Here is a 56,073-nt window from a genome sequence, read left to right as displayed (position 1 = left end):
GGTCGGCCCGGCCCCCTGTGCCAACGTCCCGAATTGGGTCAATCATTACCTTCAGGGCCAACCACCCCTTAAATGGGCAGGTGCTCTGCTATCCAGACCGTCGTACGGCCCTGCGCGCCGGAGCGGCGGTCGCCGCCGGGGCCCTCACCGCCGCCTGCGGGACGGGCCGCTCCGCCGCCCCGCCCGCGGCCCCGCCCCCCGCCACCCGAGGGGCCGCCGTGCCCGCTCGGGCCCCCGCCCCCCGCCGCTTCGCCGGGCAGCCCGTCGAGATCGGCCACGGCGCCCGGGACAGCCCCAAGGTGGCGCTCACCTTCCACGGGAACGGAGAGCCCGCCATCGCCCGCGCGGTCCTCGCCGAGGCCGAGAAGGCCGGCGCGCGGGTGACCGTACTCGCCATCGGCACCTGGCTCGACGCCCACCCGGAGATGGCGCGCCGGATCCTGGACGGAGGTCACGAACTCGGCAACCACACCCAGCGCCACCTCGCGATCAACACCCTGCCCGAGGCGGAGGCCTACGCCGAGATCACCGGGTGCGCCGACCGCCTCAAGCGGCTCACCGGCTCCATCGGCACCTGGTTCCGCCCCTCCCAGACCCAGTACGCCAGCCCGCTGGTGCGCACCCTCGCAGGGCGGGCGGGCTACCCGCACGTCCTCTCCTACGACGTGGACTCCCTCGACTTCACCTCACCCGGCGCCGCGGCCGTCATCCGCAACGTCACCGGGCCGATCCTCGGCGGATCGGTGGTGAGCCTGCACTTCGGCTACGCGGACACGGTCGACGCGCTGCCACCCCTCCTCGAAGACCTCGCGCGCCGCAAACTGCGCGCGGTGACCACCACGGAGCTGCTGACCTCATGACGACCAACCGCCTTCCCCGGAAGGCCACCGTGCTGCTCGCCGGACTGGTCCTCGCCGCCCTCGCCGGCTGCGGAGCGGCCGACAAGGGCAAGCCCGAGGCGCTCGGCTCCGGCGGGCCCGCCAAGCCCGTGAAGGCCGTCCCGGCCGCGCCCCCGGGGCTGGCCGGAATGCCGCCCCTGCTCGCACCGGACGACGTGTACGCGGCCGACCGGCCGAACAAGCTCTCGCCCGTGGTCAAGAACTTCCCGTCCCGGGTCTACGTGCCGAACACCAGCTCCAACACGGTGTCCGTCATCGACCCGGCGACGTACAAGGTGATCGAGACCATCCCGGTCGGCGTCCAGCCGCAACACGTCGTGCCCTCCTGGGACATGAAGACCCTGTGGGTGAACAACAACCGGGGCCACACGCTCACCCCGATCGACCCCGCCACCGGCGAAGCGGGCAAGCCCGTCGAAGTGCACGACCCCTACAACCTCTACTTCACGCCGAACGGCAAGTACGCCATCGTCATGGCCTCCATGGACAAGGAGCTGGTCTTCCGCGACCCGCACACCATGGACCGCGTGAAAACCGTCCCGGTGACCTGTTTCGGCGTCAATCACGCCGACTTCTCCGCGGACGGCCGGTACTTCATCGTCTCCTGCGAGTTCTCCGGCGAACTCCTCAAGGTCGACACCGAGAAGATGGAGGTCATCGGGCAGCAGAAACTGCCTTTTGAGGGAGCGATGCCGCAGGACGTCAAGGTCTCCCCGGACGGAAAGACCTTCTACGTCGCGGACATGATGGCGCACGGCATGTGGGTGCTCAGCGGCGACGCCTTCGACACCCCCAAGCTGCTGCCCACCGGAAAGGGCTGCCACGGTCTGTACGTGAGCCGTGACTCCCGGGAGATGTACGTCTCCAACCGCGGCGAAGGCAGCATCTCCGTCTTCGACTTCAAGCAGAACCGGCTGACCAAGAAGTGGGACCTGCCCGACGGCGGCAGCCCCGACATGGGCGGCGTCTCGGCCGACGGCAAGGTGCTGTGGCTCTCGGGCCGCTACAACTCCGAGGTCTACGCGATCGACACGGCCAGCGGCGAGCAGCTCGCCCGCATCCCCGTGGGCAGCGGCCCGCACGGCCTCGCCGTCTACCCGCAGCCCGGCCGCTACTCGCTCGGCCACACCGGCATCTTCCGCTGACGCGCCCGCACATGACGGTGCCCCGGAGGTCCGCCGACCTCCGGGGCACCGTCATGTGCGGCGGCCGCGACTACCAGGCGACGGGGAGCCGCTCCGGGAGCCGCTTGATGAAGCCCGTGCGCCACACCAGGTTCTCGGCCGGCACCGCGAGCCGCAGCCGGGGCAGCCGGTCGACCAGCACCGACAGCGCGATCTCGGCGTGGGCGCGGCCCAGCGCCGACGCCGGGCAGAAGTGCCGCCCCGCGCCGAAGGCCAGGTTGGCGTTCGGCGCGTCGCGCTCCAGGTCCAGCTCGTCCGGGCGCTCGAAGGCCTCCGGGTCGAAGTTCGCGCCTTCGAGGAGCACGAGGACCAGCTCGCCCTCCTTGATGAGCACGTCCCCGACCTGGACGTCCGCCAGGGCGAGGCGCGGCAGCCCGTCACCGACGGACAGGTTCCAGCGCAGCAGTTCGTCCACGGCCTTGCCCATGCGCTCCGGGTGGGCGCGCAGGTAGCCGATCAGCTCGGGCCTCTGGAGCAGCGCGAGGACCGCGAGCACCAGGAAGGCCGAGGTGGAGACCGCGCCCGCGCCGAAGAGCGAGACGGCCACCGTCGCGAACATGTCGTCGCTCAGGTGCGCCGATTCGGGGTCGGCCTCCTTCAGCTCCGCGAACTTCCCGAGGAGCCCCGTACGCTCCTCGGCCGGCAGCGCCAGCTGCGCCCGCAGCGCGTCGGAGAAGTACCCGACGTCCTTGTACCAGTTGAGGGCCGAGTCGGCGAAGGGCTCGCGCGCGGTCATGAACGCGACGTCCAGCCCCGACATCAGCCGCCGCCAGTCCTCGAAGGGCACGCCCAGCACCTGGCAGTGCAGCGCCGCGGAGAAGGGGTCGGCGAACCCCGCCCGCAGGTCCGCCGGGCCGCCCTCGGCGACGATCTGGTCGATCAGCTCGCCGGCCTTGGCGGCCAGCCAGTCCTGGAGCCCCTTCTGTCGGGGGTTGAGCGCCTTCATGACGGCGTTGCGCAGTCCGGCGCTGTTGATGTTGCCCATGTTGTTGACGACCTCGGGGGGGATCGTCAACGCGTACTGGCGGGGCGCCCCGGCGTTCGCGGTGTCCTTGAGGCTGAAGCGCTCGTCCTCCAGCACCTGCTTGGCCAGCGCGTAGCTGCTCACCAGCCAGGCCGGGTCGCCCGTGAGGGTGCGGACCTTGGCCACCGGGGCCTTCTCGCGCAGCCACGCGCACTCCTCGGGCAGCACGTCGCCGCGCCGGGAGAGGGGGAAGTCGAGGACCGCCGCGTCCTCCGCGTCCTTCGTGCCCTCAAGCTGCTCGACGCTCATCGACGGTCCCTTCGGTTGGTGCGGTGTGCGCGCTGTGCGTGGTGCTCGCGAGGACCTCGGGCCGTACGACGGCGGAGGCCTGGTTGCGGGTGGCGCGAAGGCCCCCGCCGCGTGCGTAGAGGACATCGGTCAGCGGCATCTTGACGTGGTAGGCCGAGACGGAGGAGGGCACTCCGAGAATGCTTGGGGTGTCGAGGAAGAACGGCAGCTCGGCGGCCATGTAGTCGAAACAGACCTGCAACTGCTCGTCGGTGATGGATTCGCCCTCGGGGAGTTTCGAACCCACGAAGTGGAGTGCCATTTCCTCGCACCCCTTGCGGAATTCATCGTCGGTTTCCAGGAAATGCAACACGCGTCGGTGCAGGAGTTCGTACACCGGGTTGCCCTGGAATTCGGAGAGTGCCCTCACCCGGATCTCGGCGTCCTGGGGAGCTGATTCCCCGACGCCCTTCAATATCCGCCGCCGGACCGCCTTGATCTCCTTGGCGGCACGCTTCTCGGCGTGCTCCCGTGTGTAACCGAAGGCGGCGAACATCCGGTCCACGTGGAGGTCCGCGTAGACGAAGTCGACCTGCGCGAAGCGGGTCGTGGCCCACTGGGTGAGGCTGCTGATGCGCTCGGCGGTGAAGTAACTGTTACCAGGACTTACGCCAATCAGCACATGGTCGCCATCTTCCCAGATGTGGCGGCAGGTACGGGTGAAGGGCAGAACTTCGAATGATGCGTCAACTGTGATCGTCACCTGTGTGATCGCCCTTGTTGCCGCTTGTCCCTGGGAGCCCTGCGCTCCTGGTGTGGCGGCAATGTCGGTACGTTATGCCGTGATCCCGGAGCGTGACAAGTGGGGGTCCGATTTGTTGGCTGGAATTGTTGCTTCCGCCTTACCGCGGGGTAATCGAATTTCTATCGACCGCTCGATCGGGCCCCCCGGCGGGAGACGGCTCCCGGGGCCGCTACCCTGAGCCGGTCAACAAGCACCAAGAAGGGGTGGACCCATGGCGGACATCGAGAGCGCGCGGGCGACGTTCGACCGCTTCGACGCGGACGGCGACGGCTTCGTCTCGGCCGACGAGTACAGCGCGGCCATGAAGGCGATGGGCGACGCGTACGTCACCGGCGCGGTCGCGGACGCGATCGTCGCGAGCAAGGACGCCAACGGCGACGGCCAGATGAGCTTCGACGAGTTCTGGGCCTCCCTGAACAAGTAGTCCAGGTCAGGTACCGCACGCGCCTGCGCCCCCACCTGCCGGGGCCAGGCGCGTCAGCGACCCCCGGGCTCCGCCGCAGGCCCACCCGGCTCCTCGCGGGGCTCCGCGGACAGCCGGTCCACCTCGGCCACGGCCTCCTCCAGCCAGCTCAGCCAGAAGGTCTCCAGGGCCAGCCCGCCGTGCAGCACGAGCCGCCGCACCCGGTCCTCGTCGGCGTCCCGGCCCGGCGGGAAGTCCCGCTCGTCGATGGCCCGGTACTGCGCCAACTGACGCCGGTGCAGCTCCAGGTGGCGCCGCAGCTCCGGCCCCAGCCCCCGCACCCCGACGACCCCGGCCGCCCGCACCCGCAGCAGCAGCGGATCCCGGATCGGCTTGGGATCCTGGCTCTCCCCGATCCAGCGCGCCAGCTCGGCGCTCCCGGCCGCCAGCACCTCGTACTCCTTGCGCTGGCCGCGCACGGGCTGCTCGCTCGGCAGCGCGCGGATCAGCCCGGCCTCCTCCAGCCGCCCCAGCTCGCGGTAGATCTGCTGGTGCGTGGCCGACCAGAAGTACCCGATCGACTTGTCGAACCGCCGGGTCAGCTCCAGACCGGACGAGGGCTTCTCCAGGAGCGCGGTGAGGATGGCGTGCGGCAGCGACATGCGGTCATCCTAGGTTCGCCCGGACCGGGCGCCGCGCCCCCCGGCGCCGCTCAGCGCCAGGCGGCCAGGGCCTCCGGGGTCTTGGGGCCCGGGGTCTGCGGGGAGAGCAGGCCGTGGGCGCGCAGCAGCGCCGTCACCGCGGGGGACCAGGCGGCGCGCAGGCCGGCCGAGGCGAGCAGCTCGGGGTCCGCGAGCAGGGTCTGCGCCGGGCCGAGCCGAATGCCGGCCGGGGTCAGGACCGCGGCGTCGTCCGCCCACCGCACGGCGAGGTCCACGTCGTGCGTCGCCATCACCACGGTCGTCCCGGCCGCGCGCAGGCCCGCCAGGGCCTCCAGCAGCCGCTCCTGGCCGTCCGGGTCGAGTCCGGCCGTCGGCTCGTCCAGGATCAGCACCCGGGGGGCCATCGCCACGGCGCCCGCGATCGCGGCCCGCTTGCGCTGTCCGTAGGACAGCAGGTGCGTCGGCCGGTCCCGCAGCGCGGTGATGTCGAGCGCGGCCAGCGCCGCGTCGACCCGGCTCCGCACCTCCGGCTCCGCCAGCCCCAGGTTCATCGGGCCGAAGGAGACGTCCTGTTCCACGGAGGCGGCGAAGAGCTGGTCGTCCGGGTCCTGGACCACCAGCTGCACGGCCGTGCGCAGCCGGGTCAGCCCGGCGCGGCCGTACGAGACCACCTCGCCGTCCAGCCACAGCTCGCCCGCGTCGGGGCGCAGCCCCCCGCTGAGCAGGCGCATCAGCGTGGTCTTGCCGCTGCCGTTGCGCCCCAGCAGGGCCAGGGCCCGGCCGGGGGCGATCGGGAAGTCCACGCCGGACAGGACGGCGGGCCCGTCCTCGTAGGCGTAGCCCGCGCCCGTCAGCCGGACGAGCGGTTCGGGTTCCACGGGTACGTTCACGAGACGAAGTCCTTCGAGGCGAGGGTGACGGCGACCAGCGCGGCGAGCAGGGCGCCCGACGCGGCCAGGAACCGCCAGGACGGGGAGGACCGCGGTACGAGCACCCGCAGCGTGCCGTCGTAGCCGCGCCCCGCCAGCCCGCTCTGGAGCCGGGAGGCGCGGTCGAAGGCGCGGACGAAGGCGGTCGCCGCCAGCCCCGCCACGGACCGCCACGCGGCGGCCCTGCCCGCGTGGCCGAGCCGGGCCGCCTGGGCCCGGCGGACCTGGGCGAGGGAGTCCAGCAGCAGGAAGCCGATCCGGTACATCACCAGCGCCACGTCGACGACGGGCGCCGGCACCCCGGCCCGCACCAGCCGGGGCAGCACGTCCGAGACCGGGGTGGTGAAGGCGAACAGGAGCACGCCGAGCGAGGCCGCCGACGTGCGCAGCAGCAGCTCGACGGCGTGCCGCGGGCCGTCCGGGGCCAGGGAGAGCGGCCCCGCCGGGCCGCCCACCGCGAGCAGCAGGGGAGCCGCCCCGGTGAAGCAGAACCCGAGCGGGATCCGGAAGGCCCGCCACAACTGCCGCGGGGGCACCCCCGCCGGGCCGAGCAGCACGGCGAGGGTGGTGGCGGCCACCAGCGGTCCGCCGGGCCAGGGCGGCAGGCAGACCGCGGTGACGGTCAGCCCGAGCCCCAGCAGGGCCTTCTCCAGGGGGTGTCGGCGGCGCCAGCGGCTGCTGTGCGCCGCGGCGTCGATGGGCAGCACCGCCTCACGCGTCCCGGGAGTTCGGGTCGTCCCCGCGGCCCGCGCCGGCCGCGACGGCGGCCTCGCCCTGACGGCGCCCGCGGCGCACCCCGAAGTAGTAGGCGAGCACGCCCGCGCCGAGCGCCGCCTGGAGGGCGAAGAGCGCCGACTCGACCTCCCCGGAGGGGGGTTCGTACAGCGGGGAGAACCACGGCTCGTAGTCCGGCTTCAATTCCGTGATCGCCGTCTCCGCCTGCGCGTCGGCGCCGGTGAACGGCTCCTCCTTGCCCTCGCCGAGGCCCAGGGCGATCGGGAGCACCGCCAGCGCCGCCACCAGGAGTAGCAGCAGGGTGTTGATCTTCGCGTTCCTGGTCATCGGACGGCCGTCCCCTGCTCGTGCCGCGCGGCGGCGGCGCCGGTCAGCTTGGCCACGCCGAGCCGCACCAGGTCGGACTTGCTCGACTGCATCAGCAGCCGCATCACGAGCACGGTGAGCAGCCCCTCGCTGACCGCCAGCGGGATCTGGGTGACGGCGAAGATCCCGCCGAACTTCGCGAGTGAGCCCGCGAAGCCGGACGCCGGGTCGGGGAAGGCCAGCGCGAGCTGCACGCTGGTCACGCAGTAGGTGATCAGGTCGGCGAAGAAGGCGCCGCAGAAGACCGAGACCATCAGGGGCGCGTCGAACCGCTTGAGCAGGCGGTAGACGGCGTACCCGGCCCAGGGGCCCGCGATCGCCATCGAGAAGACGTTCGCGCCGAGCGTGGTCAGCCCGCCGTGGGCCAGCAGCAGGGCCTGGAACAACAGGGTGATCGTGCCCAGCACCGCCATGATCGGCGGGCGGAACAGGATCGCACCGAGCCCCGTCCCGGTCGGGTGCGAGCAACTGCCCGTCACCGAAGGGATCTTCAGGGCGGACAGGACGAAAGTGAACGCACCGGACGCCCCCAGCAGCAGGGTGCTCTCGGGATGCGCCTTGACCTCGCGGGTCAGGGCGCGCACGCCGTGGACGACGAAGGGGGCGGACGCGACGCCCCAGGCGGCCGCGTGCAAGGGGGGTAGAAACCCCTCGGCTATATGCATGTGTAGGGAGACCTCTCCAGCACCTCGTGGATGGAACAACGCACCCCGGTCGGTCTCCTGGCTCACGGGTGCTGCCGCCGCGGCGCCGCCTTCCCGGTCCGGGCGGTCTCCCGCCCGGTCCAGTGGCTCCCCGCGGGGGTGGCGCCGGACTTCCCGTTCACAGTGGCGAGGGCCGCACCGGTTTCTCACCGGTTTCCCGTACACCAAGGCCCGTTGACCCTACCTGACCAGGGGCAACGGGCCGTCGGCGGCGCCGTCGTGCGGGTGCGCGCGGTACGCCGGAGCGTCTCAGCAGACGTTCGGGTGGGCGATGTCGACCACGAAGCGCTCCGGGTTGTGGAGCGTGGAGGTGGTGAACTGCGGTGCGGTGTCGAAGGCGGCGCCGAAGGTGACGTACCCCTCGAAGTCGCCGGTGAAGGCGATGCCCTTGAGCTTGGGGAGGTAGATCTTCTGGAGCTTGGGGCCGGTGTAGACGGAGTTCCCGGCGTCGTCGTGCGCCTGGGCCGGGTGCAGGCGGATCTCCAGGAAGTACGTCCCGGCGAGCGGGACCGGCTTGCCGGAGCCGTCGTAGACGAGTTCGGACACGGGAGTGACGGTGACCCCGGGGACGTAGCCCTGGAGGTCGATGACGATCCGGTCGTAGGTGCAGTGCCCGCCCCAGCGGGCATTGGTCACGAGCGGGGTCGCCGTGGCGGCGGCGGAAGCCGGTACGGCGAGGCCGATTCCGACGGTGAGGAGCAACCCGGCGGTGACGGCCGCCAGCCGCCGCCGGTGGACGGAGCCGGGGCGCGCGCCGCGCCTCAGCGAGTGGACGGAGTTGCGGACGGAGCGTATGAGGTGGTCCAGCATGACGTCCCCCGATTCTTCGGATGTGGGGACAGTAGTGTCATCGTGGAAGACACGCCATACGGCCTCTTGGTTGCACGCGGCGCACGAACCGGGGCCCGGTCCGCCGATGCGGACCGGGCCCCGGGAGCGGTCGTGCGCGTTACGGGACCGGGTTGAAGACCACGGACTCGTGCGTGTTGGACTGCCCGATGGCGGTGAAGCCGGAACCGTTCGACTGGGCCGTGTTGTTCTGGTTCGACGCGCCGGAACCGGTGGCGACCTGCTGCGCGGTGGAGGAGTTGCCGAGGTTGGCGCCGCCCACCCCGCTGCCGAGGATGCTGGCGACGGCCGCGTTCGACGCGTTGGCCGCGCCGGCTCCGTTGTCGGCCTGCGCCACGCCCGTGCACAGGGCGGCGGCGAGGGGGAGCGCTGCGAGCGCCGCCATCACGCGGATGGTGCGGATGCTTGCCATGATCGAGTCCTCCAGTGAGCAAAAGCGTGGGAAGTCCACGACGGTTGGCCGACCGCCGGGTCCTGCGTGCGACGTCGCGGGCCCCACTTTTGCGTACCGGATCATGAAGAAACCAGCCCAGACGCGGTGGTTCCCCCTCAAGCATGATCAATCCATTTCAAACAAATGTTTCCCGCCATTTCATGCGGTCTGGATTGTCTGGAAGGGGTGCGTCCGGGCTGGTCGGTGCCGTCCGGGATCAGCTCCCGGTCAGCACTCGATGACGTTGACCGCGAGCCCGCCGCGGGCCGTCTCCTTGTACTTGACCTTCATGTCGGCGCCGGTCTCCTTCATGGTCTTGATGACCTTGTCGAGGGAGACCTTGTGGCTGCCGTCGCCGCGCATCGCCATCTTCGCCGCGGTGACGGCCTTGACGGCCGCCATGCCGTTGCGCTCGATGCACGGGATCTGCACCAGACCGCCGACCGGGTCACAGGTCAGGCCCAGGTTGTGCTCCATGCCGATCTCGGCCGCGTTCTCCACCTGCTCCGGGGTGCCGCCCAGCACCTCGGCGAGGGCGCCCGCCGCCATCGAGCAGGCCGAGCCGACCTCGCCCTGGCAGCCGACCTCGGCGCCGGAGATCGAGGCGTTCTCCTTGAACAGCATGCCGATGGCGCCCGCCGAGAGGAGGAAGCGGACCACGCCGTCCTCGTCGGCGCCGGGCACGAAGTTCATGTAGTAGTGCAGGACCGCCGGGATGATGCCCGCCGCGCCGTTGGTGGGGGCGGTGACGACCCGGCCGCCGGCCGCGTTCTCCTCGTTGACGGCCATCGCGTACAGCGTCGCCCACTCCATGGCGTGCGCCTGCGGGTCGCCCTCGGCGCGCAGCTGGCGGGCGGTGCCCGCGGCGCGGCGCTTGACCCGCAGACCGCCCGGCAGGATGCCTTCGCGGGACATGCCGCGCGCGACGCAGGCCTGCATGACGCGCCAGATCTCCAGGAGGCCCTCGCGGATCTCCTCCTCCGTGCGCCAGGCCTTCTCGTTCTCCAGCATCATCGAGGAGATCGACAGGCCGCTCTCGTTCGCGAGCCGCAGCATCTCGTCACCGGAGCGGAAGGGGTACTTCAGCACCGTGTCGTCGAGCTTGATCCGGTCCTCGCCGACCGCGTCCTCGTCCACGACGAAGCCGCCGCCGACCGAGTAGTAGGTCTTCTCCAGCAGCGGGTTGCCCGTCTCGTCGTAGGCGAAGAGGGTCATGCCGTTCGCGTGGTACGGCAGCGACCGGCGGCGGTGCAGGATCAGCTGGTTCGGCTCGTCGAAGTCGATCTCGTGGCCATCGCCTATCTCCGCGCCCAGCAGGCGCAGCCGACCGCTCTGGCGGATCCGCTCGACCTCGGCGTCGGCGGTCTCCACGTTCACGGAGCGCGGGGAGTGGCCCTCCAGGCCCAGCAGGACGGCCTTGGGGGTGCCGTGGCCGTGCCCGGTGGCGCCGAGCGAGCCGAAGAGCTCGGCCCGTACGGAGGCGGTCTGGGCGAGGACACCGTCCTTCTTCAGCCGGTTCACGAACATGCGCGCGGCGCGCATCGGACCGACGGTGTGCGAGCTGGACGGACCGATGCCGATCGAGAACAGATCGAAAACGGAGATGGCCACGTTGGCGGACTCCCGGTTCATCCCCGTGGTGTCGGGGAACGGACCGTCCAGCTGCCTTCCAAACGGTATTGACGGCGGCCGACGGTTGAGCGGACTTTGCGGATTTTGGGCAAAGTGCGCCTGTGGGGCGCCCTTGCCCTGCTAAAGCAGCGTACGTCAGTTCATGCGGGGGTCAGCTCCCGCTGCGGGACATTGCCCGACGTGATCTCGGTCGCGGCGTCCAGCACCGGGTCCGGGCCCGGGAGACCGTCCCGGTGGGCCTTGATGCCGGCCCGCACGGCCCAGTAGTAGACGGCGAGGGCCATGCCCGCGACCAGGGTGATGTCCAGGCCGTCCGGGATCCGGCCGGTGCCGCCGAAGTCGCCGCTGCCCAGGTAGGACAGCAGGGACAGGCAGCCCAGGAAGACGACGATCCACCAGGCCGGGGCGAACTGCCTGACCAGGTCCTTCTCGCCCTTGCGGGCCAGCACGACCGCCGCGATCGGGGCCGCGACCAGGGTCAGCGCGGTCACGATCCCGGTGTTCGGCCACTTCGACCAGTACAGCGCGCAGGCCGCGAAGACGAAGGTCAGCGGGCAGAGCACGGCCGCCAGGGGCAGCCGGAAGGGCCGCTTGAGGCCGGGCTTGGTGACCCGGAAGACGCCGACCGCGATGGGGCCGATCAGGTAGGAGATGACCATGGCGGCCGAGATGATCGGGGCCAGGGTCTTCCAGCTGTGGCCGACGGTGACCAGCAGCAGGACGGAGAAGCCGAGGTTCAGCCACATCGCGGGCCGGGCGGTGCCGTAGACGGGGTGGGTCTCCTTGAGCTTCTTGGGGAAGAAGCCGGTCTCGGAGAGGTTCTGCACCATGTACGCGGCCGAGGCCACGTTCGCGATGTTCGAGCCGGCGGGCGAGATGAAGGCGCCGAACTGGAGCATCACCACGACCCAGTGGATCATCAACAGCTTGGCGAGTTCGGCGAAGGGGGAGTTGAAGTTCACTCCGGCCCAGCCGCCGGCCTGCGCGAGGTGCTCGGGTGGTACGGCGCCCAGGAAGGCGGCCTGAAGGGCCAGGTAGATGACCAGGCCCAGCGAGAGCGCGCCGACGAGGGCGATCGGGATGGCGCGGCCGGGGTTCTTGGCGGCCCCGCCGAGGTTGACCACGGCCTGGAAGCCGTTGAAGGCGAAGACCACGCCGGAGGTGGTGACGGCCGTCAGGACGGCGGACCAGCCGTTCGGCGCGAAGCCGCCGTGCGCGGTGAAGTTCTCGGTGTGGAAGCCGGAGGCGACCAGCGCGATCACGGCGAGCACCGGGATGGCGAACTTGACCAGGGTCAGCCCCGCGTTGATCCGGGCCAGCAGCTGGACCGACCAGTAGCAGGACAGCCACAGCAGCACGGTCAGCCCCAGGGCGACCAGCATGCCGAAGGTGGTCAGCTGGTGGGACCCGGCGTCGACCAGCTCCTTGGCCCAGCCGAAGCTCCAGGAGGACATGTACTGGGTCGCGGCGATCGACTCGATCGGGATGAGCGAGGCGACCGCGATCCAGACCGCCCAGCCGGTGATGAAGCCCAGCACCGGACCGTGCGAGAGGTGGCCGTAGCGGGCCATGCCGCCCGGGATCGGATAGGCGGCGCCCACCTCGGCGTAGGACATGGCGATCATGCCGATGAAGACGGCGCCGATCACCCAGGCGACGAGCGCCGCCGGGCCCGCGACCTGGGCCGCCGTGCCCGCTCCGAAGAGCCAGCCGGAGCCGAAGATCGAGCCTATGCCGATCATGATCAGCGCGAAGAGACTGAGTCCCTTCCTGTTCGCTGCGCTCATGTCCATGAGAGGGGGTGTCCGTCCTGACGGGGGATGCCTGGCTGGCTGCTGCCACGCCTTTACAGGAAGCCTATTTGCCGCAATTTGGCTATTTCATAGGCACAAAGGCATGCCCGTCTGGGACCTTGGTCGTCAAAGAGGGCCCGGGCCTGTGGAAAACAGGGCCGGGCCCTCCGGGCGCGCTAGAGCGACGGGTACAGCGGGAACTTCGCGGCGAGCGCGGAGACGCGCGCCTTGAGGTCCTCGGCGTCGAACTCGGGCTTCAGTGCGGCGGCGATGATCTCGGCCACCTCGGTGAAGTCCTCGGCGCCGAAGCCGCGGGTGGCCAGGGCCGGGGTGCCGATCCGCAGGCCCGAGGTCACCATCGGCGGCCGCGGGTCGTTCGGGACGGCGTTCCGGTTGACCGTGATGCCGATCTCGTGGAGCCGGTCCTCGGCCTGCTGGCCGTCCAGCTCGGAGTCGCGCAGGTCGACCAGGACCAGGTGGACGTCCGTACCGCCGGAGAGGACGGAGACGCCGACCTTGGTGACGTCGTCCCGCACCAGGCGCTCGGCGATGATCTTCGCGCCCTCCAGGGTGCGCTCCTGGCGCTCCTTGAACTCGGGCGAGGCGGCGACCTTGAAGGAGACCGCCTTGGCCGCGATCACGTGCTCCAGCGGGCCGCCCTGCTGACCCGGGAAGACCGCGGAGTTGATCTTCTTGGCCAGCTCCTGCGTGGACAGGATCACGCCACCGCGCGGACCGCCGAGGGTCTTGTGCGTGGTGGTGGTGACGACGTGGGCGTGCGGCACCGGGTTGGGGTGCAGGCCCGCGGCGACCAGACCGGCGAAGTGCGCCATGTCGACCATCAGGTACGCGCCGACCTCGTCCGCGATGCGGCGGAAGGCGGCGAAGTCCAGCTGGCGCGGGTAGGCGGACCAGCCCGCGACGATCATCTGCGGCTTGGACTCCTTGGCGAGGCGCTCGACCTCGGCCATGTCCACCCGGCCGGTCTCGTCGACGTGGTACGGGACCACGTTGTAGAGCTTGCCGGAGAAGTTGATCTTCATGCCGTGGGTCAGGTGACCGCCGTGGGCCAGGTTCAGGCCCATGATCGTGTCGCCCGGCTTCAGCAGCGCGAACATCGCGGCCGCGTTCGCCTGCGCACCCGAGTGCGGCTGCACGTTCGCGGCCTCGGCGCCGAAGAGCGCCTTGATGCGGTCGATCGCGATCTGCTCGACCACGTCGACGTGCTCGCAGCCGCCGTAGTAACGGCGACCGGGGTAGCCCTCGGCGTACTTGTTGGTCAGGACCGAGCCCTGGGCCTCCATGACGGCGACCGGAGCGAAGTTCTCCGACGCGATCATTTCCAGGGTGGACTGCTGGCGCACGAGTTCGGCGTCGACGGCGGCGGCGACGTCCGGGTCGAGCTCGTGCAGAGGGGTGTTGAGAACAGACATCAGGATCCCCTGGGTCAGTTGTCGGAGTGGGTGAGCTCGGCGTACTGCTCCGCGCTGAGCAGGTCGTCCGGCTCGCCCGTGAGGCGCACCTTGAACAGCCAGCCACCCTCGAAGGGAGCGGTGTTGACGAGCGCCGGGTCGTCCACGACTTCCTGGTTCGCGTCGACGACCTCGCCCGAGACCGGGGAGTACAGGTCGCTGACCGACTTGGTCGACTCCAGCTCGCCGCAGGTCTCGCCCGCGGTCACGATGTCGCCCACGGCGGGCAGCTGTGCGTAGACGACGTCACCGAGCGCGTTGGCCGCGAACTCCGTGATGCCGACCGTCGCGACGCCGTCCACGGCGTCCGACAGCCACTCGTGCTCCTTGCTGTAACGCAGCTGCTGGGGGTTGCTCATGACCTGATTCTCCTGGATGCGGGGGAGTGCTGATGGACAGGGGTCTGACGAGGTGAAGCGGGCTTCCCGATGGGGGGAAGCGTCACTTCTGACGCTTGTAGAACGGCAGGGCGACGACCTCGTACGGCTCATGCGTACCGCGAATGTCCACGCCGACGCCGGAGGTGCCCGGTGCGGCGTGCGCCGCGTCGACGTACGCCATCGCGATCGGCTTGCCCAGCGTCGGGGACGGGGCGCCCGAGGTGACCTCGCCGATGACCTGGCCGTCGGCCACGACGGGGAAGCCGGCGCGCGGGACGCGGCGGCCCTCGGCGATCAGGCCGACGAGCTTGCGCGGGGCCGCGGAGGCGGCGCGCTCGGCGGCGGCCTCCAGGGCGGCGCGGCCGACGAAGTCGCCCTCCTTCTCGAACTTCACGACCCGGCCCAGACCCGCGTCGAAGGGGGTCAGCGCGGTCGTCAGCTCGTGCCCGTACAGCGGCATGCCCGCCTCCAGGCGCAGCGTGTCGCGGCAGGACAGGCCGCAGGGGATCAGGCCGACGCCCTCGCCCGCCTTGGTCAGCGCCTGCCACAGCTCCACGGCGTGCTCGGGGGCGACGAACAGCTCGAAGCCGTCCTCGCCGGTGTAGCCGGTGCGCGCGATCAGCGCGGGCACCCCGGCGACCGTGCCGGGCAGACCGGCGTAGTACTTCAGCCCGTCGAGGTCGGCGTCGGTGAGCGACTTCAGGATGTCGGGGGACTCCGGCCCCTGGACCGCGAGCAGGGCGTACGCGTCGCGGTCGTCGCGGACCTCGGCGTCGAAGCCGGCGGCGCGCTCGGTGATCGCGTCCAGGACGACCTGCGCGTTGGAGGCGTTGGCGACGACCATGAACTCCGTCTCGCCGAGGCGGTAGACGATCAGGTCGTCGAGGATGCCGCCGTCCTCGCGACAGATGTGCGTGTAGCGGGCGCGGCCGACGCCGACGGTGGAGATGTTGCCGACCAGGGCGAAGTCGAGGACCTTGACGGCCTCGGGGCCGGTCAGGGTGATCTCGCCCATGTGGGACAGGTCGAAGAGACCGGCCCGGGTGCGCACGGCGTTGTGCTCGTCGCGCTCGCTGCCGTAGCGCAGCGGCATGTCCCAGCCCGCGAAGTCGGTCATCGTCGCACCGAGGGAACGGTGCAGCGCGTCAAGGGCGGTCAGGCGGGGGGCAGTGCTCATGGGTGTGGCTCCCAGGTCCCGGGGCATCGACAGGGCATCGACATGACATGACGAGGATGATCCTCCCCATCTGTCATCGGAACCTGAGAGGTTCGCCGAGAGTTCCTCGATTGGCACCGAGTTCCTCGACTTGCACCTTGGGTGGAGCGCACCGGCCGGAAGGCGGTACGGCTCGCTTTTCAGATCTGCCTCATCCACGCGGTACGGGGCCTGAGAGATTCAAGGGAGGGTCTTGCTCCTTCGGCGCCCGGGGTGCGGAGCAACTCCCGGGACTCTCCCGCGCGGATTCAAGCGGCCTTTATGCAGTTGGGTCCAGATGGCGCACATCATTGCACGGCCCGGCCACGAATGGGCGTGCGGGCCCCCGGAAGGGGCCGCCGCCCGCCCCGGGTCCGACGAACCGACCGGAACCATGTCCGCCGCATTACCGTCTCTTTACACTCAGGGGGCAAGGGTCCTGGTGACCCGATCCGGGGGAGGCGATCACTGTGCGCAGATTCGGCGCGACGGCGGGGACGACGGCAGGAGCGGCGGCCGGGACGGTGGCGGGAGCGGGTGCGCCGGTGGGTGCGCCGGTGGGCGCCGTACCGGTCCAGCCGGGGCGCCGGCCACGCGGCGCGGCCGCCGCCGCAGCGGGCCCCGCGGCCGCCGTGCGGGACCTGCGCGGCCGGGGGAGCGCGAGCCGCGGCCCGGCCCGCCTCGGCTTCGCCGAAGGAGACATCGTCGTCGTGTCCGGCCTGCCCGGCGGCGGCAAGAGCACCCTCATCAAGCGGGCCGTCGCGGGCGGCGGGATCGACTCCCAGGACGCCCGCGAGCGCTGGGAGCACCGGATGCCCCGGGCCCTGCCGTACGCCGCCTACCGCCCGCTGGTGCGCGCCGCGCACTACTGGGGGCTGTGGCGGGTGCTGCGCTCGGGGGACTCCGCCGTCGTCCACGACTGCGGCACGCAGACCTGGGTACGGGCGCTGCTGGCCGGGGCCGCCCGCCGGCGCGGCCGGGCGCTGCACCTGGTGCTGCTCGACGCCACCGCCGAGGAGGCGCTGGCCGGGCAGGCGGCCCGGGGGCGCGGGGTGTCGGCCTACGCCTTCGCCCGGCACCGCGGCGCGGTCACCCGGCTGCTGCGCGAGGCCGAGGCGGGCCGGCTGCCGGCGGGCTGCGCCTCCGCCGTCCTGCTCGACCGGGCGGCGGCGGCCCGGGTGACCCGGATCGGCTTCGGTCCCGGGCCCGGGACGCATTAGCCTCACCGGTGACAGGGCCCACGGGCCGCCGGTCCGCGGACCGGCGCCGCGGCGGCCTTCGCGACCGTACGCACACGGGGAGACACGGGCATGCAGGGCAGTGGCTGGCCGGCCAACGAACTCGAAGCGGTCCTGGGCACGGCGATGGGGGACCCGCAGGCCGGACCGCGGATCCTGGAGACGCTGGCCCGCAGCCACGTCTGGGTACCGCTGCCCGCCGGCGGCGGCCCCGACGCGGGGAGCCTGACCCTGGCGACCATGGACATCGGCGGCGAGGCCTACGCGCCCGTCTACAGCTCCGAGGCGCAGTTCCTGGCCTGTGTGGGCACGGGCATGGACTTCGCCGTCGCGCCCGCCGTCGAGTTCGCCCGCGGCCTGCCCCCGCAGCTCGGCATCGCGGTGAACCCGGAGGGCGCCGTCGGCGTCCCGCTGCCGCCGCCCGCCGTGGCGCTGCTCTGCCGGGCCGGCCGCAGCGAGCTCGACGGCATGGCCACCGGCGGCCGGGTCCGGCTGTACGAGCCGGACTGGCAGGAGGACCCCGTGGACTTCCTGGCCGCCGCCGCCGAGGAGTTCCGGGCCAGCGGGGTGGTCGCCGCCGCCCACCGCTGCCTGGCCAGCGTCGAGGGCGCGGCCCCGCAGCTGTACGTCGGTGTCCGCCTGCTGGGATGGGAGCCGGAGCACCGCAACGCCCCGATGGACGCCCTGGGGCGGGCCCTGGGACGGGTCCAGCCGCCCTGGCCGGTGCAGTTGATCCTGCTCGACGCGGTCGAGGACCCGGTGGCCGATTGGATCCGTGAGCGCGTGCGCCCGTTCTACCTGCCGTAGTCGCGCTTAAGCTGTTCGCATTGCCCGGCCACGCGTGGCCCGGGGGTACGCGTGGACGACGGGCGGACGAAGAGGGGTACCGGGTGAGTGCGTCAGGCACGGCCGCGGCCGGGCAGGTCGAGCACATGCTGCGCCAGGTGACACCCGGGCGCTACGACAGCTACGAGCAGCTGCTCCACGGGCTGGCCGAGGGTCGGCTGTGGATGTTGCTGTGGCAGGGGCAGTCCGGCTCGCCGGACGCCCAGTACGGGGGCATGGAGGTGGAGGGGCTCGGGTACGCGCCCTGCGTGACCTCCCCGCAGGAGCTGGCCGCCAGCGGCTGGAACCGCGGCTACGAGGTGGTGACCGGGCGCGACGTGGCCCGCGCCCTCTACCCGGACCGCTGGGGTCTGTGGCTCAATCCGCACGCCCAGGGCGGCGGCCTCGGCATTCCCTGGGCCGACCTGCGCCGGATCGCCACGGGCCTGGACCGGATGCCCGCCGGGCCGCTGCGGCTGTCCGAGCCCTCGATCGAGCTCCCGCAGTTCTACGGGCTGCTCACCCAGCACGCCCACCGCACGCCCGCCGTGCGCTCGTTGCGGCGCGCCTGGGTCCAGCCGGTGCTCGGCTCGCCCTACCTCGCCGTGGGCCTCGACCTCTACGACGCCTCCGTGCCCGCGCTGGAGTCGGTGCGCGAGATGATGCGCCAGTCCGTGGGGGCCGTGCCCGAGGGCGTGCCGGTGTGCACGGTCGCGCTCGCGGACGAGCACGATCCCGTCGCGATGTGGCTGCGCGCCCAGGCGCGGCCGTTCTACGACCGCGAGGGTCAGGCGCCGGCGTACTGACCACCTGCTGAGACCGCCGTATCAGGCCGCACGGAACCACTTCCGTGCGGCCTTTGCGTTGTCCGGATTTGCCCCGTCGCCCGTGTCCAAATAGCACACGAGAAGCGAGAGTTGGCCCGGATGTCCGATTCCGTACCGAACGGACGGTCTTGCTCCGCTGAGGGGCCAGCGAAGTCCGGATAGCGGGTCACGGCTCCGCACATCACGGTTGCGCATCCATTCATCTGCGGGTCTGGCGGGTGATCGAGGGCCCCATGAAGACTCCCCACCCAAGAGCCGATCAGTCCTGCTGTTACCCGGCTCGGCATCTGCATTTCACTCTGCACTTCACCTTGCACTTCCAGCGGTTCCTGCACCTCACGCACCACGCAGCACGCCCCACCGAAGACAACGCACTGAAGCAAACGCAGTCCCCGTAGTACGCGCAGTCCCCGCAGTTCCGTGCACTCCCGTGTGCCGTACGGCCACACCCGGGCGCACCGTCCCACGCACTCCGAGCGCCACTCCGCACCAACGCCGCCACAGCGGCGGGCATGGGCCGACCCACCCGTCGGCCGAGAGGGGTCCCCACCACGATGACGGCACCACTGCATGACACGAGCGCGGAAACGCCCGCTCTCGTGTCCGTAGCCGACGTCCCAGCCAAGGCCATCGAAGGCCGCTCACCCGGCCGCATCGCCTGGATGCGGCTCAAGCGCGACAAGGTCGCGCTCACGGGCGGAATCGTTGTGCTCCTCCTGATCCTGGTGGCGGTGTTCGCGCCGCAGATCGTGAGCCTGCTGGGCCACCCGCCCAACGAGTTCCACGAGGACCTGATCGACCCGAACCTGGGCACACCGATCGGCTCCTACGGCGGAATGAGTTCCGACTTCCTGCTCGGCGTCGAACCCACCAACGGTCGCGACGTGTTCAGCCGGATCGTCTACGGCGCCCGCATCTCCCTGACCGTCGCCTTCCTGGCCGCCATCGTCTCCGTGGTCATCGGCAGCCTGCTGGGCACGCTGGCGGGCTTCCTCGGTGGCTGGGTCGACGGAGTCATCAGCCGCGTCATGGACCTGCTGCTGGCCTTCCCGCAGCTGCTGTTCACCATCGCCCTGGTATCCGTGGTCCCCAACTCCCTCTGGGGGTTCGAGGGTTCGGGCGTCAGGATGGGCGTCCTGGTCCTGGTGATCGGCTTCTTCGGCTGGCCGTACATCGGCCGGATCGTGCGCGGCCAGACGATCTCGCTGCGCGAGCGCGAGTACGTGGAGGCCGCCCGCAGCCTCGGCGCGGGCCGGGCGTACATCCTGTTCAAGGAGCTGCTGCCGAACCTGGTCGCGCCGATCCTCGTCTACTCGACGCTGATCATCCCGACCAACATCCTGACGGAAGCGGCCCTGAGCTTCCTCGGCGCGGGCGTCAAACCGCCCACCGCGTCCTGGGGAAAGATGCTCTCCGACGCCGTCCCCATCTACCAGTTCGACCCCATGTACATGGTGGTCCCCGGTGTGACGATCTTCATCACCGTCCTGGCGTTCAACCTCTTCGGGGACGGTCTGCGCGACGCGCTCGACCCCAAGGGCAACTGATCCGAGTCCTCGACTCATCCACTCATGTCATCCACTCATGGAGGTTGGACAAACGTGATCCGCAGAAAGCAGGCAATCGCGATCACCGCCGTGGTCGCAGCCCTGTCGCTGACCGCCGCGTGCGGTGGCAAGGGCGATGACGGCGCGAAGGACGGCAAGGCCTCCACCGGAGCAGCCTTCGACGCCGCGACCAAGGGCGTCGTCAACGCGTCCGACAAGAAGGGCGGCGAGCTCAAGCTCTGGTCGCCCCAGGACGTCGACTACCTCGACCCGGCGCGCGCCTACTACGGCTTCGTCTGGAACATCCAGCGCCTGTACATCCGCCAGCTGCTGGCCTACGACAGCAAGCCGGGCAAGGACGGCACCAAGCTGGTCCCGGACCTCGCCGAGGCCCTGCCGGTGCTCAGCAACGACGGCAAGACCTACACGCTGAAGCTCAAGGACGGCGTGAAGTTCGAGGACGGCACGCCGATCACCTCGAAGGACATCAAGTACGGCGTCGAGCGCGTCTTCGCGCAGGACGTCCTCTCCGGTGGTCCGACGTACCTGATCGACCAGCTGGACCAGGGCCAGAAGTACCCCGGCCCGTACAAGGACACCGACCCGAACAAGATGGGTCTCAAGTCCGTCCAGACGCCGGACGACAAGACGATCGTCTTCAACCTGGCGAGCGCCAACTCGGACTTCAGCTACCTGCTGGCCATGCCGTCCTCCTCGCCGGTCCCGGTCGCCAAGGACGAGGGCGCCAAGTACACCAACAAGCCCGTCTCCACGGGCCCGTACAAGGTCGAGTCCTTCACCGCGGGCAAGGGCGCCACCTTCGTCCGCAACGAGAACTGGGACCCGAAGACCGACACGGTCCGCAAGGCGCTGCCGGACAAGGTCTCCTTCACGGTCACCACCAACCCGGACGACATGGACCAGCGTCTGCTCAGCGGCGACATCGACCTCGCCGTCGACGGCACCGGCGTCCAGCAGGCCGCGAAGAACAAGATCCTGCAGACCCCGGACCTGAAGAAGAACGCGGACAACCCCTTCACGGGCTACATCCGCTACATGGCCTTCCCGCAGACGGTCGCGCCGTTCGACAACATCGAGTGCCGCAAGGCCGTCATCTACGCGGCCGACCCGAAGTCGCTGCAGACCGCCCGCGGCGGCCCGACCAGCGGTGACCTCGGCGCGAACATGCTGCCGCCCGGCATCCCCGGCTCCGACAAGTCCTACGACCCGTGGGGCCTGACCGCCGGCGCGCCGCAGGTCGACAAGGCCAAGGCCGCGCTCGCCGCTTGTGGCCTGCCCAACGGCTTCAAGACCACCATCGCGGTGCGCAACAACCGCGCCCCCGAGGTCAAGACCGCCGAGTCGCTCCAGGCCGCGCTCAAGGCCGTCAACATCGAAGCCTCGATCGACCAGTACGACGGCAAGCTCTCCTCCTCCACGATCGGTTCGCCCGAGAACGTGAAGAAGAAGAACTACGGCATCATCGTCATGGGCTGGGGTGCCGACTTCAACAGCGGCGCCGGCTTCCTGCAGCCGCTGGTGGACGGCTCGTTCATCCTGCCGAACGGCAACAACAACTACACGATGCTGAACGACCCCGAGGTCAACGGGCTGTTCAAGAAGGCCGCCTCCGCCGCCACGCCGGAAGAGGCCGCGCCCTTCTACACCGACATCAACAAGAAGGTCATGGAGAAGGCGCTCTACCTTCCCATCAACTTCGACAAGGCCCTCGTCTACCACAACCCGCGGCTGACGAACGTCTACTTCAACGACTCCATGGGCCGCATCGACCTCGCCACCCTCGGCGTCGTCAAGTAACAGTCGGCACGTGCCTTCACCGCACATGCGCTAGTCCGAAGGGCAGGTGAAGGCCGTTAGGCGGTGGCTGCCGTCCCCACGAGGGGCGGCGGCCACCCGCCGGAGCGGCCGACTGCAGTGCTCGTCTACCTCATCAGGCGGCTGTTCAATGTCGTCGCCACTCTGCTGGTGGTCTCCGTGGTCACCTTTGGCATCTTCTTCGCGGTGCCGAAGATCACCGGGTCCGACCCGGCGCTCATGTACGCCGGCCGCGAGACCAACGAAACCGCCTTGGCGGGCATCCGCGTGAAGATGGGCTTCGACAAGCCCATTTCCGAGCAGTACTTGCTCTTCCTCAAGGGAGTCGTGGCCGGTCGCGACTACGACTCCGGCGTCGAGCAGACGCACTGCCCCGCCCCCTGCTTCGGCTACTCCTTCAAGAGCGAGGCCCCCGTCTGGGAGCTGATGACCAGCCGCATGCCGGTCACCCTCTCGCTCGCCTCGGGAGCCGCCGTCATCTGGGTGCTCGCGGGCGTGGCCACCGGCGTCATCTCGGCGCTCAAACGCCGAACGGCCATCGACCGAACGGTCATGGTCGGTGCGCTCGCCGGCGTCTCGCTCCCCATCTTCTTCACCGGCATGGTCGCCCCGGCCGTCCTCGTCTACGGCCTCGGCTGGCTGGACGTCTCCAACTACCGCCCCATCACCGAGGATCCGGCGGCCTGGCTCAACAGCATGATCCTGCCCTGGATCACCCTGGCCTTCCTCTTCGCCGCCACCTACGCCCGCATCACCCGCGCCACGATGCTGGAGGTGATGGGCGAGGACTACATCCGTACCGCCCGGGCCAAGGGCCTCACCGAGCGCGTGGTCATCCGCAAGCACGCCCTGCGCTCCACGCTCACCCCGATCGTCACGATGTTCGGCCTCGACCTCGGCGGACTCCTCGGTGGCGCGGTACTGACCGAGACGACCTTCAACTTCCAGGGTCTGGGAACGGCGGCCGTCGCCGCCATCGGCCAGGGCGACCTCCCCGTGATCATGGGGATCACCCTGCTCGCCGCGCTCTTCGTGGTGATGGCCAACCTGATCGTGGACATGCTGTACGCCGTCATCGACCCGCGCGTGAGGCTGACGTGACCGAGACCCCTTCGACCCCTTCCCTCGTGCCCGAGCAGGCGGGTCCCTCGGATCCCGCCCGTGCCTTCCTCTCGGTGCGCGACCTCAAGGTCCACTTCCCGACCGACGACGGCCTGGTCAAGTCCGTCGACGGACTCTCCTTCGATCTGGAGCGCGGCAAGACGCTCGGCATCGTCGGCGAGTCCGGCTCGGGCAAGTCGGTGACCTCGCTGGCCATCATGGGCCTGCACCGCACCGGCAACGCCCGCAGCCGCCCGCACATCTCCGGCGAGGTGCTGCTGGACGGCGAGGACCTGGTCCGCGCGGACGCCGACGACGTGCGCAAGCTCCGCGGGCAGAAGATGGCGATGGTCTTCCAGGACCCGCTGTCCGCGATGCACCCGTACTACTCGGTCGGCAAGCAGATCATCGAGGCCTACCGGACCCACCAGAACGTCGACAAGAAGGCGGCCCGCACGCGGGCCATCGAGATGCTCGACCGGGTCGGGATCCCCGAGCCGCACCAGCGGGTGGACTCCTACCCGCACGAGTTCTCCGGCGGCATGCGCCAGCGCGCGATGATCGCGATGGCCCTGGTCAACAACCCCGAACTGCTCATCGCGGACGAGCCGACGACCGCCCTCGACGTCACCGTCCAGGCGCAGATCCTCGACCTGATCCGCGACCTGCAGAAGGAGTTCGGCTCGGCCGTCATCATGATCACGCACGACCTGGGCGTGGTCGCCGAGATGGCCGACGAGATCCTCGTGATGTACGGCGGCCGCTGCGTCGAGCGCGGCAGCGCGGAGCAGGTCTTCTACGAGCCCCGGCACCCGTACACCTGGGGCCTGCTCGGCTCCATGCCGCGCATCGACCGCGACCAGACCGAGCGGCTGATCCCGGTCAAGGGCTCGCCGCCCAGCCTGATCAACATCCCGAGCGGCTGCGCCTTCCACCCGCGCTGCCCGTTCGCCGACGTGCCCAAGGGCGGCGTCACCCGCACCCAGCGGCCCGAGCTGGCCCTGACCAGTGCCGGACACTGGTCCGCCTGCCACATGTCGCAGGAGGACCGGACCCGGATCTGGACCGAAGAGATTGCGCCGAAGCTGTGACCGATACGACGGACGTGAAGAAGACGGCGGAGCAGGCGGCGGACCGGACCGCCGACGGCGCCGGCACCGCCGAGGAGCCCCTGCTCAAGGTCACCGGCCTCGTCAAGCACTTCCCCATCCACAAGGGGCTGCTGCGCCGCCAGGCCGGGGCCGTGAAGGCCGTCGACGGCATCGACTTCGACGTCCGCCGCGGTGAGACCCTCGGCATCGTCGGCGAGTCCGGCTGCGGCAAGTCGACCATGGGCCGACTGATCACCCGGCTGCTCGAACCGACCGGTGGCACGGTGGAGTTCGAGGGCAAGGACATCACCCACCTCGGCGTGGGGGCGATGCGGCCGCTGCGCCGTGACGTCCAGATGATCTTCCAGGACCCGTACGGCTCGCTGAACCCGCGCCACACGGTCGGCACCATCGTCGGCGCCCCCTTCAAGCTCCAGGGCGTGCATCCCGAGGGCGGACTCAAGGCGGAGGTCCAGCGGCTGCTGTCGCTGGTGGGCCTGAACCCCGAGCACTACAACCGCTACCCGCACGAGTTCTCCGGCGGCCAGCGCCAGCGCATCGGCATCGCGCGGGCCCTGGCGCTGAAGCCGAAGCTCGTCGTCGCGGACGAGCCGGTGTCGGCGCTGGACGTCTCGATCCAGGCCCAGGTGGTGAACCTGCTGGACGACCTCCAGGAGGAGCTGGGCCTCACCTACGTGATCATCGCCCACGACCTGTCGGTCATCCGGCACGTCTCGGACCGGATCGCGGTGATGTACCTCGGCAAGATCGTCGAGTTGACGGACCGGGACTCCCTGTACGCGAGCCCCATGCACCCGTACACCAAGGCGCTCCTGTCGGCCGTGCCCGTCCCCGACCCGCGCCGCCGGGGCGTCAAGAGCGGGCGCATCCTGCTCAAGGGCGACGTCCCCTCGCCGATCTCCCCGCCGAGCGGCTGCCGCTTCCACACGCGGTGCTGGAAGGCGACCGAGATCTGCGGCAAGCAGGAACCGCCGCTGGTGGCCCTGAAGCCGGGCCACGAGGTGGCCTGCCACCACCCGGAGAACGCGGACACCCCGGCGACGGCCGAGGCTTCCGCCGTATAGCCCGGAGCGCGCCCGGGCGCCGGCGAGCCTCGCCGGCCCCCGGGCGCGCGTTCGTATTTCAGCCTCTCCGGCGTTTGAGGAGCGGGGTCCGGGGCGGAGCCCCGACAGTGACCCGCACCCACGATGGCGCGGCCCGCCGCCAGGCGCCCGGCACAATGACCCGGTGCCCCACGATCTCTTCCCGCCCGGCGTCCAGCATGCCCTGGACCTCGCGGGCATCTTCGTCTTCGCCACCGCGGGCGCGCTGCTCGCGGTCCGCAAGAACTTCGACGTCTTCGGCATCGCCGTCCTCGCGCTCGTCACCGCCCTCGGCGGCGGACTCCTGCGCGACCTGGTCATCGGCGCCGTCCCCCCGGCCGCCTTCGGCGAGCTGAGCTTCTTCGTCACCCCGCTGGTCGCCGCGGCCCTGGTGTTCTTCCTGCACCCCGAGGTGCAGCGGATCAACCGCGCCATCAACGTCTTCGACGCGGCGGGCCTCGGCCTGTTCTGCGTGACGGGCACGACCAAGGCCTACGAGTACGGCCTCGGCCTGACCGCTTCGGCCGCCCTCGGCCTGGCCACGGCGGTCGGCGGGGGCGTCCTGCGCGACGTACTCGTCAACGAGGTGCCCTCGCTGCTGCGCGACCGCGAGATGTACGCCGTGCCCGCGATCATCGGGGCCGCGATGGTGGCCGTCTTCATCTCCCTCGGCATGCTCAACGCCGTGACCAGTGGCATCGCGATCGTGACCACCTTCGTGCTGCGGCTGCTGGCGATGCGCTACCACTGGCGGGCGCCGCTGGCCTGGAACCGTCGCTCGTCGGTCCCGGAGGAGCCGTAAAAGAAAAGCTACCGCTTAGTAGGGGTCGGGGTTACCCTCGTTCCATGTCTCAAGCAGCAGCGGCAGCAGCGGCGTCGGCCGCCATCGGCGACAGCGAATTCGACCGCGACACCGCCGTCATCGAGCGCGCGGACGAGCCCGGTGTGTACGACGCCGAACTCTCCGGTGGATGGACGATCATCACCGCCGTCAACGGCGGGTACCTGCTCGCCCTGGTCGGCCGGGCCCTGTCGGCGGCCCTGCCGCACCCGGACCCCTTCACGGTGTCCGCCCACTACCTGACCTCGTCGGTTCCCGGCCCCGCCGTGATCCGCACCCAGGTGGTCCGGGCGGGGCGCGCGCTGTCCACGGGCCAGGCCTCGCTGTTCCAGTACGACGAGAACGGCGTCGAGGTCGAGCGCATCCGCGTCCTCGCGTCCTACGGCGACCTCGCCGCGCTGCCCGAGGACGTCCGTACGACGGCCACGCCGCCGGTGATGCCGGCCTACGCCGACTGCCTGGGCGCCGAGGCGGGCCCGGCCCCGATCCCCGGCAGCTCGGCCATCGTCGACCGCCTCCGGTTGCGGCTGGATCCGGCCACCGCGGGCTGGGCGGTGGGCGCGCCGTCCGGCAAGGGCGAGATGCGGGCCTGGTTCGAACTGGCCGACGGCCGGGACGCCGACCCGCTGTCCCTCCTCCTCGTCGTGGACGCGCTCCCGCCGACCTCCTTCGACCTCGGCCTCATCGGCTGGACCCCGACCCTGGAACTCACCACCCACGTCCGTCGCCGGCCCGCGCCGGGCCCGCTGCGGGTCTCGATCACGACGCGCAACCTCGCCGGCGGCATGCTGGAGGAGGACGCGGAGGTATGGGACTCCACGAACCACCTGGTGGCCCAATCCCGCCAACTGGCCCGAGCCCCCCGCCCCACCCCCTAACCCGTTCCAGCCCGTCGGGGGGGGGGGGCGCCCCCCCCCCCCCCCCCCCCCCCTGGCGGACCCCCCCCCCCCCCCCCCCCCCGCCCCCCACCCCCCCCCCCCCCCCCCCCCCCCCCCCCCCCCCCTGGGGGCCCCCCCCCCCCCCGCTCCAGCCCGTCCGGCGTTCGAGGACCCGCCTCTCCTCTTACGCCGGGCCCCGCGCTGCCGACGCCGGACCCGTTCCAGCCCGTCCGGCGTTTGAGGACCCGCCGGAGGCCCAGCCGACGGGCACCCGCGCACCACCCCGGGACCCCACCGACCGGCCCGGTCCTCCGGCGCCGGGCCCCGCGCTGCCGACGCTGGACCTTTTCAGCCCGTCCGGCGTTTGAGGACCCGCCGGAGGCCCAGCCGACCGGCACCCGCGCACCACCCCGGGACCCCACCGACCGGCCCGGTCCTCCGGCGCCGGGCCCCGGCCGGTGGGCCCCGCCCTTTTCAGCCCGTCCGGCGTTTGAGGACCCGCCCCACACCCCCCGTCCGGCCAGGACCACGGCCCGCCCCCGTCCGCCGGCTGGATGCCCGTTCCGGCCCCGCCCCGGGGACTCGTAGAATCGGGGAATCATGGCCTACCTCGACCACGCCGCCACCACGCCGATGCTGCCGGAGGCCGCCACGGCGATGACCGCGCAGTTCGCCGCGACGGGCAACGCATCCTCCCTGCACGCCGCCGGCCGCCGGGCCCGCCGTACCGTCGAGGAGGCCCGCGAAGCCTTCGCCGAGGCACTCGGCGCGCGCCCGAGCGAGGTGGTCTTCACCGCTGGCGGCACCGAGGCCGACAACCTCGCCGTCAAGGGCCTGTACTGGGCCCGCCGCGACGCCGACCCGGCCCGGACCCGGATCCTCGCCAGCCCCGTGGAGCACCACGCCGTCCTCGACGCCGTGCACTGGCTCGGCGAGCACGAGGGCGCCCGCGTCGAGTACCTCCCGGTCGACGGCCACGGCCGCGTCCACCCCGAGGCCTTCCGCGAGGCCATCGCCCGCAACCCGGACGACATCGCCCTCGCCACCGTCATGTGGGCCAACAACGAGATCGGCACCGTCATGCCGATCCACGAACTCGCCCGCACCGCCCGCGAGTTCGGCGTCCCGCTGCACTCCGACGCCGTCCAGGCCATCGGCCAGCTCGACGTCGGCTTCGCCGACAGCGGTCTCGCCGCCATGGCGGTGAGCGGCCACAAGATCGGCGGCCCCTACGGCATCGGCGCACTGCTCCTCGGCCGCGACCAGAGCCCCGTCCCCGTCCTGCACGGCGGCGGCCAGGAGCGCCACGTCCGCTCCGGGACCCTCGACGTGCCCGCCATCGCCGCCTTCGCCGTGGCCGCCGTACTGGCCACCGAACGCCGCGAGACCTTCGCCCGCGAGGTCGGCGCCCTGCGCGACGAACTGATCGCGGCCGTCCGCGCCGCCGTGCCGGACGCCATCCTCGGCGGCGACCCGGACGACCGCCTCCCCGCCAACGCCCACTTCAGCTTCCCCGGATGCGAGGGCGATTCCCTGCTGCTCCTCCTGGACGCCCAGGGCATCGAGTGCTCCACCGGCTCCGCCTGCACCGCGGGCGTCGCCCAGCCGAGCCACGTGCTGCTGGCCACCGGCACGGACCCCGACCTGGCCCGCGGCACCCTGCGCTTCTCCCTCGGGCACACCTCCACCAAGGAGGACGTCGCCGCCGTGGCCGCCGCCATCGGCCCGGCGGTGGAGCGCGCCCGCACCGCCGGCCTCAGTTGAGCCGGACCGCTCAGCGCAGCAGCTCGCCGACCAGGCGCAGGTAGCGGTCCCAGTCCCAGTACGGCCCGGGGTCCGTGTGGTCGGCGCCGGGCACCTCGGAGTGCCCGAGCAGGTGCTTGCGGTCGGCGGGTATCCCGTACCGGCGGCAGATGTCGGCGGCCAGCCGCGCGGAGGCGGCGTACATCGCGTCCGTGAAGTCCCGCGGGCGCGTGACGAAGCCCTCGTGCTCGATGCCGATGCTGCGCTCGTTCATGGAGCGGCTGCCCGCGTGGAAGGCGACGTCGAGCTCGCGGACCATCTGCTCCACGTGCCCGTCCTGGCGGACTATGTAGTGCGCGGACGCCTTGTGCCACGGGTTCTGGAAGGCCTCCACCGACGAGGCGAAGTCTCCCTGGGTCACATGGATCACGATCCGGTCGATGCGGTAGTCGTCCGGCCGGTCGGCCAGGCGCCAGTTCGCCGGCGAGGCCGCCGACCAGCTCGCGCCCGCGTGATCCAGCGCACCCTCCTGGCGCGGCTTGCGCACCCCCGGCAGCAGCCACCAGCCCCGCGCGATGCTGTCCCGGCCCGCCACGGCACCGGCCGCGACCACCCCGAGCCCCCCGATCAAAAACGCCCGGCGCCCCCTGGAACCCATCCGAACCACCCCCCGCACCCGATAACGCGCTGTGACCCCGCGCGGTTCCCCGTACCCTGGACGGTGCTATGACTGAGAACCTGCCGAGCACCCGCCCCCTTCGCGTCCTGGCCGCCATGTCCGGTGGCGTGGACTCCGCCGTCGCCGCCGCCCGCGCGGCCGAAGCCGGGCACGAGGTGACCGGCGTCCACCTCGCGCTCTCCGCGAACCCGCAGTCCTTCCGCACCGGCGCCCGCGGCTGTTGCACGATCGAGGACTCCCGCGACGCCCGCCGCGCCGCGGACGTCATCGGCATCCCCTTCTACGTGTGGGACCTGGCCGACCGCTTCCGCGAGGACGTCGTCGAGGACTTCATCGCCGAGTACGAGGCCGGGCGCACCCCGAACCCCTGCCTGCGCTGCAACGAGAAGATCAAGTTCGCCGCGCTGCTCGACAAGGCCCTGGCCCTCGGCTTCGACGCCGTCTGCACCGGCCACTACGCCACCGTCGTGCTGAAGGAGGACGGCAGCCGCGAGCTGCACCGCGCCTCCGACATGGCCAAGGACCAGTCCTACGTCCTCGGCGTCCTGGACGAGAAGCAGCTCGCCCACGCCCTCTTCCCGCTCGGTGACACCCTCACCACCAAGGAGGAGATCCGCGCCGAGGCCGAGGCGCGCGGCCTGGCCGTCGCCAAGAAGCCCGACAGCCACGACATCTGCTTCATCGCCGACGGCGACACCCAGGGCTTCCTCGCCGGCCGTCTCGGCAAGGCCGAGGGCGACATCGTGGACGAGTCCGGCGCGAAGCTCGGCACCCACGAGGGCGCCTTCGGCTTCACCATCGGCCAGCGCAAGGGACTGCGCATCGGCCACCCGGCCGCCGACGGCAAGCCGCGCTACGTCCTCGACATCTCCCCGGTGAACAACACCGTCACCGTCGGCCCCGTCGAGGCCCTGGACGTCAGCGCCCTCACCGCGATCCGCCCGCGCTGGTGCGGCTCCACCCCGGCGGCCCCCGGAACCTACACCGCGCAGCTGCGCGCCCACGGCGGCGAGACCGAGGTCTTCGCCGAGGTGGTCGACGGCGAACTCCGCGTCTCCTTCACCGAGCCGGTCCGCGGCGTGGCCCCCGGCCAGGCCATCGTGCTCTACGACGGCACCCGCGTCGTCGGCTCCGCCACCATCGCCACCACCACGAAGGCCGCCCCGGCTGTCTCCGCCTAGGCCCTCTCGGCCGGGACCACCGTCAGGACGATCTTGCCGGTGGTCCGGCCCCGCTCGCCGAGTTCGTGGGCCTTCGCCGCCTCCGTCAGCGGGAGCACGGTGTCGATCAGGGGTCGCAGGGCGCCCTCCTCGGCCAGCGCGGCCAGGGCGAGCAGGCCCTGGCGGTCCGGCTCCACCAGGAGCACGCTCAGGTGCACCCCGGCCGCCTCCGCGTCGAAGCCCTCGGCGCCCGCGATCGTGACCAGGTGCCCGCCGGGCTTCAGCACGGCCAGGGAGCGCCGCCCGTAGTCGCCGCCGATGGTGTCGAGCACGACGTCCACGTCCCGCACCACCTCCGCGAAGTCGGCGCTGCGGTAGTCGATCAGCTCGTCGGCGCCCAGCTCGCGCAGCACGTCGTGCTTGGCCGCGCTCGCGGTGCCGATGACGTACGCGCCGCGCGCCTTGGCGATCTGGACCGCGAAGTGGCCCACCCCGCCCGCCGCGGCGTGCACCAGCACCCGCTGGCCCGGCCGGACGTCCGCGGTGTCCACCAGGGCCTGCCAGGCGGTCAGCGCGGCCAGCGGCAGCGCGGCCGCGGCCACGTGGTCGAGGGCGGCCGGCTTGAGCGCGAAGTGCCGGGCGGGCGCGGTGACGTACTCGGCGTAGGCGCCCGCCTGCTTCGGGAAGTGCGGCATGCCGAAGACCTCGTCGCCGGGCGCGAAGAGGGTGACGCCCATCCCGACGGCCTCGACGGTGCCCGAGACGTCCCAGCCGAGGATCGGGGTAGCGCCCCACTCGATGAGGGCGCCGGAGGCGCGGGTCTTCCAGTCGACCGGGTTCACCCCGGCCGCGTGGACGCGCACCAGGACCTCGGTCGGGCCCGGCTCGGGGCGGTCGATCGTGGTGTCGGTGAGGACCTCGGGTCCGCCCCACTGGCTGACGACGACGGCGCGCATGGATGTCTCCTCGATGTGCTTCGGATCTGCTTCGGATCTGCTGCCCCCCGGTCTTCCGGAAGGTGTCACCAGCTTCCGGCCCGACCGGCGCCCGTGGTGTTGGCCGTTTGGCCACCATGTGACAGGATCTGGCCATGCACCGTGTCGCCGTACTCGCCCTCGAAGGCGTCGCCCCCTTCGAGCTGGGCATGCCCTCGCGCGTCCTCGGAAACGCCCGGGACGAGGACGGACGGGTGCTGTACGAGACGGTCGTCTGCACGGCCGACGGGCGGCCGGTGACCAGCGACGCCGGCTTCACCGTGGGCGTCACGGCCGGACCCGAGGCCCTGGCGGCGGCGGACACCGTCGTCATCCCGCCCACGCACGCCATGGACGACCTGCTGGAGGGCGCGCCGCTGCCGCCCGAGCTGCTCGCCGCCCTGGCCGTCATCCGGCCCGGCACCCGGCTGGTGTCGATCTGTACCGGCTCGCACGTCCTGGCCGCCGCCGGCCTGCTCGACGGGCGACCCGCGACCACGCACTGGGCCGACGCGGAGAAGTTCCGCCGGGCCTTCCCCCGCGTCGCGCTCGACCCGAACGTCCTCTTCGTCGACGACGGCGACGTCCTCACCTCCGCGGGCGTGGCCGCCGGCATGGACCTCTGCCTGCACCTCGTCCGCCGCGACCACGGCAGCGCCGTCGCCAACCGGGCCGCCCGCTTCTGCGTGGTCCCGCCCTGGCGGGACGGCGGCCAGGCCCAGTACATCGACCGCCCGGTGCCCGAGGCCACCGTCGCGACCACCACCGCCACCCGCGCCTGGGCCCTGGAAAGGCTCGACACCCCGCTCTCGCTCGCCGAGCTGGCCGCGCACGCCCGGATGAGCCTGCGCACCTTCACCCGGCGCTTCCGCGACGAGGTCGGGGTCACCCCCGTGCAATGGCTGACCGCCCAACGCCTGGAGCTGGCGCGCCAGTTGCTGGAGTCCAGCGACCTCCCGGTGGACCTGGTGGCCCACCGCGCCGGCTTCGGTTCGGCCAACTCCCTGCGCCAGCACATGCGGACCGCGCTCGGGGTGTCACCGATCGCCTACCGGCGCACCTTCCGCCCCTCGTCGGCGGCATGACCCGCGGGGTAATCGACGGGGGCCGCCCACCGGGGCAGGATCGGACCAACAGCCGGTCCCGCCGAGGGATCCGCCCGGAGGAAGAGGCCGCCGTGACCGCCTACGCCATCGCCCACATACGCCCCGACACGATGAACGACGACGTCCTGCGCTACATCGAGGAGATCCAGGCCACCATGGACCCCTTCGGGGGCGCGTTCCTCGTCCACGGCACCACCCCCGAGGTCCTGGAGGGCCCCTTCCCCGGGACCGTCGTCCTCATCTCCTTCCCGGACCTCGACCGGGCCCGCGCCTGGTACGCCTCGCCCGCCTACCAGGAGATCCTCCCGCTGCGCACCCGCCACGTCCCGGGCGAGGTCGTCCTCCTGGACGGCGTCGCCCCCGGGTACGACGCCACCAAGACCGCCGCGGCGCTGCGCGAAGCCGCCGGGCTCTGAGGGGACGGCCCGGGCGGGCCGGACGGGCCGGACGGGGTGCGAGCATGGGCGGTATGGCTACTCACCTCATCACCGGCGCCGGATCCGGCATCGGCGCAGCCGTCGCGCGCCGCCTGCACGCGCGCGGCGACGACCTCATCCTCATCGCCCGGGACGCCGCCCGCGGCAAGGAGCTGACCGCCCTCTTCCCCGGCTCCCGCGCGCTCGTCGCCGACCTCGCGGACCCCGACCGGATCTCCTGGGCCTTCTCGCACCAGCCGCTGCCCGACCGGCTGGACTCCCTGCTGCACATCGCCGGGGTCGTCGACCTCGGCCCCGTCGCCGAGCTGCGGCCCAAGACCTGGCACCAGCAGCTCAACCTCAACCTCATCGCCCCCGCCGAACTGACCCGCCTCATGCTGCCCTCGCTGCGCGCTTCCCGCGGGCAGGTCCTCTTCGTGAACTCCGGCGCCGGGCTCACCGCGCACGCCGAGTGGGGCGCGTACGCCGCCTCCAAGCACGGCCTGCGGGCGCTCGCCGACTCGCTGCGCGCCGAGGAGAAGCCGAACGGGATCCGCGTCACCTCCGTGTACCCCGGCCGCACCGCCACCCCCATGCAGGCCAAGGTCCGCTCCCAGGAGGGCGAGAGCTACGACGCGGCCGACTGGATCGACCCCGAGTCCGTCGCCACGACCCTCCTGATGGCCCTCGACCTGCCCCGCGACGCGGAGGTCAACGACCTCTCCGTGCGGCCCGGACGATGAGCGCACCCGTGACCGGCGCCACCGGAGTCGGCTCGCTGCCGGGCGGCGACGCCCGCGAGGCCGCCAAGACCGCCACCGGGTCCTTCGAGGACTTCCCGTACCTCGCCGAGCTGCCCGCCCGCGGGCCCGGCGCCGACATGATCGGCCGCTCCCTCGGGCTGCTCGTCGATATGTACGCGCACGTCGAGCCCAGCGGGTGGCGCCTGAGCGACCGGCCCGGCCGGGACACCAAGCGGGCCCGGTCCTGGCTCGGCGAGGACCTCGACGCGCTGGAGGAGTTCACCCAGGGCTACCGGGGCAGGCTCAAGGTCCAGGCGGTCGGGCCGTGGACGCTCGCCGCCGCCCTGGAACTGCACGGCGGCGAGGCCGTCCTGCGCGATCCGGGCGCCTGCCGGGACCTGGCCGGCTCGCTGGCGGAAGGGCTCCGGGAGCACCTGGCCGATGTGCGCAAGCGGATCCCCGGCGCCGAGATCGTGCTCCAGGTCGACGAGCCCTCGCTGACCGCCGTGCTGCGCGGGCAGGTCCGTACCGCCAGCGAGTACCGCACCTACCGGGCCGTCGACCGACAGGTCGTGGAGGGGGCGCTGCGGGACCTGTTCGCCGTGCACGACGGCGAGACCATCGTGCACTCCTGCGCGCCGGACGTGCCCTTCGCACTGCTGCGGCGGGCCGGGGTCACGGGCGTCTCGTTCGATTTCTCCCTGCTCACCGAGCGCGAGGACGACACCATCGGCGAGGCCGTCGAGGACGGCATGAAACTCTTCGCCGGAGTGGTGGCGAGCACCGACGGCCCGTTGTCGGACCCGGGCGGTAGCGTCATGGGTGTCAGGAAGCTTTGGCGCAGGCTGGGACTGTCCCCGGGGACCCTCGCGGAGTCCGTCGTGGTCACCCCGTCGTGCGGTCTGGCGGGCGCTTCGCCCGCATATGCCCGCGCGGCGATGGCCCACTGCGTCAAGGCGGCGAGGTCGCTCGCCGACAACCCTGAGTGACGTAGAGACGGGCCCACGGGAGGACACGGCATGGCAGCCGAACAGAAGCACGGTGACGGCACGGCGGCGGGCGCGGCGGCCGCGTCCGACGCGCCGGCGGCAGTGCTGGAGCAGCACGCCCTGCTCGCCGAGCAGATCGAGGAGCACCGCTTCCGGTACTACGTGAACGACCAGCCGGTCGTCACCGACGCCGAGTTCGACACCCTGCTGCGCTCGCTGGAGGCGCTGGAGGAGCAGTACCCGCAGCTGCGCACCCCCGACTCGCCCACCCAGAAGGTGGCGGGGGCCTACGTCACCGACTTCGCCTCCGTCGAGCACCGCGAGCGGCTGCTCTCCCTCGACAACGCCTTCGACGACGAGGAGTTGGCGGCCTGGGCCGAGCGGGTGGCCCGGGACGTCAACACCTCCGACTACCACTACCTGTGCGAGCTGAAGGTCGACGGCCTCGCCGTCAACCTCACCTACGAGAACGGCCGGCTGACCCGGGCCGCCACCCGCGGCGACGGCCGCACCGGTGAGGACATCACGCCCAACGTCCGCACCATCGCCGAGATCCCCGACCGGCTGGCCGGGGACCGCATCCCGGCGCTCGTCGAGATCCGCGGCGAGGTCTACTTCCCGATGGAGAAGTTCGAGGAGCTCAACGCCCGCCTGGTCGAGGCGGGCGACAAGCCCTTCGCCAACCCGCGCAACGCGGCCGCCGGTTCGCTGCGCCAGAAGGACCCCAAGGTCACCGCGACCCGCCCGCTGCACATGGTGGTCCACGGCATCGGCGCCCGCGAGGGCTTCGAGATCGACCGCCTCTCGCACGCCTACGAACTGCTCCACGAGTGGGGCCTGCCCACCGCCGAGCACAACAAGGTGGTCTCCTCCCTCGCCGAAGTCCGCGCGTTCATCGCCCACTTCGGCGAGAACCGGCACTCGGTGGCGCACGAGATCGACGGCGTCGTCGTCAAGCTCGACGAGATCCCCCTCCAGGGCCGGCTCGGCTCCACCGCGCGCGCCCCGCGCTGGGCGATCGCCTGGAAGTACGCGCCCGAAGAGGTCAACAGCAAGCTGATCGACATCAAGGTCGGCGTCGGCCGCACCGGCCGCGTCACCCCGTACGCGCAGGTCGAGCCGGTGACGGTGGCCGGTTCCGAGGTCGAGTTCGCTACCCTGCACAACCAGCAGGTGGTCAAGGCCAAGGGCGTCCTCATCGGCGACACCGTGGTCCTGCGCAAGGCCGGCGACGTCATCCCCGAGATCCTCGGACCGGTGGTCGACCTGCGCGACGGCAGCGAGCGCGCGTTCGTGATGCCCGCCGACTGCCCCGAGTGCGGCACCCCGCTGCGCCCGATGAAGGAAGGCGACATCGACCTGCGGTGTCCCAACGCGCGGACCTGCCCCGCCCAGTTGCGCGAACGGCTCTTCTACCTCGTCGGCCGCGAGTGCCTGGACATCGAGAACTTCGGCAAGGTCGCCGCCGCCGCGCTCACCAGACCGCTGGAACCCGCCGTCGCCCCGCTGCTGGACGAGGGCGACCTCTTCGACCTCACCATCGAGGCGCTGCTCCCCATCAAGGCGTACGTCCTCGACGCGGACAGCGGGCTGCCCAAGCGCGACCCGAAGACCGGCGAGCCCAAGATCGTCACGGTCTTCGCCAACCAGAAGGGCGAGCCGAAGAAGAACGCCCTGGCCCTGCTGGAGAACGTGGCGGCGGCCAAGGACCGGCCGCTGGCCCGCTTCATCAACGGCCTCTCGATCCGGCACGTCGGACCGGTCGCGGCGGCCGCGCTGGCCCGCGAGTTCCGCTCCATCGAGCGCATCGAGGCGGCGACGGAGGAGGAACTGGGCGCCACCGAGGGGGTCGGCCCCATCATCGCCACCGCGCTCAAGGAGTGGTTCGCGGTCGACTGGCACCAGGAGATCCTCGCCAAGTGGCGGGCCGCCGGGGTGCGGATGGAGGACGAGGCCTCGGCGGAGGAGGAGGGCCCGCGCCCGCTGGAGGGGCTGACCGTCGTCGTCACCGGCACGCTGGCGAGCCACACGCGCGACGGCGCCAAGGACGCCCTGCAGAGCCGCGGCGCCAAGGTGACCGGCTCCGTCTCCAAGAAGACCTCCTTCGTCGTCGTCGGCGACAACCCGGGCTCCAAGTACGACAAGGCCGTCCAGTTGAAGCTCTCGATCCTGGACGACGCGGGCTTCGCGGTGCTGCTGGAACAGGGCCCCGACGCGGCGCGCGAGGCCGCTCTGCCGCTGGAGGAGCCCGCCGCGGCCCTGGACGACGCCGCCGAATCGGAGTAACGAAGGAGAGTGGGTCGAGCGGTGACGGGGCGCCGGGGAGGTCGAAGCGAACTGATGCGTGGCGTGCGTCCGTACGGGCGGGCGCACGCGGGGCGCACACGGCGGTCGCGAACGGCCGGTACCGGCCTAGCCGCAGGGCGTTGACCTGTCGGATCATCGCAAGGGTGGCCCGGAAGTCCTGGTCCGGCCTCACCCGTTCGGCGGATACCGTACTGATGAGGATGGCTGGGTCGTATTCGGGCAACCGCCGCCGACCGCTGCACTTGGGAGCCACTCCCGTCCTACTGTTGAGGGGTGCGCCCGTCGTGCACGGCTGCGGAACGCGAATCCAGCCGTGATGGCATGACGTCGGGGCCATCACGAGGCAACGGCATCGCCGGCTGTGAGAGGGACGGGCATGAAACCCATCGAAAGCGCCGACCCGCCACCGGATTTCGGCGGGACGGGCGGGGAGGCGCCGTCGCTGCGGGCGGAACGGGCCGACCGCGCCACAGGACGGGGCAGCCGCGCCGAACACGCGCGCCGCGCCGGCCGCGTGCCCCGGGCCGGTCGGACCCCGCGCACCGAACGTCCCGGACGTCCGGCCGCGACCGAGCGTCCCGCCCCGGCCGCCCGGTTCGGGGTGCTGGGCGCCCGGACCCCCGAGACCCACCCGCTCGACACCGGGGTCTCGACGGGCTCCGGCGGTGGCCAGGGCGCGCCCGTCCAGGGGTGGCGCGTCGCGGTCCCCTTCGCCGTCGTCGGCCTCTCCCTCGTGGTCCTCGTCGTCGGCATCGCCCGCGCGCTGAGCGAACGTCACCCCCTCTTCCCCGGTGGCGCCGCCGGCTGGGGACTCGCCCTGCTCACCGGCATCATCGTCGGCCACCTCGTCGCGCTCGGCCGCGACCGCTGGTGGGGCGGCACCGGTTCCGGCGCCGCCCTCACCCTCGGCGTGCTCATCCTCTACGGCTGGATCCCGGCCGGGCTCGTCTCGCTCGCCGTCGTCTCGCTCGTCGGCGCCGCCCGCCGGCACCGGTGGCGCCAGGGCCTGTTGCACGGCTCCGCGGACATCCTGGGCATCGGCGCGGGGGCGCTCGTACTCGGCGTCTTCGGCCAGGCGCCCAGCGTCGAGGTGCCCTGGCAGCCGACCGGCTGGGGACCCGGAGCGATCCCCGAGATCATCCTCGTCGCCCTCACCTACCTGCTGGTCACCCGGGTCCTGCTGTGGCTCGCGCTGACCCCGCGCGGCGGCGGGCTGCCCACCGTCGCCCGCACCGCGCTCATCCGGCAGGCGTTAGTCGCCGCCGCACTCCTCGGCATCGCCCCGCTGATCTGCGTGGTCGCGATCACCCTGCCCGTCCTGCTGCCGCTGTTCGCCGTGCCGCTGATCGCCCTCGACTCCACCCTGTGGATCGCCCGGGCGCGCGCCGAGGAGCAGCTGCGCGACCCGCTCACCGGACTGCCCAACCGGCAGTGGCTGCTGGAGCGTGCCTGGCGGGCCCTGGACGAGGCTGAACGTATCGGCACCCGCTCCGCGCTGGTCCTCATCGACCTCGACCGCTTCCGCGCCGTCAACGACACCCTCGGCCACCTCGCGGGCGACCGGCTGCTCCTGCAGATCGCCGACCGGCTCCGCCAGGCCCTGCCCCAGGACGCCGAGGTGGCCCGGCTCGGCGGCGACGAGTTCGCCGTCCTGCTGCCCGTCGCCGACTCCACCACCAGCGCCCAGCGGGTGGCCCGCCACCTCGTCGCCGAGCTCAGCTCGCCGCTCGACCTCGACGGGCTCACCCTCGTCCTGGAAGCCAGCGCGGGCCTCGCCGTCTTCCCCGACCACGCCCTCGACGCCGAGGGGCTGCTGCGGCGGGCCGACGTCGCGATGTACCAGGCCAAGCGGGACCGCACCGGGGTCGAGGTCTACGAGTCCAAGCGGGACAGCAACACGCCCGACCGGCTCGGCCTCCTCGGCGACCTGCGGCGCGCCCTGGACGCGGGCGAGGTGGAGCTCCACTACCAGCCCAAGGTCCGCTTCGACGGACAGGTCGCCGGGCTGGAGGCCCTCGTGCGCTGGGTGCACCCCGAGCGCGGGCGGGTTCCCCCGGACGAGTTCATCGCGATCGCCGAGACCTCCGGTCTGATGCCGCACCTGACCGAGTACGTGCTGGAGACCGCGCTGGCCCAGGTGGCCCGGTGGCGGGCCCAGGGCCTGAAGGTGCCGGTCGCGGTCAACGTCTCGCCGCGCGACGTCCACACCCCCGGTTTCGCGGGGGCGGTGGCGGCGCGACTCGCCCGGCACGGGGTGCCGGCGAGCGGGCTCCAGCTGGAGATAACGGAGCACGTCCTGTTGGAGGACCCGCAGCGGGCCGCCGACACGATGGCGGGGTTGACCGGGCACGGCGTGAAGATGTCGCTCGACGACTTCGGGACGGGGTACTCGTCCCTGGTCCACCTGCGGCGGCTGCCCGTCAGCGAGCTGAAGATCGACCGGTCCTTCGTGGCGCGGCTGGCCGTGGACGCGCAGGACGCGGAGATCGTGCGGTGCACGGTCGACCTCGCGCACTCGCTCGGGCTGTTGGTCGTGGCCGAGGGCGTCGAGGACGACGAGACGTGGGAGCGGCTGCGGGACCTGGGCTGCGATGCGGTGCAGGGGTGGCTGGTGGCGGCCGCGATGCCGCCCGCCGAGGCGACCGCGTGGCTGCTGGCGCGGGGCGAGCGCGGCTGGCGTCGCCCGGCCGACATCACCGCGGAACTGGCCGCCGCCGCAGCCGCCCCTCCCGAGACCCCGACCCCGTAGCCCCCTTCCAGCCGGCCCGGCGTTCGAGGGCGTCCCTGAGCGGTCCGGCGGCCGCGCCCCACCCGCCTCCGGCGGCGCCTCAAACGCCGGCGGGGCTGGATGTGGCCGAGCCGTGCGTATTCAGCCTGCCCGGCGTTTGAGGGCGTCTTTGGGCGGTGCGGTGGGGGCGCCTCAAACGCCGGCGGGGCTGGATGTGGCTGGGCCGGGCGCAGTCCGGCCGGCCCGGCCACATCTAGCCCGCCCGGCGTTTGAGGGCGTCGTTGGGCGGCGCCGTGGGGGCGCCTCAAACGCCGGCGGGGCTGGATGCGGCCGGGCCGGGCGCCTTCAGCCTGCCCGGCGTTTGAGGGCGTCTTTGGGTGGGGTGCGGGGTTCGGCCCTCTGGGAAGCGGCCGTTTCGTGGGTCGGGGCGCGCGCCCCATAGGATTGGGGGCGAAACCAGAAACCCGATACACCACCCCAGAGGATCGCTGCATGCCTGGCATCACGCGCGAGGAGGTCGCCCACCTCGCTCGGCTGGCACGTCTGGAGCTCAAGAGCGAAGAGCTTGACCACTTCGCCGGACAGCTCGACGACATCATCGGCGCGGTCGCCCGCGTTTCCGAGGTCGCCGACCAAGACGTCCCGCCGACCTCCCACCCGCTCCCGCTGACGAACGTCATGCGCGCGGACGAGGTCCGTCCGTCGCTCACCCCCGCGCAGGCGCTCTCCGGAGCCCCCGCTCAGGAGCAGCAGCGTTTCAAGGTGCCGCAGATCCTGGGGGAGGACTAATCACCATGACGGACATCAACATCATCAAGCTCACGGCCGCCCAGACCGCCGAGAAGATCGCCTCCGGCGAGCTCACGGCCGTCCAGGTCACCGAGGCCCACCTCGCCCGCATCGACGCCGTCGACGAGAAGGTCCACGCCTTCCTGCACGTCGACCGCGAGGGCGCCCTCGCCCAGGCGCGCGCCGTCGACGCGAAGCGGGAGCGGGGCGAGGAGCTCGGCCCGCTGGCCGGCGTACCGCTCGCGCTCAAGGACATCTTCACCACCGTCGGGGTCCCGACCACCGTCGGTTCGAAGATCCTCGAGGGCTGGATCCCGCCCTACGACGCCACCCTGACGCGCAAGCTGAAGGAAGCCGACGTCGTCATCCTCGGCAAGACCAACATGGACGAGTTCGCCATGGGGTCCTCCACGGAGAACAGCGCCTACGGCCCCACCGGCAACCCGTGGGACCTCACCCGCATCCCCGGCGGCTCCGGCGGCGGCTCCGCGGCCGCGCTGGCCGCCTTCGAGGCGCCGCTCGCCATCGGCACGGACACCGGCGGTTCCATCCGCCAGCCCGCCGCCGTCACCGGCACCGTCGGCGTCAAGCCCACCTACGGCGGCGTCTCCCGCTACGGCATGGTCGCGTTCTCCTCGTCCCTGGACCAGGGCGGGCCCTGCGCCCGTACGGTCCTGGACGCGGCGCTCCTGCACGAGGTCATCGCCGGCCACGACCCGCTCGACTCCACCTCCATCGACGCCCCGGTCCCGCCGGTCGTCGAGGCGGCCCGCAACGGCTCCGTCGCGGGCATGCGCGTCGGCGTGGTCAAGCAGTTCTCCGGCGAGGGCTACCAGGCCGGTGTCGTCCAGCGCTTCAACGAGTCGGTCGAGCTGCTCAAGGAGCTCGGCGCCGAGATCGTCGAGCTGGACTGCCCGTCCTTCGACCTCGCGATGGCCGCGTACTACCTGATCGCGCCGTCCGAGTGCTCCTCGAACCTGGCCCGCTTCGACGCCATGCGCTACGGCCTGCGCGTCGGCGACGACGGCACCAAGTCCGCCGAGGACGTCACGGCCCTGACCCGCGAAGCCGGCTTCGGCGACGAGGTCAAGCGCCGCGTCATCCTCGGTACGTACGCGCTCAGCTCCGGCTACTACGACGCGTACTACGGTTCGGCCCAGAAGGTCCGCACGCTCATCACCCGGGACTTCGAGAAGTCCTTCGAGCAGGTCGACGTGATCGTCTCCCCGACCACGCCCACCACCGCCTTCGCGATCGGTGAGCGCACCGACGACCCGCTGGCGATGTACCTCGCGGACCTGTGCACCATCCCGACCAACCTGGCCGGCAACTCCGCCATGTCGCTCCCCTGCGGCCTGGCCCCGGAGGACGGTCTCCCGGTCGGACTGCAGATCATCGCCCCCGCCATGAAGGACGACCGGCTCTACAAGGTCGGTGCGGCCGTCGAGGCCGCCTTCGTCGCGCGCTGGGGTCACCCGCTGCTGGAGGAGGCTCCGTCCCTGTGAGTGCACTGACCAAGGCCAAAGGCTTCAAGAAGTCCAAGTCCGGTACGTACCTGTCGATCGGTACGACCGCCTTCGGCGCGCTGAGCGTGGTCAAGCAGGCCAAGAAGGCCCGCACCGAGCACGACACGCTGAAGCTGGTCGACGCCGTCGTGTCCGCCGCCGCCATCATCACCGGCCTCGCGATCCTGTACCGCGAGCTGAAGCGCCTGGGCGACGACGACGTCCTGCTCGGCTGAGAGGGAAAGTTTCACCGTGACCGTCACCGAACTCCTGTCGTACGAGGACGCCCTCGCGTCGTACGACCCCGTCATGGGCCTCGAGGTCCACGTCGAGCTGGGCACCCGCACCAAGATGTTCTGCGGTTGTTCGACCGAGCTGGGCGCCGAGCCCAACTCGCAGACCTGCCCCACCTGCCTCGGCCTGCCCGGCGCGCTCCCGGTCGTCAACGCGATCGGCATCGAGTCGGCGATCAAGATCGGTCTCGCGCTGAACTGCGAGATCGCCGAGTGGTGCCGCTTCGCCCGGAAGAACTACTTCTATCCGGACATGCCGAAGAACTTCCAGACCTCCCAGTACGACGAGCCGATCGCCTTCAACGGCTTCCTCGACGTGCAGCTGGAGGACGGCGAGATCTTCCGCGTGGAGATCGAGCGCGCCCACATGGAGGAGGACACCGGCAAGTCGCTGCACGTCGGCGGCGCCACCGGCCGCATCCACGGCGCGTCCCACTCGCTGCTGGACTACAACCGTGCGGGCATCCCGCTCATCGAGATCGTCACCAAGCCGATCGAGGGAGCGGGCGCGCGCGCCCCCGAGGTCGCCAAGGCGTACGTCGCCGAGCTGCGCGAGGTCATCAAGGCGCTGGGCGTCTCCGAGGCCCGCATGGACAAGGGCCAGATGCGCTGCGACGTGAACCTGTCGCTGCGCCCCACCCCGGAGTCCGAGTTCGGCACCCGCAGCGAGACGAAGAACGTCAACTCGCTGCGCAGCGTCGAGCGCGCGGCCCGCTTCGAGATCCAGCGCCACGCGGCGGTGCTCTCGTCGGGCGGCTCGATCCTCCAGGAGACCCGTCACTTCCACGAGGAGGACGGCTCCACCACCTCCGGCCGCATCAAGGACAACGCCGAGGACTACCGGTACTTCCCGGAGCCCGACCTCGTACCCGTGGCCCCGGCCCGCACCTGGGTCGAGGAACTGCGCGCCGCTCTCCCCGAGATGCCCCGCGTGCGCCGCAACCGGCTGCGCGAGGAGTGGGGGGTCAGCGAGCACGACATGCAGTCGATCCTCAACGCGGGCGCGGTGGACTCCATCGTCGCCACCATCGAGGCGGGCGCCGACTCGGCCGCCGCGCGCAAGTGGTGGATGGGCGAGCTGGCCCGCAACGCCAACGAGCAGGGCGTCGTCGTCGACGAACTGCCGATCACCCCGGCGCAGGTCGCCCGGGTCGCGGCGCTCGTCGCGGGCGGCGAGCTGAACGACAAGCTCGCCCGTCAGGTCATCGAGGGCGTCCTCGCGGGCGAGGGCACCCCGGACGAGGTCGTCGACAAGCGCGGCCTCAAGGTCGTCTCGGACGACGGCGCGCTCGGCGCGGCCGTCGACGAGGCCATCGCGGGCAACGCGGCCATCGCGGACAAGATCCGCGGCGGCAAGGTCGCGGCCGTCGGCGCGCTGGTCGGCGCGGTCATGAAGACCACGCGCGGCCAGGCGGACGCGGCGCGCGTCAAGGAACTGATCCTGGAGCGCCTGGGCGTCAGCGAGTAGGTTCCCCGGGCTCCACGCGACGGCCCCGCACCGGATCTCCGGTGCGGGGCCGTCGGCGTACCGGCTGCCCTGCCGCCGTGCCCCTGACGATGCGGCGGCGATAGTTCTGTAGCGATCGATAGTTAAATCGGGTACGGTTCTTTCTGTAGCGATCATTAGCGAATTTACGGGGAGACCGTCATGTCCCATGCCCACGCGCAGGCCACCGCCGCCACCACCGCCACCTACGCCCGCACCGTTCGCGGGCGGCGCGGCGGGCCCGGGCTGCTGCTCGCCCACGGGGGAGGCGGGTCCGTGGAATCGAACTTCGGGACGCTCCTGGACGGGCTCGCCGCGCGGCGCACCGTCGTCGGCGTCGACTACCCCGGTTCGGGCGGCACTCCGCGCGCCGACCACCCGCTGACCCTGGACGAGCTGGCGGACGAGCTGGTGGCCGCGGCCGACGCCGAGGGGTTGGAGCGGTTCGCGGTGCTCGGCTACTCGCTCGGCGGGCACGTCGCCGCCCGGGTCGCGGCCCGCCACCCGGAGCGGGTGACCGCCCTCGTCCTCACGGCGACCTTCGCCCGCGCCGACAACCGGCTCTCGCTCGTCACCTCGCTCTGGTCCGAGCTGGCCGCGCGGGGCGAGGCGGAGCTCCTGGCGAAGGTGCTGGTGCCCCTGGTGCTCAGTCCGGAGGCGCTGGAGGCGCTGACCCCGGAGCGACTGGCCGAGACCGTGGCCGCCACGGCCGCTTCCTTCCCGCCCGGCGGCGGGGACCAGGCGGCCCTGGTGCCGGGCGCGGACGCGCGCCCCGACCTGGCGTCCCTCGACGTACCGGCCCTGGTCATCGCGACGACCAGGGACCGGCTCGTACCGGAGCCGCGCCAGCGGGAGGTCGCGGACTCGATCCCGGGCGCCCGGTGGGCCGAACTGCCCACCGGACACCTGCCCTTCGCCGAGAGCCCCGCCGCCTGGGAGGCGCTGATCAGCGGCTTCCTCGCCGAGGTCGAGGTCGAGGCCGGGGAGGGGGGTGTTACGGGCGCGGGCGGCGCGGGGCGCTGAGGAAGGCGAGGCGGGCCGGCTTCGCGGGCAGGTACACCTCGGGCAGGTCGATCTCGGGGAGTTCGACCTCCGGGCCCAGGACGAAGCCGGTCCGCTCCAGGCGCGCGATCGCCTTCTCGTTGCGCGCGTCCGGCTCCGCGACGACGCGGACCGTGCGCCCGTCGGCGAAGACGTAGCCCATGAAGGCGGTCAGCAGGCCGGCGCTGAAACCGCGCTCGGCCGCGCCGTCCGCGGGGCCGATCAGCAGGTGCACGCCGGTGTCCCCGGGCTGGACCTCGTAGCACTCGCTGACCCGGTCCGCCGCGCAGTCGTACGTCTGGAAGAGCGCCACCGGCGCGCCCTCGCGCCGTGCGATGAAGGCGTGGTGCGTGTCGCGCCGGTCGACGTCCGCGTAGATCTCCCGGACCAGCTCCAGGCTCGCCCCGTTCATGCCCCAGAAGCGGGCGCGCTCGTCGGTGACCCAGCCGTGGATCAACTCGGCGTCGCCGACCGGGTCCACGGGGGTGATGGTGACCGTGCCGAAGCCCTCCACGTGCTGGGTGTGGACGGGCTGCCGACGGGAGGCGGCGGGGGAGGTCATATCGATTCCTTGGTGAGCAGGGTCCAGTCGGTGACGACCGGGACGAGTTCGCCCCGCGCCCAGAGCGGGAGCTGGTCGAGGTGGTGCGCGGAGCCGGTGACCCCGTCCGCGCCCAGCGGGACGGACCACAGGCTGTCCTCGCGCCGGGCCAGGTCCCAGACGTAACGGGCCGCCGACGCGCGGGAGCTGAGGTCGGTGACCCCGGGGACGGAGGAGGTGGCGTTCACGCAGTCGTGGTCGCCGCCCAGTCCGGGCCAGCTCGCCCCGGGGTCGTGCAGCGCCTGCCAGGGCGCGAGCCGGTGGACCTCGGACCACGCCGTGTCGGGGGCGGCCGTCGCGGCCGTCTCCTCCAGGGCGGCGCGCAGGTGCGCGGTGCGGTCGAGCGCGGGCAGCAGATCGGTGGTCAGCAGGCCCTCCAGGGCGTAGCCGACCCGGGGGACGAGGTACAGCCAGGGGTGGAAGACCGACGGTCCGGTCGGCGCCGCGGCCAGCCCGGCGAGCGCGGGGTCGGCGGCGATCCGCCGGACGAGCGCCGTGCGCAGGGCCGCGAACAGGGTGGCGTCGGTGCTCCCGGCCGCCATGTGCCGATCCCAGCCGAGCAGCCGCTCGCGCAGCTTCGCGGCCTCGGGGGAGAGGCCGTCCGGTGCGGGCAGCCGGTCCAACACGGCGGCGGCGGACCCGAGGAAGGCGTCCCGGTGCACGGCGGCCATGTCCGGGGCGGACCACTCGTCCGAACCGCTGAGCAGCTCCCGGATCCGGTGGGCCCGGTGCGGGGGCGCGAACTCCACGCCCAGCGGGGAGGCGATCCCGCGCGCGTTGGCCATCACCGCGAAGCCCCGCACGGGCTCGACGGGCGGATCGGCCCAGCCCTGCCACGCGTACCCCGCTTCCCAGGCGGGGACCGGGCGCAACCGGTTGTCCGGGTGGCGCAGCGGTACGGCGCCCGCGACCCGGTGCAGCAGGCCGCCCCCGGTGTCGGCGGCGTGCACGACGTTGACGGGCTCGGCCCACCCGTCGACCGCGCGGTCGATGTCGGCGACCGTACGCGCCCGGAGCAGGGCCGGCAGGGCGGCGAAGCCGAGGTCCGCGCGGACCCGGGCCGGGTAGCGCAGGCTGACGCTCTGCTCGGGGGTGTCGATGACGACCGGGCCGCGGGCGGTCTCCAGCACCTCGACCTCGACCTCGGTGGGGGCCGCGCCGTCGGCGCCCGCGACCGTGATGGTCTCGATGTGACGGGCGACGGGCTCGGTGGCGCCGTCCGGGCCGAGGGCCTCGACGCGCTCGCCCGTGGCGTCCGTGATCCGGGTGAGCCGCTCGACGTACAGGTCCTGGTAGTCGGCCATGGCGTTGGTGATCGCCCAGGCAGCGGAGCCGGTGTGGCCGAAATGCGCCAGGCCCGGGACCCCGGGGACGGCCAGGCCGACCACGTCGAACTCGGGGCAGGCCAGGCGGATCTGCTGGTAGACCCCCGGGTCCTCGATGAAGCGGTGCGGGTCGCCCGCGATGATCGCGGAGCCGGTGGAGGTGCGCTCGCCCGGTACGAGCCAGCCGTTGCTGCCGGCGGTGCCGGGGCCGTCGGTGGCGAACAGGGTGATGGCCTCGTCGCCGAGGGCGGCGGCGACCCGCGCGCGCCAGAGCTTGGTGGGGAAGCCGGCGAACAGGACGTGGGTGGCGAGCCAGATCCCGAGCGGGACCCAGGGCTCCCAAGGGGTGGGCACCAGGCCGGTGCGGGCGAAGCGCTCGTCGCGGGCCGCGCCGGCGGCCATGCCGTCGTTGACCCCGTCGACGTACGCCCGCACCCACGCGGCGGTGTCGGCGTCGAGGGCCTCGAAGCAGCGCCGGGCGGTGTCGTCGAGCCGGCACTGGCGGGCGAACCGGTCCCAGGCCACCTCGCCGGCGCCGAGGAAGGCGGCGGTGGATCCCTGCGACCGGCGCCGCTCCACCTCCAGCTGCCACGCGCGGTCCAGGGCGGTGGTCCGGCCCTGGGCGTAGGAGAGGCGGATGCCGTCGGCCGCGCGGAGATGGGGAACGCCCCATGCGTCCCGATAGCGGGCGTGGTCGTCGGGGGCGTCCTCCGGAGCGGTCTCCGGGCCCGAATTGGTAGCGCTGCTCACACTGTTCCCCAAGTGCATTAGGTTAGGCTGGCCTAACTATAAGGCCGAAAACGTGTGCCAGGGGAAAGTCAGGGGGAAGGGCGGACATGGGCGTTGCCAAGGGCTGGGAGGGCGTGGTCCTCAAACTGCTGCGGGGCAAGGACTTCACGTTCACGGTGACGGGGGCGGAACAGGTCACGGAGAACTACCGCCGCGTCCACCTCTCGGACGGCGGCCTGCTCGCCGCCGCGGGGGACTCGCTGCACCCGACGATGTGGGTGCGGGTGTGGTTCGAGGGCGAGGGCAAGCCGCACCAGCGGGCCTACACGCTGGTGGACCCCGACCCGGCCGCGGGCACCTTCACCCTCGAATTCGCCCTGCACGACGGGGTCGCCAGCCGCTGGGCGCGCGACGCGAAGCCCGGAGACACCATCGACGCCACGGTGCAGGGAACGGGCTTCACCGCGCCCGCCCCGGCGCCGGAGCGGTTGCTGGTGATCGGTGACGCGGCCTCGCTGCCCGCCATCAACTCCCTGCTGGACGCCTTCCCGCGGACCCCGGCCACCATCTGGTTCGAGACGCAGCACGACTCGGACGCCGACCTGCCGGTCCGCGCGGACGCGGCGCGCCACGAGGTGCGCCGGGTCGCCCGCGGGGGATCGGCCCTGGTGGAGCAGGTCAAGGCGCAGTTGCCGGCGCTGATCGACGACCCGGCTTCCGCCTACGTGTGGCTCGCGTGCGACACGACGACCACGCGGACGCTGACGTCGTACCTGCGCAAGGAGCTGGCCCTGCCCAAGCAGCGGGTCAACGGCCTCGGCTACTGGCGGGCCGCCTAACGGGGTCCGGGGCCGGGCCCGGGGCCGCGGTCCCGAGCTCAGGCGCCGGTGGTGCCGTCGATGGCCTCCCGCAGGAGGTCGGCGTGGCCGCTGTGCCGGGCGTACTCGTGGATCAGGTGCTGCATCACCAGGCGCAGCGAGACGTCCGCCTCCCACTTCTCGAAGTAGGCCGTCACGTCGAGGGAATCGGCCTCGGCCTCGAACCGGCGGGAGAAGGCGATCTCCGCCTCCCACGCGGCGAAGGCCTCGGCGCGGGTGGAGGTGGAGGCGTCGTAGGCCGCCTGGAAGTCGTGCTCGTCGGACCAGACGTGCGCCACGTCCTCGCCCGCCAGCACGCGCCGGAACCAGTGGCGCTCCACCTCGGCCATGTGCCGCACGAGGCCGAGCAGGGTGAGGGTCGAGGGCGGCGACGCCGGCAGGCGCAGCTCCTCGTCGGTGAGGCCCTCGCACTTCATGGAGAGGGTGGCGCGGTGGAAGTCGAGGAAGCCGCGCAGGGTTTCGCGCTCGTTGCCGGTCAGTGGGGGTGCGATGCGATCCATGGCGCTGATCTTGCCCGCCCGGGCCGGCGGGAGGAAGGGCCGGGGGGTCGAACCCGCGGTGACCCGGCCCCGCGCCACCGCTCGGGGCCGCTACTTCCCGACCCACACGTACGGCACCGTCACCCCCAGCACCCCGAAGCCCAGCCGCTCCAGGATCGGGCGGCTCTCGCTCGACGCGTCCACCTGGAGGTAGGGGATCCCCAGCTCGGCCGCCGCGAGCGCGCGGTGGGCCACCAGGGCGCGGTAGATGCCCTTGCCCCGCCACTGCGGCGCGGTGCCGCCGCCCCACAGGCCCGCGAAGGAAGCGCCCGGGGTGATCTCCATCCGCGCGGAGCTGACCGGCTGGCCGTCCGCCATCGCGACCACGGCCAGGATCGTCTCCGGGGCCCGGGTCACCTGGGTGATCAGCGCGTGCCGGATCCGCGGCCGGTTCTCGCCGAAGGCCTGGGCGTGCACGTCCATCATCAGGTCGACGCCCTCGACGTCCGTCACGTTCACCAGCGTCACCCCCTCGGGGGTCGCCGCCTCGCGCGCGATGTCCGCGACCCGTGCCACCATCAGCGTCTCGGGCGGCTCCGGCACGAAGCCCGCGGCCAGCAGGCGTGCGCCCAGGTCCGCCGGGGCGTCGTAGTCGTACAGCTTCCACTCGAACTCCGGCACCTCGCGGTCCTCGAAGTAGGCGATCTGCGCCGCGATCCGCGCGTCCGCGGTGTCCTCGTCGAGATCCGACCAGAGCACTCCGTTCCAGCCCGGGCCGCGCGAGACGCGCCGTACGACGTCCCCGTCGTGCTCCACCAGGGAACGGTCCCCGTCCGACCGCGCCCCGCGGCGGGCCTCGGCGTCGAACAGGGCCCTCACTACATCAAGATCCATCGTCATCCGTGCAGCTCAGCAGGCAATATGCCCTCAACGCAAGTGCATTAGCCTCCCCACATGACCGATGCGACCGATCGCGCCCACCGCCCCGTCCCCGCGAGTTCGGACGGGCTCGTCCACACCGGCAAGGCGGGCCCCGATGCCGCCGCCGACCGCGGTTGGCTCCTCGGCCACTTCAAGGCCGCCGACGACCCCCGGCACAGCGCGGACGTCGAGATCAAGTGGGGCGTCCACCCCAAGGGCGAGGAGCGCGCCCAGTGGGTGACGGGCGAGGAGCGCACCGCGCTGCAGGTCCTCATCAGCGGGCGCTTCCGGCTGGAGTTCCCCGGGCGGACCGTGGTCCTCGCCGAACAGGGGGACTACGTGATCTGGGGACGCGGGGTGGACCACTCCTGGTACGCGGAGGAGGACGCCGTCGTCCTCACCGTGCGCTGGCCCTCGCTCCCGGGGTACCGGGCGGACGAGGGCGCGGGGGAGCAGCCGCGGGAGTAGGGACCACCGGGTGGGGGCCCGGGGGCCCTTGGTGAGGGGACAAGGTCCCGACCCCGGCCCCTTCCCCCTCCGTATCCTGTGACGATGCCCACGAAGGGGGCCAACGATCACCAATCGTTGAGATCGTGACGGTGTAGACCACCTCGGGCATACGCGTTCTTTCCGACGGGCTGTTCCCCGGCAAAGGATCCGAACCACCAGGGAGCACGTTCGTTGGCAGCAATCGCACGGTGGTGCATGCGGCACCGCCTCGTCGCCGTCATGCTCTGGCTGCTGGCGTTCGGCGCCACCGCGGCGGCCGCCGCGAGCGCCGGAACCGCCTTCTCCAACGACTACGAGGTCCCCGGCACGGAGTCCGGCAAGGCCCACGCCCTGCTGCGCGAAGGTTTCCACGGCCAGGGCGGTGACACCGACACCATCGTGTGGCGGACCCCGGAGCACGAGAACGCCCGCTCGCCCGAGGTCCAACAGCGCATGGGCCGGGCCCTCGACGCGGTCGCCGCACTGCCCGGAGTCGGCTCGGTCGCCGGCCCCTACGGTCCCGACGGCGCGGCCCGGATCAGCGCGGACGGGCGCACCGCCTACGCCGTCGTCACCTTCGACCGGCCGGCCGACGCGGTCCCCAAGGCGCAGGCCAAGGCGGTCGTGGCCGCCGCGAAGAACCCCGCCACCGAACGCGACGGCCTCCAGGTCGAACTCGGCGGCCGGGCCATCGGCCTCACCGAGGCCCCCTCGGCCCACCTCGCCGAAGTGCTGGGCGTCGCCGTCGCCGGTGTCGTCCTCTTCCTCGCCTTCGGCTCGCTCGCCGCCAGCCTGCTGCCCCTGGCGACCGCCCTGGTCAGCGTCGGCACCGCGTACTTCGGCATCACCCTGCTCGGGCACGCCATGCCGGTCGCCGACTTCGCCCCGATGCTGGGCACCCTGGTCGGGCTCGGCGTCGGCATCGATTACGCGCTCTTCATCGTCACCCGGCACCGCAAGGGCCTGCGGCGCGGCCTGTCCGTCGACGAGGCCGCCCGCGCCGCCGTCGCCACCACCGGCCGGGCCGTCGTCTTCGCCGGGGCCACCGTCTGCATCGCGCTGCTCGGCATGCTGGTCCTGCGCCTGAACTTCCTCAACGGGGTCGCCCTGGCCGCCTCGCTCACCGTCGTCCTGACGGTCGCCGCCTCGGTCACGCTGCTGCCCGCGCTCCTCTCGTACATCGGCATGCGCGCCCTGTCCCGCCGCGAGCGCCGCAGGCTCGCCACCGACGGCCCGCAGCCGGAGCCGCCCACCAGCTTCGCCGTCCGCTGGTCCGCTTTCGTGGAACGCCGGCCCAAACTGCTCGGTGCGCTGGCCGCCGTGGTCATGGTCGTCCTGGCGCTGCCCACCCTCTCGCTCCACCTCGGCACCTCCGACCAGGGCAACAACCCGGCCGCCTCCACCACCCGGCAGGCCTACGATCTGCTCGCCGACGGCTTCGGCCCCGGTGTGAACGGCCCGCTCACCCTCGTCGCCCGGCTCGACGGCCCGGCGGACCGCGTCGCCCTCGACGGCCTCGGCGAGACCCTGCGCGCCACCCCCGGCGTCGCGGCCGCGGGGCCGGCCGTCTTCAACCGGAGCGGGGACACCGCCGTCCTGACGGTCGTGCCGACCTCCGCCCCGCAGTCGCGGGACACCAGCGACCTGGTCGACCGGCTGCGCGAGGACGTCATCCCGCGCGCCGAGCGCGGCCACACCATGGACCTCCACGTCGGCGGCGTGACGGCGGGCTACGACGACTTCGCCGAGGTCATCATCGGGAAGCTGCCGCTCTTCGTCGGCGTCGTCATCGCCCTCGGCTGCGTCCTGCTGCTGCTCGCCTTCCGGTCCATAGGCATCCCGGTCAAGGCGGCCGCCATGAACGTCGCCGCCGTCGCCTCGTCCTTCGGCGTCGTCGTCGCGGTCTTCCAGTGGGGCTGGGGCAGCGAACTGCTGGGCCTGGGCAGTGCGGGCCCGATCGAACCCTTCCTGCCGGTGATCATGGTCTCCGTCCTCTTCGGGTTGTCCATGGACTACCAGGTCTTCCTGGTCAGCCGGATGTACGAGGAGTGGTTGGAGACCGGTGACAACCGGCGGGCGGTCCGGGTCGGCCTCGCCGAGACCAGCCGCGTGATCAACTCGGCGGCGGTCATCATGATCTCCGTCTTCCTCGCCTTCGTCCTCAGCGGCGACCGCTTGATCGCCATGTTCGGCATCGCCCTCGCCGTCGCCGTCGCCCTCGACGCCTTCGTCCTGCGCACCCTGCTCGTGCCCGCCCTCATGCACATGCTCGGGGGCGCGAACTGGTGGATCCCCGGCTGGCTCGACCGCCGGCTGCCCAAGATCAGCATCGAGCCTCCCGAGTGCCGCTCCCGTGCGACACTGCCCGCGCAGCGCAGTACGACCGACGAACCGGCTGCCGCGCCCCGCTGACGCGCCGGGCCGGGCACCGGAGGAGCCGAAGGAACCCGCATGTTCTCGATACCCCTGGCCGACGACGCCCAGCTGTTCCCCCTGGAGATCCGGCACGCCGAAGAGTTCTTCGCGCACATGGAGCGCGGCCGCGCGTACATCGGGGAGCACATCGGCTTCCCCGACGCCGCCACCGACCTCGCGTCGGCCCGCACCCTGCTGGGGAACTACGCCCAGAAGGCGGCCACCGACACGGGCCGGCTCTACGGCATCCGGGTCGACGGCACCCTCGTCGGCGGGGTCCTCTTCCGGACCTTCGACGCGGACGGCGGCACCTGCGAGATCGGCTGCTGGCTGGAGCCGACCGCCGCCGGGCGCGGCCTGATCACCAAGGCCTGCGGGATCCTGATCGACTACGCGTTCCGGGAGCGCGGCATGCGCCGCATCGAGTGGCACGCCTCCGCCCTCAACACCAAGAGCCTCGCCGTCGCCCAGCGCCTCGGCATGACCCGCGAGGGCGTGATGCGCGAGAGCCACCGCCACCGGGGCGTCCTGCAGAACACCGAGGTCTGGGCGCTCCTCGCCCACGAATGGGACGGCGCCCGGCAAGGCTGAGCCCGCCGACCGGCGCACCCGCCCGACCGCACCCGTCCGACCGCGGTCGGACGGGTCGCCCGGACCCGCGGACACGGGCGGCGGCCGCCGGCGGGCGGCCCGGCGGACAGCCGCACATGCGGCTCTCAGGAACCTCTCAGATACGCCGCCTACGGTGCCCCGCATGGACACCACGAAGACCCCCGCCCAGAACGCGCCCGAGTCGGACTCCAAGGAGTCGACCGAGGCCACCGTCACCGCAACCACCGCCACCGATGTCGAGGCCACCGATATCGCGGACGTGGTCGGCGACCCGGACGGGGAGTTCGACGACGAGGAGTCCGACGCGCTCCTGGACCAGGACGCCGAGGACCGCCCCACCGGTGTCTTCGCCGCCGCCGCGGCCGTCGCGGGCGCCGGTCTCTCCCTCGTGGCCCTCAGCGGCACCTGGGTCGCCCGGGTGATCACCGAACGCCAGGGCCTCATAGGCCAGATCGAGTCGGTCAACGCCACCTCGACCGAACAGAAGATCCAGGCCCTGTACAGCGACGGCTGGCACATGACCGCCCTCGTCAACGGCGTCTTCTCCACGATCGCCCTCCTCATCGGCATGTTCGTGCTGGTCGGCCCCTCCTTCGGCGCCCCCGGCCGGGTCAACCCGCAGTGGGTCAAGGCCGTCTCCTGGGTCGCCGTCGCGCTCGGCGTCATCGGCGTGCTGATCTTCGGCCTCATGTACTTCGACGTCCTCTTCCCCCTCCCCAAGGCCGCGGCCGCCGCCTAGGACCACCCCTGGGCAGGGGTCCCTGGAGTCACGGGCCTAGGCCCGATGCCTAGGCCGCCGGGCGGGTGGGCACCCCGCCTTAGTCCGCCCGGCGGCCCGGGGCCACCCGCCTAAGGCCCCCGACCGCACCGAGATGCGGCATGCGCCCGATGCCCGCGCACCCCCTGGGACGAGATTCTTGGATCACACCGAACGAGGTGACCGAGAAACAGGACCAGGGAGTACGAGATGTTCGTGTACGAGATCGCCATCGCCCACCGCGACGAGCTCATCCGTGAGGCCGCCGAGTACCGCCAGGTGCGCCTGGCCAAGGCCCGGGGCGGGCGCCGCGCCTTCTCTCTCAAGAAGGCCTCCGAAAGGCCGGTGAGGGAGACCCGCAGCCGGTTCACCCCGGCCGCGTAACCCGCGCCACGCACCACGTGATCTGACACGTGATGAGAAGCGCACCAATATCCGGTGTCACTCCCGAGCGACGCTGTGCGATGCTCGGCGGCGTGGAGACCAGATCTGTCAGCCCGGTGTTCGTCGGCCGCGCCGACGAACTGGCCGTACTCACCGACGCACTGACCCGGGCCGCGGGCCCGGAACCGCAAGCCCTCCTGATCGGGGGCGAGGCCGGGGTCGGCAAGACCCGCCTCACCGAGGAGTTCCTCGCCGAGGCAGAACGGCGCGGCGCCGTCGTCGCCGTCGGCGGCTGTGTGGAGATAGGGGCGGAGGGTCTTCCCTTCGCCCCCTTTTCCGCTGCCCTGCGCAGCCTGCGCCGCCAGCTCCCCGAGCAGCTGATCGCCGCCGCCGCGGGCCAGGAGGACGAACTCGCCCGGATCCTCCCCGAGCTCGGCGAGACCCCCCGCGGACCGCACGACGAGGAGAGCACCGCCCGGCTCTTCGAGCTGACCGTACGCCTGCTGGAACGCCTCGCCGCCGACCGCACCGTCGTCATCGTCCTGGAAGACCTGCACTGGTCGGACACCTCGACCCGGCACCTCCTCGCCTACCTGCTGCGCACCCTCTCCACCGGCCGGCTCGTCGTCGTCGCCACCTACCGCGCCGACGACATCCACCGCCGGCACCCGCTGCGCCCGCTGCTCGCCGAACTCGACCGGCTGCGCTCCGTCCAGCGGATCGAGCTGTCCCGCTTCAACCGCGCGGAAGTACGCCGCCAGCTCGCCGGGATCCTGGCCGCGCCCCCCGAAGAGGCCCTGGTCGAGACCGTCTTCGACCGCTCCGACGGCAACGCCTTCTTCGTCGAGGAACTGGTCGCCTGCCGCGAGAGCGGCTGCCGCACCGGCCTCACCGAATCCCTGCGCGACCTGCTGCTCGTGCGCGTCGAGGTACTGCCCGACGCCGCCCAGCGCGTGGTGCGCATCGTCGCCGAAGGCGGCTCCACCGTCGAACACGAGCTCCTCCTCGCCGTCGCCCAGCTGCCCGAGGACGCCCTGATCGAGGCGCTGCGCGCCGCCGTCGGCGCCAACATCCTGCTGGCCAGCGCCGATCGGGACGGCTACCGCTTCCGGCACTCCCTCGTCCGCGAAGCCGTCAGCGACGACCTGCTGCCGGGCGAACGGGCCCGCGTCAACCGCCGCTACGCACAGGCCATGGAGGCCGACGAGAACCTCGTCTGCAGCTCGGAGCGGACCATCCGGCTCGCGAGCTACTGGTACTGCGCCAACGATCCGGCCAAGGCCCTGCCCGCCGTGCTCGCCGCCTCCGTCACCGCCCGCCGCCGACACGCCTACGCCGAACAGCTCCGGCTGCTGGACCGGGCCATCGACCTGTGGGAGAGCGCGCCCGCGGAGGTCCGCGCGGAGCTGCGCCCGGCGGACTACACCGAGGTGTACCCGCCCTGCGGCTGCGACCCCGAGACGACCCCGCTGCGCCGCCTCGACCTGCTGGCCGAGGCCACCGTCGCGGCCCGCTTCGGCGGCGAGCGCGATCGCGCCCTGAAG

General features: G+C 72.1%; 53 protein-coding genes and 2 riboswitches (1 of these 55 cut by a window edge). Of the genes, 33 read left to right on the top strand and 20 right to left on the bottom strand.

Annotated elements, in window-relative coordinates; genetic code table 11:
* The first annotated feature begins 80 nt into the window (after positions 1 to 80).
* Both ACZ4UB_RS13635 and ACZ4UB_RS13630 read left to right on the top strand, forming a co-directional pair.
* Positions 81 to 860, top strand: a complete 780-nt coding sequence (locus ACZ4UB_RS13635; protein ID WP_354379975.1) for a polysaccharide deacetylase family protein — start codon at positions 81 to 83, stop codon at positions 858 to 860.
* Entirely contained in the window at positions 857 to 2,044 is a 1,188-nt protein-coding gene (locus tag ACZ4UB_RS13630) for a YncE family protein (protein WP_354379976.1), read from the top strand. The genes ACZ4UB_RS13635 and ACZ4UB_RS13630 overlap by 4 nt, the downstream gene beginning before the upstream one ends.
* A gap of 70 nt (positions 2,045 to 2,114) precedes the next feature.
* Here the strand turns inward: ACZ4UB_RS13630 and ACZ4UB_RS13625 are convergent, their stop codons facing one another.
* Complete coding sequence (locus tag ACZ4UB_RS13625; RefSeq protein WP_468070261.1) at positions 2,115 to 3,356, bottom strand: cytochrome P450; 1,242 nt, start codon at positions 3,354 to 3,356, stop codon at positions 2,115 to 2,117.
* Positions 3,337 to 4,098 (bottom strand): tRNA-dependent cyclodipeptide synthase, encoded by a 762-nt coding sequence (locus tag ACZ4UB_RS13620; protein WP_468070260.1) that lies wholly within the window; start codon positions 4,096 to 4,098, stop codon positions 3,337 to 3,339. The genes ACZ4UB_RS13625 and ACZ4UB_RS13620 overlap by 20 nt, the downstream gene beginning before the upstream one ends.
* 253 nt (positions 4,099 to 4,351) lie before the next feature.
* Here ACZ4UB_RS13620 and ACZ4UB_RS13615 point away from each other — a divergent pair, with 253 nt between their 5' ends.
* The gene (locus ACZ4UB_RS13615; RefSeq protein ID WP_354379979.1) at positions 4,352 to 4,564 is read left to right on the top strand and encodes an EF-hand domain-containing protein; all 213 of its coding nucleotides are present in this window, start codon (positions 4,352 to 4,354) and stop codon (positions 4,562 to 4,564) included.
* Between the two features lie 53 nt (positions 4,565 to 4,617).
* On the opposite strand, the gene ACZ4UB_RS13610 is transcribed toward ACZ4UB_RS13615, so the two are convergent.
* The 12 genes from ACZ4UB_RS13610 to gcvT all read right to left on the bottom strand — a co-directional run bounded on the left by ACZ4UB_RS13610 (position 4,618) and on the right by gcvT (position 15,675).
* Positions 4,618 to 5,205, bottom strand: a complete 588-nt coding sequence (locus ACZ4UB_RS13610; protein ID WP_468070259.1) for a PadR family transcriptional regulator — start codon at positions 5,203 to 5,205, stop codon at positions 4,618 to 4,620.
* A 50-nt stretch (positions 5,206 to 5,255) separates the two neighbouring features.
* Entirely contained in the window at positions 5,256 to 6,095 is an 840-nt protein-coding gene (locus tag ACZ4UB_RS13605) for an energy-coupling factor ABC transporter ATP-binding protein (protein WP_468070258.1), read from the bottom strand.
* The gene (cbiQ, locus tag ACZ4UB_RS13600) at positions 6,092 to 6,841 is read right to left on the bottom strand and encodes a cobalt ECF transporter T component CbiQ (protein WP_468070257.1); all 750 of its coding nucleotides are present in this window, start codon (positions 6,839 to 6,841) and stop codon (positions 6,092 to 6,094) included. The genes ACZ4UB_RS13605 and cbiQ overlap by 4 nt, the downstream gene beginning before the upstream one ends.
* Positions 6,842 to 6,845: 4 nt before the next feature.
* Entirely contained in the window at positions 6,846 to 7,196 is a 351-nt protein-coding gene (locus tag ACZ4UB_RS13595; RefSeq protein WP_468070256.1) for an energy-coupling factor ABC transporter substrate-binding protein, read from the bottom strand.
* Complete coding sequence (locus ACZ4UB_RS13590) at positions 7,193 to 7,900, bottom strand: energy-coupling factor ABC transporter permease (RefSeq protein WP_468070255.1); 708 nt, start codon at positions 7,898 to 7,900, stop codon at positions 7,193 to 7,195. The genes ACZ4UB_RS13595 and ACZ4UB_RS13590 overlap by 4 nt, the downstream gene beginning before the upstream one ends.
* A gap of 30 nt (positions 7,901 to 7,930) precedes the next feature.
* Positions 7,931 to 8,123: riboswitch (cobalamin riboswitch) on the bottom strand.
* 65 nt (positions 8,124 to 8,188) lie between these two features.
* Positions 8,189 to 8,749: an AMIN-like domain-containing (lipo)protein gene (locus ACZ4UB_RS13585; protein WP_468070254.1), complete on the bottom strand. Its 561-nt coding sequence runs from the start codon at positions 8,747 to 8,749 to the stop codon at positions 8,189 to 8,191.
* A gap of 139 nt (positions 8,750 to 8,888) precedes the next feature.
* A complete protein-coding gene (locus ACZ4UB_RS13580; protein ID WP_468070253.1) occupies positions 8,889 to 9,200 on the bottom strand; it encodes a hypothetical protein in 312 nt (103 codons plus the stop codon).
* A gap of 249 nt (positions 9,201 to 9,449) precedes the next feature.
* Complete coding sequence (locus tag ACZ4UB_RS13575; RefSeq protein WP_354379987.1) at positions 9,450 to 10,832, bottom strand: L-serine ammonia-lyase; 1,383 nt, start codon at positions 10,830 to 10,832, stop codon at positions 9,450 to 9,452.
* A 161-nt stretch (positions 10,833 to 10,993) separates the two neighbouring features.
* Positions 10,994 to 12,646 carry an APC family permease gene (locus ACZ4UB_RS13570; RefSeq protein WP_468070252.1) on the bottom strand — a complete coding sequence of 551 codons (1,653 nt, stop codon included), beginning with the start codon at positions 12,644 to 12,646 and terminating at the stop codon, positions 10,994 to 10,996.
* A 176-nt stretch (positions 12,647 to 12,822) separates the two neighbouring features.
* Complete coding sequence (glyA, locus tag ACZ4UB_RS13565; protein WP_354379989.1) at positions 12,823 to 14,079, bottom strand: serine hydroxymethyltransferase; 1,257 nt, start codon at positions 14,077 to 14,079, stop codon at positions 12,823 to 12,825.
* Between the two features lie 14 nt (positions 14,080 to 14,093).
* The gene (gene gcvH / locus ACZ4UB_RS13560; protein WP_468070251.1) at positions 14,094 to 14,477 is read right to left on the bottom strand and encodes a glycine cleavage system protein GcvH; all 384 of its coding nucleotides are present in this window, start codon (positions 14,475 to 14,477) and stop codon (positions 14,094 to 14,096) included.
* An 82-nt stretch (positions 14,478 to 14,559) separates the two neighbouring features.
* A complete protein-coding gene (gene gcvT / locus ACZ4UB_RS13555) occupies positions 14,560 to 15,675 on the bottom strand; it encodes a glycine cleavage system aminomethyltransferase GcvT (RefSeq protein ID WP_354379991.1) in 1,116 nt (371 codons plus the stop codon).
* A 189-nt stretch (positions 15,676 to 15,864) separates the two neighbouring features.
* Positions 15,865 to 15,965, bottom strand: a riboswitch (glycine riboswitch).
* Between the two features lie 285 nt (positions 15,966 to 16,250).
* Here gcvT and ACZ4UB_RS13550 point away from each other — a divergent pair.
* The 11 genes from ACZ4UB_RS13550 to ACZ4UB_RS13500 all read left to right on the top strand — a co-directional run bounded on the left by ACZ4UB_RS13550 (position 16,251) and on the right by ACZ4UB_RS13500 (position 28,744).
* Positions 16,251 to 16,913, top strand: coding sequence for an AAA family ATPase (locus ACZ4UB_RS13550; RefSeq protein WP_468070302.1), 663 nt, complete (start codon positions 16,251 to 16,253; stop codon positions 16,911 to 16,913).
* A 90-nt stretch (positions 16,914 to 17,003) separates the two neighbouring features.
* A complete protein-coding gene (locus tag ACZ4UB_RS13545; RefSeq protein WP_468070250.1) occupies positions 17,004 to 17,738 on the top strand; it encodes an enhanced serine sensitivity protein SseB in 735 nt (244 codons plus the stop codon).
* A gap of 83 nt (positions 17,739 to 17,821) precedes the next feature.
* Positions 17,822 to 18,562 (top strand): enhanced serine sensitivity protein SseB C-terminal domain-containing protein, encoded by a 741-nt coding sequence (locus ACZ4UB_RS13540; RefSeq protein WP_354379993.1) that lies wholly within the window; start codon positions 17,822 to 17,824, stop codon positions 18,560 to 18,562.
* Positions 18,563 to 19,137: 575 nt separating this feature from the next.
* A complete protein-coding gene (locus ACZ4UB_RS13535; RefSeq protein WP_468070249.1) occupies positions 19,138 to 20,130 on the top strand; it encodes an ABC transporter permease in 993 nt (330 codons plus the stop codon).
* Positions 20,131 to 20,154: 24 nt separating this feature from the next.
* Positions 20,155 to 21,948 (top strand): ABC transporter substrate-binding protein, encoded by a 1,794-nt coding sequence (locus ACZ4UB_RS13530; protein ID WP_468070248.1) that lies wholly within the window; start codon positions 20,155 to 20,157, stop codon positions 21,946 to 21,948.
* Between the two features lie 117 nt (positions 21,949 to 22,065).
* Positions 22,066 to 23,067 carry an ABC transporter permease gene (locus ACZ4UB_RS13525; protein WP_354380114.1) on the top strand — a complete coding sequence of 334 codons (1,002 nt, stop codon included), beginning with the start codon at positions 22,066 to 22,068 and terminating at the stop codon, positions 23,065 to 23,067.
* Positions 23,064 to 24,158, top strand: coding sequence for an ABC transporter ATP-binding protein (locus tag ACZ4UB_RS13520; RefSeq protein ID WP_468070247.1), 1,095 nt, complete (start codon positions 23,064 to 23,066; stop codon positions 24,156 to 24,158). Before ACZ4UB_RS13525 ends, ACZ4UB_RS13520 begins: the two co-directional genes overlap by 4 nt.
* Positions 24,155 to 25,243, top strand: a complete 1,089-nt coding sequence (locus ACZ4UB_RS13515; RefSeq protein ID WP_468070246.1) for an ABC transporter ATP-binding protein — start codon at positions 24,155 to 24,157, stop codon at positions 25,241 to 25,243. The genes ACZ4UB_RS13520 and ACZ4UB_RS13515 overlap by 4 nt, the downstream gene beginning before the upstream one ends.
* A 163-nt stretch (positions 25,244 to 25,406) precedes the next feature.
* Positions 25,407 to 26,063: a trimeric intracellular cation channel family protein gene (locus ACZ4UB_RS13510; protein WP_354379996.1), complete on the top strand. Its 657-nt coding sequence runs from the start codon at positions 25,407 to 25,409 to the stop codon at positions 26,061 to 26,063.
* Between the two features lie 44 nt (positions 26,064 to 26,107).
* A complete protein-coding gene (locus ACZ4UB_RS13505) occupies positions 26,108 to 26,980 on the top strand; it encodes a thioesterase family protein (protein ID WP_468070245.1) in 873 nt (290 codons plus the stop codon).
* Between the two features lie 600 nt (positions 26,981 to 27,580).
* Positions 27,581 to 28,744, top strand: a complete 1,164-nt coding sequence (locus tag ACZ4UB_RS13500) for a cysteine desulfurase family protein (protein ID WP_468070244.1) — start codon at positions 27,581 to 27,583, stop codon at positions 28,742 to 28,744.
* A 10-nt stretch (positions 28,745 to 28,754) separates the two neighbouring features.
* Here the strand turns inward: ACZ4UB_RS13500 and ACZ4UB_RS13495 are convergent, their stop codons facing one another.
* Positions 28,755 to 29,381 carry an N-acetylmuramoyl-L-alanine amidase gene (locus tag ACZ4UB_RS13495; RefSeq protein WP_354379999.1) on the bottom strand — a complete coding sequence of 209 codons (627 nt, stop codon included), beginning with the start codon at positions 29,379 to 29,381 and terminating at the stop codon, positions 28,755 to 28,757.
* A gap of 68 nt (positions 29,382 to 29,449) precedes the next feature.
* Between ACZ4UB_RS13495 and mnmA the strand changes: the two genes are divergently transcribed.
* Positions 29,450 to 30,583: a tRNA 2-thiouridine(34) synthase MnmA gene (gene mnmA, locus ACZ4UB_RS13490; protein WP_468070243.1), complete on the top strand. Its 1,134-nt coding sequence runs from the start codon at positions 29,450 to 29,452 to the stop codon at positions 30,581 to 30,583.
* On the opposite strand, the gene ACZ4UB_RS13485 is transcribed toward mnmA, so the two are convergent.
* Positions 30,580 to 31,518, bottom strand: a complete 939-nt coding sequence (locus ACZ4UB_RS13485) for an NADP-dependent oxidoreductase (protein ID WP_468070242.1) — start codon at positions 31,516 to 31,518, stop codon at positions 30,580 to 30,582. The genes mnmA and ACZ4UB_RS13485 overlap by 4 nt on opposite strands.
* A 134-nt stretch (positions 31,519 to 31,652) precedes the next feature.
* On the opposite strand from ACZ4UB_RS13485, the gene ACZ4UB_RS13480 reads away from it, so the two are divergent.
* The 11 genes from ACZ4UB_RS13480 to ACZ4UB_RS13430 all read left to right on the top strand — a co-directional run bounded on the left by ACZ4UB_RS13480 (position 31,653) and on the right by ACZ4UB_RS13430 (position 44,921).
* Positions 31,653 to 32,621: a GlxA family transcriptional regulator gene (locus ACZ4UB_RS13480; RefSeq protein ID WP_468070241.1), complete on the top strand. Its 969-nt coding sequence runs from the start codon at positions 31,653 to 31,655 to the stop codon at positions 32,619 to 32,621.
* A gap of 92 nt (positions 32,622 to 32,713) precedes the next feature.
* Positions 32,714 to 33,058 (top strand): DUF1330 domain-containing protein, encoded by a 345-nt coding sequence (locus ACZ4UB_RS13475; protein ID WP_385779563.1) that lies wholly within the window; start codon positions 32,714 to 32,716, stop codon positions 33,056 to 33,058.
* 53 nt (positions 33,059 to 33,111) lie between these two features.
* Positions 33,112 to 33,801 carry an SDR family oxidoreductase gene (locus ACZ4UB_RS13470; protein ID WP_468070240.1) on the top strand — a complete coding sequence of 230 codons (690 nt, stop codon included), beginning with the start codon at positions 33,112 to 33,114 and terminating at the stop codon, positions 33,799 to 33,801.
* Entirely contained in the window at positions 33,798 to 34,790 is a 993-nt protein-coding gene (locus ACZ4UB_RS13465; RefSeq protein WP_468070239.1) for a methionine synthase, read from the top strand. The genes ACZ4UB_RS13470 and ACZ4UB_RS13465 overlap by 4 nt, the downstream gene beginning before the upstream one ends.
* Before the next feature lie 30 nt (positions 34,791 to 34,820).
* Positions 34,821 to 37,076, top strand: coding sequence for an NAD-dependent DNA ligase LigA (gene ligA / locus ACZ4UB_RS13460; protein WP_354380006.1), 2,256 nt, complete (start codon positions 34,821 to 34,823; stop codon positions 37,074 to 37,076).
* Positions 37,077 to 37,473: 397 nt separating this feature from the next.
* Complete coding sequence (locus tag ACZ4UB_RS13455) at positions 37,474 to 39,846, top strand: putative bifunctional diguanylate cyclase/phosphodiesterase (RefSeq protein WP_468070238.1); 2,373 nt, start codon at positions 37,474 to 37,476, stop codon at positions 39,844 to 39,846.
* A 471-nt stretch (positions 39,847 to 40,317) separates the two neighbouring features.
* Entirely contained in the window at positions 40,318 to 40,614 is a 297-nt protein-coding gene (gatC, locus tag ACZ4UB_RS13450) for an Asp-tRNA(Asn)/Glu-tRNA(Gln) amidotransferase subunit GatC (RefSeq protein WP_073772988.1), read from the top strand.
* Entirely contained in the window at positions 40,614 to 42,119 is a 1,506-nt protein-coding gene (gene gatA, locus ACZ4UB_RS13445) for an Asp-tRNA(Asn)/Glu-tRNA(Gln) amidotransferase subunit GatA (protein WP_468070301.1), read from the top strand. The genes gatC and gatA overlap by 1 nt, the downstream gene beginning before the upstream one ends.
* Positions 42,116 to 42,355, top strand: coding sequence for a hypothetical protein (locus ACZ4UB_RS13440; protein ID WP_330332777.1), 240 nt, complete (start codon positions 42,116 to 42,118; stop codon positions 42,353 to 42,355). Before gatA ends, ACZ4UB_RS13440 begins: the two co-directional genes overlap by 4 nt.
* Positions 42,356 to 42,371: 16 nt before the next feature.
* A complete protein-coding gene (gene gatB, locus ACZ4UB_RS13435; RefSeq protein WP_468070237.1) occupies positions 42,372 to 43,880 on the top strand; it encodes an Asp-tRNA(Asn)/Glu-tRNA(Gln) amidotransferase subunit GatB in 1,509 nt (502 codons plus the stop codon).
* Positions 43,881 to 44,060: 180 nt separating this feature from the next.
* Positions 44,061 to 44,921 carry an alpha/beta fold hydrolase gene (locus ACZ4UB_RS13430; protein ID WP_468070236.1) on the top strand — a complete coding sequence of 287 codons (861 nt, stop codon included), beginning with the start codon at positions 44,061 to 44,063 and terminating at the stop codon, positions 44,919 to 44,921.
* On the opposite strand, the gene ACZ4UB_RS13425 is transcribed toward ACZ4UB_RS13430, so the two are convergent.
* A complete protein-coding gene (locus ACZ4UB_RS13425; protein WP_468070235.1) occupies positions 44,893 to 45,501 on the bottom strand; it encodes a GNAT family N-acetyltransferase in 609 nt (202 codons plus the stop codon). The genes ACZ4UB_RS13430 and ACZ4UB_RS13425 overlap by 29 nt on opposite strands.
* Positions 45,498 to 47,504 (bottom strand): penicillin acylase family protein, encoded by a 2,007-nt coding sequence (locus ACZ4UB_RS13420; protein WP_468070300.1) that lies wholly within the window; start codon positions 47,502 to 47,504, stop codon positions 45,498 to 45,500. Before ACZ4UB_RS13420 ends, ACZ4UB_RS13425 begins: the two co-directional genes overlap by 4 nt.
* 197 nt (positions 47,505 to 47,701) lie before the next feature.
* On the opposite strand from ACZ4UB_RS13420, the gene ACZ4UB_RS13415 reads away from it, so the two are divergent.
* Positions 47,702 to 48,433, top strand: coding sequence for a siderophore-interacting protein (locus ACZ4UB_RS13415; RefSeq protein ID WP_468070234.1), 732 nt, complete (start codon positions 47,702 to 47,704; stop codon positions 48,431 to 48,433).
* Between the two features lie 38 nt (positions 48,434 to 48,471).
* On the opposite strand, the gene ACZ4UB_RS13410 is transcribed toward ACZ4UB_RS13415, so the two are convergent.
* Together ACZ4UB_RS13410 and ACZ4UB_RS13405 are read right to left on the bottom strand one after the other, a co-directional pair.
* Positions 48,472 to 48,972, bottom strand: coding sequence for a DinB family protein (locus ACZ4UB_RS13410; protein WP_468070233.1), 501 nt, complete (start codon positions 48,970 to 48,972; stop codon positions 48,472 to 48,474).
* Positions 48,973 to 49,062: 90 nt separating this feature from the next.
* A complete protein-coding gene (locus ACZ4UB_RS13405) occupies positions 49,063 to 49,845 on the bottom strand; it encodes a GNAT family N-acetyltransferase (RefSeq protein ID WP_468070299.1) in 783 nt (260 codons plus the stop codon).
* Between the two features lie 60 nt (positions 49,846 to 49,905).
* Here ACZ4UB_RS13405 and ACZ4UB_RS13400 point away from each other — a divergent pair, with 60 nt between their 5' ends.
* The 6 genes from ACZ4UB_RS13400 to ACZ4UB_RS13375 form a co-directional block, all read left to right on the top strand.
* Complete coding sequence (locus tag ACZ4UB_RS13400; RefSeq protein ID WP_468070232.1) at positions 49,906 to 50,340, top strand: cupin domain-containing protein; 435 nt, start codon at positions 49,906 to 49,908, stop codon at positions 50,338 to 50,340.
* Positions 50,341 to 50,553: 213 nt separating this feature from the next.
* Positions 50,554 to 52,773 (top strand): MMPL family transporter, encoded by a 2,220-nt coding sequence (locus tag ACZ4UB_RS13395; protein ID WP_468070231.1) that lies wholly within the window; start codon positions 50,554 to 50,556, stop codon positions 52,771 to 52,773.
* Positions 52,774 to 52,812: 39 nt separating this feature from the next.
* Complete coding sequence (locus tag ACZ4UB_RS13390; protein WP_468070230.1) at positions 52,813 to 53,367, top strand: GNAT family N-acetyltransferase; 555 nt, start codon at positions 52,813 to 52,815, stop codon at positions 53,365 to 53,367.
* Between the two features lie 163 nt (positions 53,368 to 53,530).
* Positions 53,531 to 54,127, top strand: coding sequence for a hypothetical protein (locus ACZ4UB_RS13385; protein WP_468070229.1), 597 nt, complete (start codon positions 53,531 to 53,533; stop codon positions 54,125 to 54,127).
* Between the two features lie 228 nt (positions 54,128 to 54,355).
* A complete protein-coding gene (locus tag ACZ4UB_RS13380) occupies positions 54,356 to 54,529 on the top strand; it encodes a hypothetical protein (protein ID WP_354380017.1) in 174 nt (57 codons plus the stop codon).
* A gap of 80 nt (positions 54,530 to 54,609) precedes the next feature.
* A protein-coding gene (locus tag ACZ4UB_RS13375) for a helix-turn-helix transcriptional regulator (RefSeq protein WP_468070298.1) crosses the window boundary here: on the top strand, positions 54,610 to 56,073 show its beginning. Its footprint extends 1,572 nt past the window's final position; 1,464 of the gene's 3,036 nt are visible here — the first part of the coding sequence; it begins with the start codon at positions 54,610 to 54,612; its stop codon lies off the right edge, out of view.

Source organism: Streptomyces sp. NPDC028419 (assembly GCF_055565515.1).
The sequence above is the reverse complement of the archived record's forward strand: the minus strand, read 5'-3'. Positions and strand labels throughout refer to the sequence as shown.

What these genes read in the sequence shown, in the direction of transcription:
- ACZ4UB_RS13590 (WP_468070255.1), bottom strand. Translation starts at nt 7,900, where the DNA reads ATGCATATAGCCGAGGGGTTTCTACCCCCCTTGCACGCGGCCGCCTGG.
- ACZ4UB_RS13390 (WP_468070230.1), top strand. Translation starts at nt 52,813, where the DNA reads ATGTTCTCGATACCCCTGGCCGACGACGCCCAGCTGTTCCCCCTGGAG.
- ACZ4UB_RS13630 (WP_354379976.1), top strand. Translation starts at nt 857, where the DNA reads ATGACGACCAACCGCCTTCCCCGGAAGGCCACCGTGCTGCTCGCCGGA.
- ACZ4UB_RS13625 (WP_468070261.1), bottom strand. Translation starts at nt 3,356, where the DNA reads ATGAGCGTCGAGCAGCTTGAGGGCACGAAGGACGCGGAGGACGCGGCG.
- ligA (WP_354380006.1), top strand. Translation starts at nt 34,821, where the DNA reads ATGGCAGCCGAACAGAAGCACGGTGACGGCACGGCGGCGGGCGCGGCG.
- ACZ4UB_RS13400 (WP_468070232.1), top strand. Translation starts at nt 49,906, where the DNA reads ATGACCGATGCGACCGATCGCGCCCACCGCCCCGTCCCCGCGAGTTCG.
- ACZ4UB_RS13610 (WP_468070259.1), bottom strand. Translation starts at nt 5,205, where the DNA reads ATGTCGCTGCCGCACGCCATCCTCACCGCGCTCCTGGAGAAGCCCTCG.
- ACZ4UB_RS13580 (WP_468070253.1), bottom strand. Translation starts at nt 9,200, where the DNA reads ATGGCAAGCATCCGCACCATCCGCGTGATGGCGGCGCTCGCAGCGCTC.
- ACZ4UB_RS13480 (WP_468070241.1), top strand. Translation starts at nt 31,653, where the DNA reads ATGCACCGTGTCGCCGTACTCGCCCTCGAAGGCGTCGCCCCCTTCGAG.
- ACZ4UB_RS13470 (WP_468070240.1), top strand. Translation starts at nt 33,112, where the DNA reads ATGGCTACTCACCTCATCACCGGCGCCGGATCCGGCATCGGCGCAGCC.
- ACZ4UB_RS13570 (WP_468070252.1), bottom strand. Translation starts at nt 12,646, where the DNA reads ATGGACATGAGCGCAGCGAACAGGAAGGGACTCAGTCTCTTCGCGCTG.
- ACZ4UB_RS13415 (WP_468070234.1), top strand. Translation starts at nt 47,702, where the DNA reads ATGGGCGTTGCCAAGGGCTGGGAGGGCGTGGTCCTCAAACTGCTGCGG.
- ACZ4UB_RS13530 (WP_468070248.1), top strand. Translation starts at nt 20,155, where the DNA reads ATGTCATCCACTCATGGAGGTTGGACAAACGTGATCCGCAGAAAGCAG.
- mnmA (WP_468070243.1), top strand. Translation starts at nt 29,450, where the DNA reads ATGACTGAGAACCTGCCGAGCACCCGCCCCCTTCGCGTCCTGGCCGCC.
- ACZ4UB_RS13455 (WP_468070238.1), top strand. Translation starts at nt 37,474, where the DNA reads ATGAAACCCATCGAAAGCGCCGACCCGCCACCGGATTTCGGCGGGACG.
- ACZ4UB_RS13485 (WP_468070242.1), bottom strand. Translation starts at nt 31,518, where the DNA reads ATGCGCGCCGTCGTCGTCAGCCAGTGGGGCGGACCCGAGGTCCTCACC.
- ACZ4UB_RS13405 (WP_468070299.1), bottom strand. Translation starts at nt 49,845, where the DNA reads ATGGATCTTGATGTAGTGAGGGCCCTGTTCGACGCCGAGGCCCGCCGC.
- ACZ4UB_RS13465 (WP_468070239.1), top strand. Translation starts at nt 33,798, where the DNA reads ATGAGCGCACCCGTGACCGGCGCCACCGGAGTCGGCTCGCTGCCGGGC.
- ACZ4UB_RS13535 (WP_468070249.1), top strand. Translation starts at nt 19,138, where the DNA reads ATGACGGCACCACTGCATGACACGAGCGCGGAAACGCCCGCTCTCGTG.
- ACZ4UB_RS13430 (WP_468070236.1), top strand. Translation starts at nt 44,061, where the DNA reads ATGTCCCATGCCCACGCGCAGGCCACCGCCGCCACCACCGCCACCTAC.
- ACZ4UB_RS13615 (WP_354379979.1), top strand. Translation starts at nt 4,352, where the DNA reads ATGGCGGACATCGAGAGCGCGCGGGCGACGTTCGACCGCTTCGACGCG.
- gcvH (WP_468070251.1), bottom strand. Translation starts at nt 14,477, where the DNA reads ATGAGCAACCCCCAGCAGCTGCGTTACAGCAAGGAGCACGAGTGGCTG.
- ACZ4UB_RS13425 (WP_468070235.1), bottom strand. Translation starts at nt 45,501, where the DNA reads ATGACCTCCCCCGCCGCCTCCCGTCGGCAGCCCGTCCACACCCAGCAC.
- ACZ4UB_RS13410 (WP_468070233.1), bottom strand. Translation starts at nt 48,972, where the DNA reads ATGGATCGCATCGCACCCCCACTGACCGGCAACGAGCGCGAAACCCTG.
- ACZ4UB_RS13380 (WP_354380017.1), top strand. Translation starts at nt 54,356, where the DNA reads ATGTTCGTGTACGAGATCGCCATCGCCCACCGCGACGAGCTCATCCGT.
- ACZ4UB_RS13545 (WP_468070250.1), top strand. Translation starts at nt 17,004, where the DNA reads ATGCAGGGCAGTGGCTGGCCGGCCAACGAACTCGAAGCGGTCCTGGGC.
- ACZ4UB_RS13595 (WP_468070256.1), bottom strand. Translation starts at nt 7,196, where the DNA reads ATGACCAGGAACGCGAAGATCAACACCCTGCTGCTACTCCTGGTGGCG.
- ACZ4UB_RS13505 (WP_468070245.1), top strand. Translation starts at nt 26,108, where the DNA reads ATGTCTCAAGCAGCAGCGGCAGCAGCGGCGTCGGCCGCCATCGGCGAC.
- gcvT (WP_354379991.1), bottom strand. Translation starts at nt 15,675, where the DNA reads ATGAGCACTGCCCCCCGCCTGACCGCCCTTGACGCGCTGCACCGTTCC.
- ACZ4UB_RS13495 (WP_354379999.1), bottom strand. Translation starts at nt 29,381, where the DNA reads ATGGGTTCCAGGGGGCGCCGGGCGTTTTTGATCGGGGGGCTCGGGGTG.
- ACZ4UB_RS13585 (WP_468070254.1), bottom strand. Translation starts at nt 8,749, where the DNA reads ATGCTGGACCACCTCATACGCTCCGTCCGCAACTCCGTCCACTCGCTG.
- glyA (WP_354379989.1), bottom strand. Translation starts at nt 14,079, where the DNA reads ATGTCTGTTCTCAACACCCCTCTGCACGAGCTCGACCCGGACGTCGCC.
- ACZ4UB_RS13385 (WP_468070229.1), top strand. Translation starts at nt 53,531, where the DNA reads ATGGACACCACGAAGACCCCCGCCCAGAACGCGCCCGAGTCGGACTCC.
- ACZ4UB_RS13500 (WP_468070244.1), top strand. Translation starts at nt 27,581, where the DNA reads ATGGCCTACCTCGACCACGCCGCCACCACGCCGATGCTGCCGGAGGCC.
- gatC (WP_073772988.1), top strand. Translation starts at nt 40,318, where the DNA reads ATGCCTGGCATCACGCGCGAGGAGGTCGCCCACCTCGCTCGGCTGGCA.